Here is a 47,762-nt window from a genome sequence, read left to right as displayed (position 1 = left end):
AGCGGACGCTGGCGCGGGCGCGGGCCGTCTCGGGCGGCCTGCGGCGGCGCGCCTGCCCGGCCGCGCCGGTGGCCGAGCGGATCGTCGGGGCCCTCCGCCGCCTGCCGGACGGGGAGGCCCTGCGCTGGGAGATCGCGCTTCCCGCCTCCCTCGCCTTCCCCGGCGACGAAGGCGACCTGACCGAGATCCTCGGCAACCTCCTCGACAATGCCCGCAAATGGGCCCACCGCCGCATCGTCGTCTCGGGCGGCGCCGAGGGGGAGGCGGCCTGCCTCGTGGTGGAGGATGACGGACCCGGCATGAGCGAGGGGGCCATCGCCGGCATCGCCCGCGGCCGGCGCTGGGACGAGAGCCGGCCCGGCACCGGCTTCGGCATCGCCATCGCCCGCGACCTCGTCGAGGCGACGGGCGCCGAGATGCGCCTCGGCCGCTCGGACCTCGGCGGCCTGCGCGTCGTCCTGCATTGGGCCATGCCCTGACGGCATAACCGTCCGCCTTTCTCCGCATATCGGGCGCGTTCCGATGCATCCGGCGCCGGGCTGTGTGCGCCAGCGCATCCGTGGGCCTGCATCCAGCGGGTAGACCCACGCCGATGAAGCGTGAGGGTTCGGGGGCCATGGCCTCGAAAGTTCTACTGGTATTGACGGTCCTCCTCCTGTTCGTGGACGGGCACGCGGCGCGATTGCGGGAAGTGCGCAATCCAGATGCCGAGGGCAGCGCGAGCAAGCGCGCGGCCCTCTTCCTCAAGCGCACCGAGGCCTGAGCGCCGAGGCAGCGCAAGGCCGCCCTTGGCCTACCCTTGGCCTACCCTTGGCCCGCCCTTGGCCCGCCCGAGGCATCGGCGCAGGCGTGGCCCCACCCGACACGTTGACCGCCCGACCCGCCGGCCCCAAAGAGGACGCGACGGAACGACCGGACGCGTCACGCAAAGCGGCGCGGCGGGCGTTCCCCGAGGGGCCACTATAGGGATCATGCGCGAACGCCCGCCACGATCGGTGTACGGCCGCGCGATCATCGGGGTGATCGCGCTCTACGCGCTCGTCCTGCACGCCTTCCTCGGCGCCCTCGCCCCCGTGATGCCGGTCTCGGCCGGCAGCGAGATCTGCACCCAGCACGCGGCGGCCGAGGCGCCCGACGAGGGCACCGGCTGCCGGCATCACGCCTGTTGCACCCAGGTGCAGGGGATCCAGGCCGGCCCGCCCCCCGAGACCCCCTTCGCCGCGCTGGCGTGGCCACTCGTGGTGACCTCCGTGACCTGGCGGCCGGACCCCGCCGCCCGCGCCCGCGCCCCGCCCGACCAGGGGACGAGCCCGCGAGGTCCGCCCGCCGCCTGAGCGATCCCTTCCCGATCCCTCAGGCCCGGACCGTTTCCCCATGCCATCTCCGCCCCAGGGCGCCGCCGCGGTGACCGCGCGTGCGCCCGTGCTGCTGCGCGAGGCCGTCTACCGCGCCGTCTGGCGCTGGCACTTCTATGCCGGCCTCCTCTGCCTGCCCTTCCTGATCCTGCTCTCGGCGACGGGGGCGCTCTACCTGTTCAAGGCCGAGATCGACGGGACCGTCTTCGCCCACCGCACCGTCGTGGCGCCGTCCTCCGGCGGTTCGTTCGGACCCGACCGCCTCGTCTTCAACGCGATGCAGGCGGTGCCCGAGGGCGCGCCGCTCTCCTATATCGAGCCGGCCCGGGCGACCGGCTCGGCCCTCGTCACGATGCGCGTGGACGAGAACCGGACCCTCGTCTTCCTCGATCCCTATCGGGGCGACGTGCTCGACGTGGTGCCGGCGGCGGAGGAATTTTTCGGTGTGGTGCGGCGGCTGCACAGCCTCACCCTGTTCGGGCCGGCGGCGAATCTCGTCGTCGAGATCGTCGCGGGCTTTGCCGTCATCCTCGTGGTGACCGGCGCCTATCTCTGGTGGCCGCGCAGCCGGACGGGCGGCCTCCTCTCGGTGCGGGAGACGCCCCGCCGCCGGGTCTGGTGGCGCGACCTGCACGCTGTGACCGGGCTCTTCGCCGGGTCGGGCCTGCTCTTCCTCGCGCTCACCGGCCTGCCCTGGTCGGGCTGGTGGGGGCAGGAAATGCGGGCCTGGTCGAACGCCGCCGGGCTCGGCCAGCCGCGCCAGCTCTGGGCCGACCGCCCGGTCTCCACGCTGCCGATGCGGGCCGTGCTCAACGAGCCCGGCTGGACGATGCAGGACGCGCCGGTCCCCCGCTCCACGCCCAGCCCCGCGCCCGCCATCGGCCTCGACCGGGCGGTGGCGAACCTGAAGGCGATGGGGATGCCGGCGGGGTTCGAGCTGGCGCTTCCGGTGGGCGAGGCCGGCGTCTACGCGGCCTCCGCCTATCCCCGCACCGTCACAGGGCAGCGCATGGTCTCCCTCGACCAGTATACGGGCCGGCCCCTCGTCGACGTGCACTTCTCGGACATCGGCCCGGTGGGGCAGGCGATCCAGTTCGGGATCGGCCTGCACAAGGGCGAGGTCTGGGGCCGGGCGAACCAGTTCGCCATGCTGGCTTTCTGCCTCGCCACGATCCTGCTCGCGGTCAGCGCCGGCGTGATGTGGTGGAAGCGACGCCCCTCCGGTCGCCTCGGCGTGCCGCCGCTGCCGCGCGACCGTCGGGTGATGGCCGGCGTCACCGGTCTGGTGCTCGGCCTCGGCGCCCTGTTCCCGCTGACCGGCCTCGCGATCCTCGCCTTGATCGGCCTCGATCTCAGCGCGCGGGCCCTGATCCGCCACCGCCCCCTGCATCCGGCCGCGCAGACCTGATTCCGCCGCGGGCGCCCCCGCCCGCGCGCCTCGCCCGGCCGCTCCGCCGCCGCCCCTTCTTTCCTTCCGACGAGCCCGCCATGCCCGCCCGCTTGCGCCTGAGCGCCACCGCCTGCCTGCTGATCGCCCAACCTCTCGCAGCGCTCGCCGCCCCCGCGGCGAACGAGGCCGTGACCCTGGAAGAGCTCTCCGTCGAGGGCGAGGGGAGGGGCAGCCGAGGCGGAGGCGCGGCGTCCGGGCGGCCGTCGCAAGGCGAACAGCCCTTCGGCGTCGCCGCACCGCCCGGCGCCGCCGTCCTGGCGATCGAGCACCCGGTCGGGCAGATCGTCACCGCCGTCGGCCGGGAGGCGATCGCCAACCGCCCGGCCACCAGCATCGGCTCGGTCCTGCTCGACAGCCCCGGCGTCACCGTGCGCCAGGGCAACGGCGCCCGCGACGTCGTCATCTCGATCCGCGGCAACAACGCCCGCTCCACCGGCGTGACCCGCAATATGGTCGTGCTGGAGGATGGCTTCCCGGTCACGCAGGCCGACGGCGCCTCGCGCTTCGACGTCGTCGATCCCCGCGCCTATTCCCGCATCGACGTGTTCCGCGGGCCGCAATCGGCCCTGTTCGGCAACTACGCCACCGGCGGGGCGCTGGCCTTCCGCACGCGGACGGGGCGCGAGATCAACGGCTACGAGATCGGCATCGACGTCGGCAGCAACGGCTACCTCAGCAACACCGTCACCGTCGGCGGCGCGAGCGGCCCGTTCGAGATCAGCCTGTTCGCCAGCGACGTGCGCAGCAACGGCTACCAGCAGCATGCCGCTTACGACACCCAGACGGTCAACCTGCTGGCGAGCTACACGCCGTCGCCGGACAACCGCTTCACGTTGAAGGTCATCAACAACGCGCTCGACGCCAACATCCCGGGCCGCTCTTCGCTGGATCAGTTCCGCATCAACCCCTACCAGCGCGGCTGCGACACGGCGGCCACCGCGGCGCCCGGCTGCGCGACCTTCACCCTCGGCGGCATCCCGGCCACCGCCGCGCAGGCGGGCTTCCGCCGCACCGACCGACGCACCATCGTGGCGGGCCGCTGGGAGCACGACATCGACGCGCAGACCACGTGGCGGGTCCAGGTCGGCTTCGACGAGCGCAACTACGACCAGCCGTTCTTCACGTCGTCGGGCCGCGGCAGCCTGCCCTCGTACAATTTCCTCACCGACCTGACCCGGCGGGGCGAGGTGTTCGGCCTGCCCGCGACCGCCTCCGTGGCGCTCGCCTACAGCGCCGTCGACGTCACCGCCTCGACCTTCACCCTCACGCCCTTCGGCGGCGCCCGGCTCGGCCCGCTCCTCGCCCTTCAGGACGCCCTGCAATCGAACCTCGGCGGACGGGGGCGGCTGGAGGTGGAACTGTCGCCCGAATGGACCGCCGTGGCCGGCTTGTCCGCCGAGCACAGCGCGATCACCGGGCGCAACCGCACCTTTCCGGCCTCGCCGGCCTCGCTGGCCCGGGCCGACCGCAGCTTCCTCAACGTCGCGCCGGACTTCGCCCTGGTCTACCGGCCCGATCCGGCCTGGGCCCTGCGCGGCCGGGTCGCGACGGGTTACGCGACGCCCTCGTTCTCATCCCTGTTCGTGACGGCGGAGGGCGCGCCCGGCAACAACACCGGGCTGACAACGCAGGAGAATCTGGGCTTCGACCTCGGCGCCGACTGGCTGCCCGTCGAGGGGCTGCGGCTCAGCCTCACCGGCTTCTACGAGTTCTTCCGCAACGAGTTCGTCACGCAATCGCCCGGCGCCGGGCTCCTCAACTACACCTTCAACGCCCCGGCCTCGGAGCATCGCGGCATCGAGGTGGCGGCGAATTGGGCCTTCGCCCCCGGCTGGCGCGGCGTGCTCGCCTACACCTTCGACGATCAGGTCTACACGGACTATGTCGAGCGGCTGAGCACGCCCACGACCACCGCGCTCTTCGACCGGGCCGGCCACCGCATCCCCGGCGTGCCCGACCACCAGCTGCTCGCCCGTCTCGGCTACGACGTGCCGGCCGGTCCGCGCGCCGGGCTCGGCGGCTTCGCCGAGGTGGTGGCGCAGGGCGGCTACTACGCTGACAATTCCAACCTGCTGAAGGTACCAGGCTTCGCGATCCTGAACCTCAACATCCATTACACGGCGCTGCTGCCGGAGGGCTACGCCAAGCGCATCGACGTCTATGGCGAGGTCCGCAACGTGCTGGACACCACCTACGTGTCCTCCGCCAACCCCCTCGCCAATTCCCTCAATCGGGACACGGGCGTCCTGAACGGGCGCGGCGTGCTGGCCTCGACGGTGGGCTCGATCTACGCGGGGGCGCCACGGACCTTCGTGGCGGGGATGAAGCTGTCGTTCTGACGGGCCCGGGACCCCGAGCATCGGCCTGAAAGCAAAAAAGCCGGCCCGGATCCGAGATCCGGGACCAACCTTCTATCGTCCGGAATTCACCCAGCGCACGAGATCGGCGAGCACCTGGCCGAGGGCGGTGTCGAGGCCGACCGCCGCGTTCTGGGCGTCGACCTTCTGGATCGGCACCCGGGCGGTGAAGATGCGGGCGTTGGCGACCCGGCCGGTGCCGTCGGCGATCAGCTTGGCCGAGAGATCCACCACCGCCTCGCCGGAGGCGGAATCGATGTCGAACGCGCGGATCTCGCTCACGAGTTGGAAATCGGCCGGCACCTTGTCGCCGGGGCGGGAGACCGAGCGCAGGCGCCCGGTATTCTCCAGGCTCTGGATGATGCGGGTCTGCACGAGGCGGGGCAGGCGATCGGCCCATTGGCCGCCGCCGAGGAAAGACAGGGAGCCGCCGCGCTCGCGCACGATGATGCGATCCGCCTCCATCGGCTGCAGGCCGACCGGCTCCAGGACGACGACCGAGCGCGCCGAGACGACCGGGCGCCCCTGAGGCGGCAGGGCGGCGAGGTCGAAGGTGAGAGGCGTCGCACCGCCGCCGCATCCGCCCAGGGCGGTCAGCGCCAGGAGACAGGGGATCGCGACGGCTTTGGGGAGACCGCGGCCGGAAAGGGCGGGAGAGAAAAGTCGCGTCATCCGCTCGGGCACCGTCCGTTCGCTGGGCGGGAGGCTGGGGGTGTCCCCTCGCGCGACGCCGACCCGTTCGCGCCTCTCCAGAGGTGCAGGACGGGCGGGGGTTCGTGGCGCGCTCGGCCCTCCTACCACGCCGAAGCTTACGGCAACGCTCGAACCGCGCAGTGCGTCCCGGCACATCGACGCGTGGGACGCAGCTCAGCGACCGCCGTTGTATTCCGGCAACGACGGCTTGCCACCGAAGATCACCTGCGACGGGTCGCGCTCCAGGCTTTTGGCGGCACGGCTCAAAGTGTTGAGTGTACGCTGTCCGTCGCTCGCCAGAGCCTCGACCTCGCGGCGGCTCGTGCCCGACAGGCGGTTGAAGCTCGTCGAGATATTGGCGGTACGCTTGTCGAGATTCTCCGACAGGGTGCGGAAGGCGCGGCCGGCATCACGGACCGAGACCGCGGCCTCGCGGATCTCGGCGAAGGCGCCCGCGCCCTGCTGGCCCGAGGCCGAGCCGAGGAAGCCCTCGGCGCCCTTGAGCACGCCGTCGATCCGGTCGGCCGAGGCGCTGAGCTTGGCCGCGAGTTGGCGGGCGTCGTGCAGGCCGGCCTCGATGTCCGGGCCCGCCTTGGCGAGCGAGGTCGAGAAGGTGTCGGCATTCTCGATCACCCGGTTGAGGCGCTGCCCGTCCACCGCCTTGACGAGGCCGGCGATGGAGGGTCCGGCCTCGGCCAGCGTCTTCGAGAAGGCCTCGACATTGGCGAGCGTGCGGGTGATCGCGCCCTCGTTGCCGGCCACCACCTTGTCGAGGCGCTGGAGCACGTCGTCGGCGCGCTGCGCGATCTGCTTGGCCGCCGCCATCATGTCCTGGATGTCGCTCGAATCCGCGAAGATCGTCGGCATCTGGTCGCCGGAGCCGGGCTTGAGCGGGGGCGCGTCGGCGCTGCCGCCCGAGAGCGCGATCTGCGACACGCCGGTCAGCATCGCGGAATCGAGGCGCGCCCGGGTGTCGGCGCGCAGCGGCGTCGTCGGATCGACCTGAACCACCGCGACGACCCGGCGGGGATCCTGCGGCAGCAGGCGCACGTCGAGAGCCTCACCCACCTTGATGCCGTTGAACGACACCGTGGAACCCTTGGCGAGGCCGCCGACCGAGCCGGAGAACACGATCCGGATGGCCTGGGTCGCCTGCCCGCGCGAGCCCCCCTGGAGCCACAGCACGAAGCCGAACGCGGACAGGACGACGCCGATGGTGAAGGCGCCGATCAGCACGTAGTTTGCGCGGGTCTCCATCGGTCTAGCTCTCTCCTCGATCCGGAGGGCTCAAGCAGTGCGCCACCGCACGTGGGCCGATTCCGTGCGGCGCCGATCCCGCGCGTCGGCCGGGCATCCGCTGCCACGCAACGACCCGCGGCGCGGGAGCGATCGGCGATCCGTGGAATGCACCGCCGAGGGGTGCGAGCGCTGCGGTCTCAGGCATGGGCATAGGCCGGCGCCGGCGCCGGCGCCCCGCCGGGCGACAGGGCGCGGGCCCGCTTTCCGTGGAAGTAGGAGCGCAGCCAGGGATGGTCGCTCGCCAGCATCTCCTGGATCGTGCCCTGCGCGATGATCCGGCCGTCGCCGAGGGCGGCGATGCGGTCGCAGGCGGTGTAGAGGCTGTCGAGATCGTGAGTGACCATGAAGACGGTGAGCCCGAGTGTCCGCTTCAGGGTCGAGACGAGGTCGTCGAACTCGCCCGCGCCGATCGGGTCGAGCCCCGAGGTTGGCTCGTCGAGGAACAGGATCTCGGGATCGAGCGCCAGGGAGCGGGCGAGGGCCGCGCGCTTGATCATGCCGCCCGACAGCTCGGAGGGGTATTTGTCGGCGGCATCGGGCTTGAGGCCGACCATCTCGATCTTGAGGCGCGCGAACTCGTCGAGCAGCCGCTCGGAGAGCTTCAGATGCTCGCGCATCGGCATCTGGATGTTCTGCTTGACGGTGAGCCCGGAGAACAGCGCCCCCTGCTGGAACAGGACGCCCCAGCGCTGCTCAAGCTGGCGGCGGCGGGCGAGGCTGATCGCATCCACGTCCTCGCCAAAAATCTCGATCGTGCCGGAGCGCTTCGGGACAAGGCCAAGGATGGTGCGGGTGAGCACCGACTTGCCCTGTCCCGAAGGACCGACGAATCCCAGGATCTCGCCGCGGCGGATGTCGAGGTCGAGCCCCTTCATCACGGCGCGCTCGCCGAAGGTCACGACGAGGTCGCGCACGCGGATGATCGCGTCCGGGCCCGAGGGGGATGGATGCTCGCCTGCCAAGCCGATTGCCCGCGCGCTGGTCAAAAATTGATCGCGGCGAAGAAGACCGCGAAGAGGCCATCCAGCACGATCACCATGAAGATTGACTTGACGACTGAGGCGGTGACGTGGCGGCCGAGCGATTCCGCCGAGCCCTGGACCGCGAACCCCTCGATCGTCGCGATGATGCCGATGGTGAGCGCCATGAACGGCGCCTTGATGAGGCCGACCGCGAAGTGGTGGAACGACACCGCCGCCTGGAGCCGGGCCAGGAAGGCGTCCACCGTCATGCCGCCGTAGATCGCCGCGGTAAGCCCGCCGCCGGCAAGCGCGGCAAGGGAGCCCAGGAAGGCCAGGATCGGCAGGCCGATCACGAGCGCGAGGATGCGCGGCAGGATCAGGATCTCGATGGGGTCGAGACCCATGACCCGCAGCGCATCGACTTCCTCGCGCATCCGCATCGAGCCGATCTCGGCCGTGAAGGCCGAGCCCGAGCGGCCCGCCACCATGATCGAGGTGAGCAGCACCCCGAGTTCGCGCAGGATCAGAAGGCCGATCAGGTTGACGACGAAGCTCTGCGCGCCGAACCGCTGGAGCTGGAAGATGCCCTGCTGCGCGACGATGCCGCCGACGAGGAACGAGATCAGCACGATGATCGGCACGCCGCGATAGGCGACCTGTTCGAGCTGGTTGACCAGGGCGGCGGTGCGGAAGGTCTTTGGGCGCCGCGCGACGCGGCCGGCCGCGGCCATGACCTCGCCGAGGAAGGCGATGCCGGCCAGCACCTCCGCGCCGCCCCGGGCGACGCGGCGGCCGAGCCCGTCGAGCCCGCGCACCGCGAGGGCGCGGGTGTCCGGCACCTTCGGCTCGGCCTCGCGCAGGCCCATCTCGCCCAGCAGGATACGGTGCTCGGGCCGGGCGCCCGCATAGGCGAGGCGCGAGCCCGCCCCCTCGATCTCGGCCCGGGTCCGCTCCAGCACCCAGGCGCCCAGGGTGTCGAGGCGCACGACGCCGCTCAGATCGACCAGCACCGGCCGATCGCGCCCGTGGGCGGCGATGCGCGCCGAGGCGCTCTCCACCGCCGGGCCCTGATCCGCGGTCCAGCGCCCGCGCAAGGTGATGCGCTCGCCGTCGAGGTCGGCGCCCGCGGCGTCGAGCGTGCCAGAACCGTTCTCGATCCGCACGAATGCCGCTCCCGCTGTCGTCCCAGGGGGACGGGCCAGACCCCTCGAGGCCTGCCTATACCGCATCGCGGGAGGCGGCGCCAAACGGGGGGGGACGGCCCCGCGCGACCGTGGGCCGGTCGTCCCGCCCGCCCGGCTCCGTCCTCGCCCCCACGCGCATCGATGGAAACCCAAGAAATGTTATTTTTTCAATCGAATATTAAGCCCGTTCTGCTGATCTGGCCTGGGAGCACAACGCCAACTCCGGGAACGACCATGCTACGCCTGAACAACATGAGGTTGATCTTCAAGATCGCCATTCCGTTCGTCATGACGATCGCGATTAGTGCTGGCTTGATCCTCTATGCCCGCTCGGTGATGGATGGGCTGGCGGGGCAGGCGGCCACGATCGCGGACGTCCAGGCGGCGCGCCTCGAAGCGCTGATGCATCTGCGCGGCGGCCTGACCGAGACCGCGCTCATGGACCGCCAGCTGCTTCTCGACACGGACCCGAAGAACAAGGCCCGCTTACGGGCACGCCAGCAGGCCGCCATGGTCGAGGCGCGGGACGCGATCAACAAGCTCGTGACGCTGTCGGACACCGACGAGCGGCGCAGCGCGAACGAGACCGTACGCAAAGATATCGAGAGCTTCTTCGCGATCCTCGACCGAGTCAGCGAACTCTCGATGAGCAACCAGCGCGACGAAGCCTCGCAGTATGCCCGCGAGTTCGCCGTTCCGGCCCGAATGAAGCTGAACGAGTGGACCCACGCCCGCGCCGTGGTGCAGGGCCAGGAACTCGCGGCGTCGAAGACTCGGGCGAGCGAGGCGGCGTCCCGCGGAACCCTCACCCTGATCGCCGTCGCCGCGGCCGGGCTTCTGGCCGCGATGGCGCTGGCCGGCGCGATTGTGGTGTTCTCGATCACCCGCCCGCTCGGCGCCCTGGTGGAGGTCCTGCAGCGGATGGCCCGCGGGGAGATCGAGGCCGAGATCAAGGAAGCCGCCCGCGGCGACGAGATCGGCGCGGTCGGCCAGGCCGTCGAAGGCATCAAGACGATGGTGGCCCGCAAGGCCGCCGAGGAGGCCGAGGTGAAGCGGCGCGCCGACGAAGCCGCCCTGGCCGAACGCAAGCGCACCATGATCGAACTCGCCGACGGCTTCGAATCGGCGGTGGGCAGCATCGTCGGCCGTGTCTCGGCCTCGGCCACCGAGCTGCAGGCCACCGCCCAGCAGATGACCGCGACCGCGGCCGAGACGGCGTCCCAGTCCACCACCGTGGCCGCCGCAGCCGAGGAAGCCGCGTCCAACGTCGGCACCGTCGCGGCGGCCGCCGAGGAACTCGGCGCCTCCGTCCAAGAGATCGGTCGCCAGGTGCAGGGCTCGGCGGGGCTCGCCCAGACGGCGGTCGGCGAGGCGGACCAGACGGCCCAGCTGGTCCAGGCGCTGCGCACCACCTCGGCGCGGATCGGCGACATGGTCGGCCTGATCTCCAACATCGCCTCCCAGACCAACCTGCTGGCGCTGAACGCGACGATCGAGGCGGCCCGCGCCGGCGAGGCCGGCCGGGGCTTCGCGGTGGTCGCCACCGAGGTGAAGGAACTCGCCGGGCAGACCGCCCGGGCGACCGAGGAGATCAGCGGACAGATCGGCGAGATCCAGGGCGTGACGGAACAGGCGGTCGTGGCCATCGGGGCGATCACGAGCCGGATCAGGGAGATCAACAGCGTGGCCACCAGCATCGCGGCGGCGGTGGAGGAGCAGGGGGCGGCGACGCAGGAGATCGTGCGCAACGTGTCCCAGGCCTCCGCGGGCACCGCCGACGTGACGAGCAACCTCGCGGGCGTGGCCCAGGCCTCCGAGGAGACCGGTACCGCCGCGGGCCATGTGCTCTCGTCCGCCTCGGAGCTGTCGCGCCAGTCCGAGCACCTCTCGGCCGAGGTGCAGCGCTTCCTCGCGACCGTGCGCGCCGCCTGATCGCCTCCCGCATCGGCCCGAGCGCCGGATCCCGGCGCCCGGAAACCGGCCGATGCGGCAGAGGGGTTCGGAGAGGTGGCGGGTTCCGCGAGTCGTTGGGATCAAGGAAGTGTCCTGAACACGAATCGAAGACGACGTAGTCCGGACCCACCGCACGCGACCCCGCCCTCCCGGGCGGGGTTTCGCGTCGAGGCCCCCCGCCTCAGGGCCGGACGGGCACGGTCCGGCGGGCGAGGGCGACGAGGCCGAGCCCGGCCAGCGCCAGCGGCGCCATCATCAGGAAGGTCGCCGCCCCCCCGAAGGCCCCGTACACGGTCCCGCAGGCCAACGTCGCCAGCGCCGAGACCAGGGCGGTGGAGGCCCCGACGGTGCCCTGCGCCCGGCCCCGCGCCCCCTCCGGCGCGAAGCCCGACACCGCCGCCATGGCGCCGAGATGGGTCGCTCCGAAGGTAAGGGCGTGCAGCCCCTGGAGCGGCACCAGAAGGGTGAGATCGCCCTCCGCCACGCTCAAGCCCAGCGCCCGGATCACGGCGGCGACCCCGCCGAGCGCCAGCAGCCGGAACGGCGTGCGCCAGCGGGCGGGGAGGCGGGCGAGGCCCGCGAACAGAACGATCTCGGCGGCGACGCCGATCGCCCAAAGCGCGCCGATCCAGGGCGCGGACACGCCGTGGGCCGCCCAGTTCAGGCTGCCGAAGGCGTAGATCGCCGCGTGGCTCGCCTGGATCAAAGCCGCCGCGGCGATGGCCCGGCGCAGCACCGGGGGAAGCGGCGGAGCGGGTCCCCGGGGGGCCGCGCCGGGCGGACGGATCTCGGCCGGGGCCGCCCGCTCCCCGGCCCGGAGCGCGACGAGCGCCGCCAGAAGCGCGAGTCCGGTCAGCAGCAGCGGCACCGCCACCTGGCCGCCCAGCACCCCGATCAGGGTGCCGCCCGCGAGATTGGCCAGCAGGAACGCGATCGAGCCGCACAGGCGGATGCGGGCATAGTCGATGCGCGTCGGCGCCCGGCGCGCGGCGGCGAGGGTCAGGTAGTCGATGCTGGGAACCAGGGGGGCCTGGGCGGCGGCGTTGAGCACGATGAGGAGCCCGAGCCAGGGCACCGCGACCGCGGCGGCGGCCGGCATCAGCGCGTAGCTCGCGGCGAGCGCGAGGCTGCCCGCGGCCAGCAGGGTGCGCGGGCGCACGCCGCGGTCGATCAGGCCGGTCAGCGGGCGCGTCGCCACGATCTTGGTGGCGATCGGCAGCGCCAGCAGCAGCCCGATGACGCTGGGCTCGAGCGCGAGCGTGCCGAGCCAGACTGGCATGAACGGCATCGCCACGCCGATCTCGACGAAGACGACTGCGTAGAGAAGGCCGAGGCGGGCAGGGTCGGGCGCGCCGGAATGGCAGCGCGAAGGAACGTCCGTCCTGATCTCGTTCACGAAACGCTCGCCGCCGGATCGGCCAGGGTGACTCGGCCATAGGGAATCTTGCCGGGCCGCTCGAGCAGGCGCTTGCGTGCATCGCGCACCGCTCCCGCAACGATGCATCACGGGACCCCGCGAACCGGGACAGCGTAAGCCGCCGTTAAAGCGTTTCTGTCAATTTCCCCCGGTCCGTCAAACGTCACGGCCCCCGATTCGGGCGTCGGGTCCTTGCGGGGTGTCATGTCGAGTTCCCGTTCCCTGACGCCGCAGGACGCGTCTCAGTACGACCAGATCGAGGCCGCCGTCCGGGAGACCGAGCGGGGCCGCTGGTTCCTGACCGAATACGCCCGGCGCAACCGCAACGCCGACACCGACATGCTGCTCGGCGCGATCCAGCGGATCGAGTCGGCGGTGACCGGCGAGCGCGGCGGCGACGACGTGGTGCGCTTCCGCGGCGACCTGATGGACATGGCCGACGCCATCGCCCGCACCCGGGCGGAGGTGGCCGCCCTGTCGGCCCCCGATCAGGGCGAGAGCCGTCTCACCGTCGCCTCCGAGGCGCTCGATTCCATCGTGCGGGCCACCGAGCGGGCCACCTCGGACATCCTCGGCGCGGCCGAGGAGGTGCAGGAGGCCGCCTGGACCCTGCGCGAGACCGGTGCCGACGGCGAGATCTGCGACGCGCTCGACCGGCACGCGACCCAGATCTACACCGCCTGCTCGTTCCAGGACCTGACGGCGCAGCGCACGAGCCGCATCGTGCACACGCTGCGCTACCTGGAAGACCGGATCGCCTCGATGATCGGCATCTGGGGCGGCGCGGACGACGCGGTGCCGCCCCTCGACGGAGACGGCCGGGTCCGCAAGGAATCCGCCCCGGTCCTCGACGCGGCCCTCGACCAGAGCGACGTCGACCGCTTCCTCGACATGGAGAATCCGGCCCCGCCGCCGCCGCAGACCCGCCCCTCGCTGGCGGCGGTGCCGCTGCACGACGACATCGCCTTCCTGCCCGAGAGCCCGGCTTTCACGGCCGCCCCCTTCGTCCCGATGGACGACGAAAGCCCGGCTGCGGCCCTTGAAGCGCCGGAGACCGCGCTCGAGGCGCTCGCACCATTCGAGGCCGAAGAGGCCAGCGTGATCGCGGGAGCGATGGAGGACGAGACCCCGTCGGCGCAGCCACTGCGCGACCTCGATCTCGATTTCGCAACCGCCGAGGCCGCCGCCGAGACGACGGAGGCGCCTGCCGACGTGTTCTTCGATGCCGAGACCGACACCGCCGAGACCGACACCGCCGAGACTTTTGCCGCCGAAGCCCAGGACGCTGAAACGGACGTCGCTGAAACGGACGTCGCCGAGACCCACGACGCCGAAACCGCCGTCGCGCTCGCCGACCCGGACACCGACGCCCGCGTCGATGGGAGCGAGCCCGTCGAGGCGGCGGAGGTTCAGTTCGCCCGGCTGGCGACGGAGCCCCGGACCCAGACCCGCGCCCCCGACGACCTCGCGGCGGCCTTCCCCGACCTCGACCGCCTCAGCATCGAGGAGAAGATCGCGCTGTTCGCCTGACGGGCGCGACGACGCCATCCGGGACGGAAAGACGGAGCCATCCGCCGCGATCTAAGGATCGCGGCGGATGCGTTATTGGCAGCGGCCATGGCCCTCCATCTCCTGAAACTCTGCGTCGGCCCCGCCTCGATCGCGGAGCTGGAGGCGCGCATCGCCCGCCATCGGGACGAGGCGCTTCGCCTCGGCGCCGACCCGAACCCGTTCCACGTGACCCGGATGGTGCCCAAGCGCGCCGCGGCCATCGCCGGCCAGGGCTCGATCTACTGGGTGCTGAAGGGCGCGCTCGCCTGCCGTCAGCCGATCCTGGCCATCGAGGCCTTCACCGGCAGCGACGGCATCGATCGCTGCCGCCTCGTCCTCGACCCCGCCGTCACCGCGGTGGCGCCCCGACCCTGCCGGCCCTTCCAGGGCTGGCGCTATCTGGAGCCGGGCGACGCCCCGGCCGATCTCGACCGGGCGAGTGCCGGCGATCTCGCCGAGATGCCCGAGAGCCTGCGGCGCGAACTGGTCTCCCTCGGCCTGATCTGACGGCCGGCCGCGTCCGCCAAAGCATCCCGGGTCCAGGCCCGAAACGGGCGATCCGAGGGGGCCTGGATCGCGGCGTCGGGCTCGGACGACCCGCGCAACAGAGCACGCAATCGGCCTGAAAGAATCGGGGATTAGCCCAGCGGTCAGCGGGAAGGCGACCGAGGGGCCGCCCCGCTCCGAGGAGGCCGCCATGATTCGCTTCGCCGTCGCCATTGTCGTCGCCGTGCCCGCATTCCTCACCCTGAGCGCTGCCCAGGCCTTCGAGCAGCCGCCGATCACGAGCCCGCAGGACAAGGCCTGCCGCGACGAGGCCACCGCCCGAGTGCTGCACGCCCCCGACCCGCAGAATCTCGGCCTTCACGCCATCGGCCGGGAGATCTACGGCACCTGCATGCGGCGCGCCCAGGCCGCCGGACCGGGACGGACCGCGCGCCGCACCCGGGTCGCCGCCGGGCGCTGACGACGCCGCAATCCCAATCCGTTCCTGAGAACCGCTCAAAACGCATAAAGACATCTTTATGTCTTGATTGCTCCCCAGCGCAGGCCCTGCTACAGGGACGGCCGAAGCGGCCGGGCTCCCCGGCCGAGGCCTCGGGCCGCCCGCGCATGGCGGCCCCGTCTGGAGAGGGATACGAGATGGCAGCTGCCCAGGATTACATCGTCCGCGACATCGGGCTGGCCGATTACGGCCGCAAGGAGATCTCGATCGCCGAGACCGAGATGCCGGGCCTGATGGCGACCCGCGCCGAATACGGCGCGAGCCAGCCGCTCAAGGGCGCCAAGATCGCCGGCTCGCTGCACATGACGATCCAGACCGCGGTGCTGATCGAGACCCTGAAGGCGCTCGGCGCCGACATTCGCTGGGTCTCCTGCAACATCTACTCGACCCAGGACCACGCCGCCGCCGCCATCGCCGCCGCCGGCATCCCGGTCTTCGCCGTGAAGGGCGAGACCCTGACCGAGTACTGGGACTACACCTCCAAGCTGTTCGACTGGCATGACGGCTCCATGCCGAACATGATCCTCGACGACGGCGGCGACGCCACGATGTTCGTCCATCTGGGTCTGCGCGCCGAGAACGGCGACACCGCCTTCCTCGACAAGCCGGAATCCGAGGAGGAGGAGATCTTCTTCGCGCTCCTGAAGAAGAAGCTCGCCGAGAAGCCGAAGGGCTGGTTCGCCGGTCTGGCCGACGCGATCAAGGGCGTCTCCGAGGAGACCACCACCGGCGTGCACCGACTCTACAACCTCGCGCGCGAGGGCAAGCTGCTCTTCCCGGCGATCAACGTGAACGACTCGGTCACCAAGTCGAAGTTCGACAACCTCTACGGCTGCAAGGAATCGCTGGTCGACGGCATCCGCCGCGGCACCGACGTCATGATGGCCGGCAAGGTCGCCATGGTTGCGGGCTTCGGCGACGTGGGCAAGGGCTCCGCCGCCTCGCTGCGCAATGCCGGCTGCCGCGTCATGGTCTCGGAGATCGACCCGATCTGCGCGCTCCAGGCCGCGATGGAGGGCTACGAGGTCGTGACGATGGAAGACGCCGCGCCGCGTGCCGACATCTTCGTGACGGCGACCGGCAACAAGGACATCATCACGATCGAGCACATGCGGGCGATGAAGGACCGCGCCATCGTGTGCAACATCGGCCACTTCGACAACGAGATCCAGGTCGCCGGCCTGAAGAATCTCAAGTGGCAGAACATCAAGCCGCAGGTCGATGAGATCGAGTTCGCCGACGGCCATCGCATCATCCTCCTCTCGGAGGGCCGCCTCGTGAATCTCGGCAACGCGACGGGCCATCCGTCCTTCGTGATGTCGGCCTCCTTCACCAACCAGACGCTCGCCCAGATCGAGCTCTGGACCAACCCGGGCAAGTACGAGCGGCAGGTCTACACGCTGCCCAAGACCCTCGACGAAAAGGTCGCGGCCCTGCACTTGGAAAAGATCGGCGTGAAGCTGTCCAAGCTCCGCCCCGATCAGGCCGCCTATATCGGCGTGCCGGAGAGCGGCCCGTTCAAGCCGGAGCATTACCGCTACTGAGACGCGCGTCCGCATCCGGACGGCGAGTCTTCTGAGCGTCTTGAGAGCCCGGCCGCTGGCCGGGCTCTCTTCGTTCGCGCCGGCGCGACGGAGCGGCCGGCCCGGTCGGCACTGTGGCTTTTCTGCGCCCCGCGCCGCCCGAATGCGGCCGGGGCCCCCTCGGAGTCAGAAAGGCGCTTCCAGCCGGAATCGCGCCCGCGTTAGAGTGTCCCGTAATCGACGAACGGGTGCTCCCGCGCCTCGGCCTCAGCCGAGCGTGCCGGGGGGCTATTGCCCGGACGGCGGCGTTCACCCGGCTTCGTCCGGGCACGTGGGTTGGGGACGGAGACATGGGTCTGGAACGGGCGGTGCGCGCCCTCGCGCGTGCCGGCGCCCTCGGGGCCGTGGGGCCGGTGGCGGCCGCGGCGCAGGGCACCCCGTCCAGCGGTGCGGGATCGATGCTGGGGCCGATGCACACGCACAACGCTGCCGGACTGGCCGTCCTGATCGGGCTGACGATCTTCGCGACCATCCTGTCGCTGCTGCACATGCGCGAGCGCGCCCGCTGGATGCGCCGGGAGCGCGAGCTTCAGACCGCGCTGGCGGGCCTCAGCGGCGCCCATGACCGGGCCGAGATGCTGCTGCATTCCGAGCGGCAGGTGATCGTCACCTGGGCCGGGCGCGGCGAGCCGACGGTCGAGGGCGATGCCGGCTTCGCGCAGGATCTGCGGGCGCAGGAACTCCGGAGCCAGGAACTTCGCAACCAGGAACTTCGCAACCAGGACCTCCGCAATCCGGAGCTGCGCCATCCGGATCTGCGCGGCGGCCCGAACGGGGCTCGCCGGCTGCTCGCCTTCGGGTCCTGGCTCACGGCCCAGGATGCCCGGCTCCTCGATGCCGCCGTCGCCGCGCTGCGCGATCGCGGCACGGGCTTCCGGATGAACCTGCGCAGCCTCGCCGGGCGCTACATCGAGGCGCAAGGTGGTGCGGTGAGCGGGCGCGCCCTGCTGCGCCTGCGCGAGACCACGGAGGAGCGGCGCGAGCTGACCGAGCTGCGTGTCGCCCTGGAGGAGGCGCGGCGCGACCTCTCGGCGCTCGGCGGCCTCCTCGACGCGATCCCCCAGCCGGTCTGGCATCGCGGACTGGAGGGGGCCCTCTCCTTCGTCAACGCGGCCTATGCCGCCGCGGTCGAGGCACCGAACCGCGAGGCGGCCCTCGATGGCGGGCTCGAACTGCTCGACCGGGCCGCCCGCGAGCAGATCGCCCGGCGGAGCGCCCGCCCCGGCACCGCGCCGCTGCGGCTCTCCGCCGTGGTGGCGGGCGCACGCCGCACCCTCGACGTGACCGAGACCGCGGTCGAGACGGGCCGGGTCGGCATCGCGGTCGACGTGTCCGAACTGGAGAGCGTGCGCGCCGACCTGCAGCGGCAGATGGACGCCAATGTGCGCACCCTCGACCAGCTGCCGACCGCCGTGGCGATGTTCGACGCGCGCCAGCGCCTGATCTTCCACAACGCCGCCTATCAGCGCCTCTGGGACCTCGATCCGGCCTTCCTCGACGGCAAGCCGCTGGACGGCGAGATCCTCGACCGCCTGCGGGCCGCGCGCAAATTGCCCGAACAGGCCGATTTCCGCTCCTGGAAGGCCGATATCCTGGCCGCCTACCGGGCGGTCGAGACCACCGACACACCCTGGTACCTGCCCGACGGGCGCACCCTGCGGGTCATCGCCGACGCCAACCCGCAGGGCGGCCTGACCTATCTCTACCAGGACGTCTCGGAGAGCATGAAGCTCGCCTCGCGCTACGACGCGCTAATGAAGGAGCAGGCCGAGACGCTGGAGGCCCTCAAGGAGCCGGTGGCGGTGTTTGCCGCGGATGGGCGCCTGACGGTCGCCAACCGGGCCTTCGCGGCGACCTGGCGGCTCGATCCGGCGACGCTGGCGGGCCGCCCGCATGTCGACGCGGTCATCGCGGCCTGCCGGGCGCTGACGCCGGACCAGGGCCCCTGGTCCGGGATCCGCCAGGCGGTCACCGGCCTCACCGAGACCCGCAGCGGCCTCGCCTGCCGCCTCGACATGGCCGACGGCACGGTGCTCGACTGCTCGGCCCAGCCCCTGCCGCTCGGGGCGACGCTGCTGACCTTCATCGACGTGACTGCGAGCGCCAATGTCGAGCGGGCGCTCACCGAGAAGAACGACGCCCTGGAGCGGGTCGGGCAGCTGCGCGACACCTTCGTCCACCACGTCTCCTACGAGCTGCGCTCGCCGCTCACCAACATCATCGGCTTCACCCAGCTTCTCGGCGACGAGACGGTGGGCGCCCTCAACGAGCGCCAGCGCGAGTATTCCGAGCACATCATGCGCTCGTCGGGGGCGCTGCTCGTCATCATCAACGACATCCTGGACCTCGCCTCGATCGATGCCGGCTCGCTCGAGCTCCAGCGCGAGACCATCGACGTGCGCGCCACCGTCGAGGCGGCGGTGCGCGGCATCGAGGACCGGCTGGCGGAATCCGACATCCATCTCGACCTCGACGTGCCGGACGGCATCGGCAGCGTCTTCGCCGACGGCAAGCGGGTGCGGCAGATCCTGTTCAACCTGCTGTCGAACGCCGTCGGCTTCTCCGAGCCCGGGCAGGAGGTGCGGGTCGAGGCGCGCCGCGCGGACGGCACCCTCGTGCTCGCGGTGAGCGACCGGGGCCGCGGCATTCCGCCCGAAGTGATCGACCGGGTGTTCGAGCGGTTCGAGAGCAACACGCTGGGCACCAAGCACCGCGGCGTCGGCCTCGGCCTCTCGATCGTGCGCTCCTTCGTCGAGCTGCATGGCGGGCGGGTCGAGATCGCCTCGGCCCCCGGCGCCGGGACCCGCGTGACCTGCCTGTTCCCCATCGAGCCGCCCCCGGGCGACGGAAGGCTGCCCGGCCCCGTCGCGATGGAGACCGAAGCCCGCCCGGCGGGACGGGGCGGGCCGAAGCCGGAGGGGCGGGCCGCCGCCAATCTCGACGCGGCCGAGTAGGCGGCACGCGGGAATCGGCCCGCCGCCGGGGCAGGGCCAGGAATTGTTTAGGTTTCGCGCGCGATAAGAATTCCGGTTAAACATCCCGGTGACGATCGGGCAAGGACGCCGGTCGAGCGGACCGGACGGCGGCGCGCGGAGGGTTGAGGCGTTGAGCGACGATTCGGACGGCACGGCGCAGAGCCCGCGGCCCGGCCCGTCGCCGAGCGCGCCGCCCCCTTCGGCGAGCCCGCCTGCCCCCTGGGAGGTGCTGCTGCCGGAGGAGGGCGCCACCGAGGACATGGCCGCCTTCCTCGCCGGCCTCCTCCTGCCCGGCGACCTCGTGGCCCTGTCCGGGGGCCTCGGGGCCGGCAAGACGACGCTCGCCCGCGCCCTGATCCGCGAACTCGCCGACGATCCCGCGCTCGAAGTGCCGAGCCCGACCTTCACGCTGATGCAGCCCTACGAGACCCGCGCGGGCCGCGCGATCATCCACGCCGACCTCTACCGCCTGCGGGGGGCGGACGAACTCGTCGAACTCGGCTTCGACGAACTCGCCGAGGACGCGATCACCCTGGTCGAATGGCCGGAGCGGCTGAACCCGCGCGACGGCGAGATCCTCTCGGTCGAGCTGTCCCTGCGTCCTGAATACGGCGAGGGGGCCCGCCTCGTGCGCATCGGCGCGACACCGGGCCTGCGCGAGCGCCTCGACCGGGCCCGGGCCCTGCGGGGGCTGATCGCCCGCACCGGCTGGGACGACGCCGACCGGGTGCCGATGCAGGGCGATGCGTCCTCCCGGGCCTATGAGCGGCTGGTGAAGCCCTCCGGCGAGACCGCCGTGCTGATGATCGCCCCGCCCCGCCCCGACGGCCCCCCGGTTCGGGACGGCAAGCCCTACAGCGCGGTCGTCAAGCTCGCCGAGAGCGTCCACGCCTTCGTCGGGATGGACCGGGCTTTGCGCGCCGTCGGCGTCTCCGCACCCCGGATCCTCGGCGAGAACCTCGAGGCCGGGCTGCTGATCCTGGAGGATCTCGGCGCCGAGCCGGTGGTCGAGAACGGTGCCCCGCGGCCCGAGCGCTACAGCGAGGCGGTGCGGCTGCTCGCCAAGCTCCATGCCATGGAGCTGCCCGACCGGGTGCCGGTGAGCGCCGGGATCGAGCACGTTCTACCGCCCTACGACCTCGAGGCGCTGCTGTTCGAGGCGGAGCTGCTGCCCGAATGGTACGCGCCCGCGATCCGCAACACCCGCCTCCCGGACGCGGCACGCCGGGACTTCCTGACGCTCTGGGCGGACGCGCTCCAGGACTTCCTGGCCGATCGCCCGACCTGGTGCCTGCGCGACTACCACTCCCCCAACCTGATCTGGCTGCCCGAGCGCGAGGGGCTGGAGCGGGTCGGCGTGATCGACTTCCAGGACGCGGTGATGGGCCACCCGGCCTACGACGTCGCCTCGCTGCTGCAGGATGCCCGCGTCGACGCGAGCGCGGATTTCGAGCTGCGCCTGCTCGGGCTCTACATCCGCGAGCGCCGCGCCCGGGAGCCGGGCTTCGACATGCAGACCTTCGCCCGGGCCTACGCGGTGCTGGCGGCGCAGCGCGCCACCAAGATCCTCGGCATCTTCGCCCGCCTCGACCGGCGCGACGGCAAGCCGGGCTACCTCGCCCACCTGCCGCGCATCGAGGGCTACCTCGCCCGCAACCTCGCCCATCCGGCGCTCGGCCCCCTGAGGGCGTGGCACGCGACGCATCTGCCGAGCCTCGTCGCGCCCCCGGCGACGGACGCTCCACCCGCCTGATCCGGGCTCCGCTTGAGTCAAAGCGGAGCCCGGATCAGGCAAGCCCGCGCGGCGTTTGAGCCAAGCCCAAATCCGCCATCCCGAAGGGATCAACCGGATTTGGTATGACCGCCCCCTTCCGAAACCGGACGATGACCGCGCCATGAGCGACGCGCCCGCCCACGACAAGAAAATCACCCGCGCCTTCGTGCTCGCGGCGGGGCTCGGCAAGCGGATGCGGCCGATCACCGCCACGGTCCCGAAGCCGCTGGTCGAGGTCGCCGGCAAGGCGCTGATCGACCACGCCCTCGACCGGGCGGCGGAGGGCGGCATCGAGACCGCGGTCGTCAACGTCCACTGGCTCGCCGACTTGATGGAGGGCCACCTGTCCCACCGGACCGGCGGACCGGCCCTCATCGTGTCCGACGAGCGCGACGCGCTCCTGGAGACCGGCGGCGGCATCAAGAAGGCGCTGGTCCATTTCGGCGCCGAGCCCTTCGTCGTGTTCAATTCCGACTCGTTCTGGCTGGAGGGCCCGCACCCGAACCTGCCGCGCCTGATCGAGGCCTGGGATGCGGACGCGATGGACATCCTCCTCCTCGTCGCCCCGACGGCGACGAGCCTCGGCTACGAGGGGGCCGGCGATTTCGACATGAACCCGGACGGGCGCCTGTCCTGGCGCGGCGAGCGCGAGGTCGCGCCCTTCATCTACGCGGGCGTGGCGATCCTGAAGCCGGCTTTGTTCGAGGACACGCCCGACGGGTCCTTCTCCCTGACCCTCCTGTTCGACCGGGCGGCCAAGCAGGGCCGCCTGCACGGGCTGCGCCTCGACGGGCAATGGCTCCATGTCGGCACCCCGGAGGCGGTCGCGGCCGCCGAGGCCCGGGTGCGCGAGAGCGCCCAGGTGGCGTAAGGCCCGCGCTTGGTGCGGCGCGCCCCGCCTCAGGCGGGCGCCCGGCCGGCGGCCGGCGCATCGGGGTCGTTTGCCAAGGGAAGGCCGACGAGGCTCGGCGCCGCGTGATTCCGGTGCCGGCTGGCCAGGGAGCCCCGCGCCTCCTGCATCGGCAGGAAGGCGGCGAAGCCGACCGGCGCTCCGGTCTCGCTGTAGATCGCCTCCATGCCCCCGCGCATGTGATAGGTCTCGTGCCAGATGCCGACGCCGCCCGTATCCTTCAGGAAGTCGCGCCACCATTGCCGGTGCGGATCCGACTTGGCCCAGGCGACCATGCTGTCCATGTCGCGCCAGTACCAGCGCATCCCGACCTGAAGCGGACGCAGGCCGAAGATGAGGTTGTTCTCGTAATGCAGCAATCCTTCGGGCCGGGCGGCGCCGACCCGGCCGATTTTCGGCCCGAAGCCGAGAAGTGTTTTCAGACCGCGCCAAGCCTCCACCCGCATGCCGAGATAGATGACGACCAGGTCCGGATGCGCTGAGAAATCCGGCACGATTTCTGAAGGCCCATCGTCGTCACCTGTGGCGGTTCACGCGTCGTCGAGACGGTGTTGTGAGAACCCGATGACCCTGAAGTCAAACCCGGAATTCGGCGCGTTCGGATCGCCGCGCAGCATTGGCGCCGCGATCCCCGCCGCGCCGATGTCGCGGGGTCCGGTCCCCGCTCCACAAATCCGCGGTGAATGCTAGAACGAAAATCGAACACGGCGCGGTCGCGCCGGACGAGGCTTGACGGGCGAGGGCGTCCCGGAAGGCCTGGGCCGCGCCGCCGGACCGGGCGGACGGGCCGGGCGGACGGGCCGGGACGGGCCGAACGCGTCGAAACCCAGCTTGTGTAGAGTGACCGCGATGTCCGCCGCCCGCGTCTTCACCATTCCCCCCGGCGCGCCGTTCCTGCCGACGCTCGCCGACGCCCTCGTGTCGGGCCGCCTCGTCGGCGACCTCGGAGGCGATCCCTTCGCGCTGGCCGGCGTGACCCTCTACCTGCCGACGCAGCGCGCCGTGCGGGCGCTCTCGACCGTGCTGGCCGGGCGCCTCGGCGGGGCGGCCCTGCTGCCGCGGATGATCCCCCTCGGCGAGGCCGACGAGGCCGAACTCGACCTCTCGGCCAACGCGCTCCTGGAGACGCCGGAGGAATTGCTGCATCCGGCGGTCGCGCCCCTGGAGCGGCGCCTGATCCTCGCCCGCCTGGTTCAGAAATGGGCCGAGACCGTCGATCGCGAGTTGCTGCCGATCGACGACGAGGTGCCCTTCCTGGTGCCGTCCTCCCCGGCCGACGCGGTGGCTCTGGCCGCCGATCTCGAAGGCCTGATGGACGCGCTGACCGTCGAGGGACTGCCCTGGAACGAGATCGGCGCCGCGGTCGAGGCCGAGCACTCGCGCTATTTCGGACTCACCCTCGACTTCCTGCGGATCGCCGCCGAGAACTGGCCGGGCATCCTGGCCTCCCGCGGCCTGTCCGATCCGGCGATGCGCGCCCGCCGCCTCGTGCTGGCCGAGGCCGACAGGCTCTCCCGCGAGCGGCCCGGCGATCCCGTGGTGGTGGCGGGCTCGACCGGCTCGGTCCCGGCCACCGCCCGGCTCATCGCCGCCGTGGCGCGGCTGCCCCGCGGCGCCGTGGTTCTGCCGGGGCTCGACCTCCATCTCGACCCGGAGGGCTGGGAGGCCATCGACGGCGGCGGCAACCCGGACGAGGCCGCCCACGGCCATCCCCAGGCGATCCTGCGGGCGCTGGTCGGCAAGGGTGGGTATGGCCTTGGGCTCGGGATCGCCCGCGAGGCGGTCGCACCGCTCGGCGCGCCGGCCCCGGACGCCCTCGCGCGGGAGAAAATGCTGTCGCAGGCGTTGCGCCCGGCCGAGACCACCGACGCCTGGGCACAGTTCGACGCCAACGAGCGTCAGGCGCTCGCCCGCGACGGCCTCGCCGGCCTCGCCGTGGTCGAGGCCGCGGACGAGCGCGAGGAGGCTCTGATCGCCGCCCTCGCCCTCCGCGAGACCCTGGAGACGCCCGGCGCCACCGCCGCCCTGGTGACCCCCGACCGGGGGCTCGCCCTCCGGGTCTCGGCCGACCTCGCCCGGTGGGGGATCACAGCCGAGGATTCGGCGGGGCTCGGGCTCGCCCGCTCGCAGGCCGGCCGCTTCGCCCGGCTCGTGGCGGAACTCGCCGCCGAGCCGGCGCCGGCCCGCGTCATCGCGCTCCTCGCCCATCCCTTCGTCCGGCTCGGGCTCACCCGCAGCGAGGTGGTGCGCGCGGGCGCCGCCCTGGAGATCGGCGGCCTGCGCGGACCGGCCCCGATCCCCAAGAACAGCTTCGAGGGGATGCGCGCCGCCCTCGCTTACCAGCGCACGGCCCCGGAGCGGGCGCCCCGCGCCAAGCGGCGCCTCAAGGCGATCGACTGGGAGCTGGCCGCCGCCGTCCTCGACCGGCTGGACGACGCGCTGGCCGATTTCCGGAGCGACCGCCAGCCGGCCGTCGGCAATCTCGTGGCGCTGGCCGCCCTCCACCGGGAGGCCTGCGAGCGGGTGAGCGCCGGCGTCGAACCCGAGATCGACGACCCGTCCCGCGACACCCTGGACACCCTGTTCGACGATCTCGAAGCGGCGGCCGAGGAGGACCTGCCCGGCCGGTTCGGCGACTACGCGGCCGTGTTCACCGCGCTCGCCCGCGACCGCACCGTATCTTGCGCCCGCGACGACGCGCATCCGCGCCTGCGCATCCTCGGGCCGCTGGAAGCGCGGCTCCTCACCGTCGATCGGATCGTGCTCGGCGGGCTCGACGAGGGGGTCTGGCCGGTGCGCCAGACCACCGACGCCTTCCTCAACCGGCCGATGCGCGGGCAGGTGGGTCTCTCCCCGCCCGAGCGCCGGATCGGTCAGGCGGCGCACGACTTCGTGCAGCTGCTCGGCACCCGGGATGCCGTGCTGACCCGCGCGGCCAAGCGCGAGGGCTCGCCGACCGTGCCGTCGCGCTTCCTCCAGCGCCTGCGCGCCTTCGGCGGGGAGGCCCCCTGGGCAGCGGTGCTCGCCCGCGGACGCCGCCTGCGCGGCCTCGCCGCCGCCCTCGACCGGGGGCGGGAGCCCGCCCCGCCGCGCCTGGCGCGACCGGCGCCGCGGCCCGACCCGTCCCTGTTCCCGCGCCGCCTCAGCGTCACCGAGATCGAGACGCTGGTGCGCGACCCCTATTCGATCTTCGCCAAGCACGTGCTGGGGCTGGAGGCCCTGGAGCCGGTGGCCGTGGTGCCGGGCGCCGCCGAGCGCGGCAGCCTCGTCCACGAGGTCGTGGCGCGGTTCGCGCAGGCCTATCCCGGCCCCATCGAGGATCCCGCCCTCGCGCAGCAGCGCCTGGCCAATCTCGCGGTCAACGTCTTCGCCCGCATCGAGAGCGAGTACCCGGAACTCTACGCCGAGTGGTTCCCCCGCTTCGAGCGCATGGCGAGCGAGTTCCTCGAATGGGAGCTCGCCCGCCGGTCGGACCTGGCCGCCATCCATCCCGAGATCTCAGGCAAGTGGTCGATCCCGCTCGGCGCGGAGACCTTCACGCTGACCGGCCGGGCCGACCGGATCGAGCGGCGGGCCGATGGCGGCTTCTGCATCGTCGACTTCAAGACCGGCTCGCCGCCGTCCAACCGCACGATCTTCGCCGGCTTCTCGCCCCAGCTGACCCTCGAGGCCGCGATGCTGATGCACGGCGCCTTCGAGGGTCTGACCGCGCGTACCGTGCCGGACCTCCTCTACGTCCACGCCTCGGGCGGGCGCGAACCGTTCCGGCCGATCCCGATCAAGCCGCCGCCGGGCGAGGGGCGGCCAGTGGAAACCATCGTCGAAGAGCACGTGACGCGCCTGCGCGGCCTGCTCGCCCGCTACCTGACCGGGGAGGCGGCCTACACGTCGCGCCCCTTCCCGCAATATGTGCGCGCCTACAGCGACTACGATCATCTCGCCCGCGTCCTCGAATGGTCGCTGGCGGGCGAGGGAGAGGCGGCGTGACCGGCTTCATCGTCGACGAGCGGACGAAGCTCGCCCAGCGCCAGGCGGCCGACCCCGGCCTCTCGGCCTGGGTCTCGGCCAATGCCGGTGCGGGCAAGACCAAGGTTCTGACCGACCGGGTGCTGCGGCTCCTGCTCGACGGGGCGCCGCCCGGGCGCATCCTCTGCCTCACCTTCACCAAGGCGGCCGCCGCCAACATGTCGATCCGCGTGTTCCAGCGCCTCGGCCGCTGGGTGACGCTGGACGATGCGGCCCTCGCCGCGGAATTGACGGACCTCACCGGCGAACGCCCGGCCCGCGCCACCCTGCGGCGCGCCCGCCGCCTGTTCGCCCGCGCCGTCGAGACGCCCGGGGGCCTCAAGATCGAGACGCTGCACGCCCTCTGCGAGCGGCTGCTGCACATGTTCCCGTTCGAGGCCAACGTCCCGGCCCGCTTCGTCGTGCTCGACGAGAACCAGGCGCGGGACATGTTCGAGATCGAGACGGACAACGTGCTCGCCGACGCGATCCTCGGCGGCGAGACGGAGCTGTCGCGGGCGCTCGCCGTGGTCGGGGCGGAGGCCGCGGGCGAGACGTTGCGCGAGGCGATCCGCGCCGCCATGCGCACGCGGGCCCTGTTCTCCGACCACCGGGCGCTCGGGCCGGCGCTCGCCCGCCTGCCGCGGGCGCTGGCGCTGGCCGAGGGGGCGAGCGTCGCCACCATCGAGGCGGACATCCTGGACCGCAGCGGCCTCGGCGACTGGCGGGAGACCGCCAAGGCTCTGCGCACCGGCAAGGCGACGGACGAGCGGCTCGCCGACGCGCTGGTGGAGGCCCACGCGGCGCGGGCCGCCGGCAAGGCGCTCGCCCCCTACCGCTCGGTCTTCTTCACCGACAAGGACGAGCCGCGGGCGGAAAAGTCGCTCGGCACCAAGACGGTGCCCGCGGGGGTGAAGCAAGCGCTCCTCGACGAGCAGGCGCGCCTGATCCCGCTGTTCGACGGCCTGCGCGCCGCCCGGGCGCTCGCCCGCACCGAGGGGCTCTACCACTTGGCCGCCGAGATCCATCGCCGGATCGAGGCCCAGAAGACCCGCCAGGGCGCCCTCGACTTCGACGACCTGATCCACAAGACCCTCGACCTGCTCTCGCGGGTCGGCGCCTCCTGGGTGCTGTACAAGCTCGACCGCGGCGTCGACCACGTTCTGGTCGACGAGGCGCAGGACACCAACCCGCAGCAATGGCAGATCCTGCGCACCCTCACCGCCGAGTTCGCGGTGGGGGAGGGCGCACGCGGCCTGCGCCGCACCCGCTTCGCGGTGGGCGATCCCAAACAGTCGATCTACAGCTTCCAGGGGGCCGACCCGCGCGAATTCGAGCGAACCCGGCGGGCCTGGGGCAAAGCCGCCGCGGAGGCCGCGATCGGCTTCGCGGATGTCGGCCTGACCCTCTCGTTCCGCACCGCCTCCCCGGTGCTCAAGGCGGTGGATGCCGTCTTCAAGATCCCCGAACACTTCGCCGGCCTTTCCTTCGAGGACCGGGCGACCGGCACCGTCCACGCCTCCGCCCGCGGCGGGGTGCCGGGCGCGGTCGAGCTGTGGTGCATCGAGGAGCCGGCCGAGACGGAGGAGCCCGATGCCTGGGCCGCGCCGGTCGACGCCCCGGAGGCGAACGCGCCGGCGATCACGGTGGCCCGCCGCATCGCCCGCGCGGTCAAGGCCTGGACCACGACGGGCGACGCCTGCGGCCGGATCTGGCGGCCCGGCGACGTGCTGATCCTCGTGCGCAAGCGCTCGGCCGCCTTCGAGGAGGTGATCCGGGCGCTGAAAAGCCTCAGCGTGCCGGTGGCCGGTCAGGACCGGCTGGAGGTGGCCGGCCACATCGCCGTGCTCGATCTCGTCGCGGCCGGCCGCGCGGGGCTGCTTCCCGCCGACGACCTCACCCTCGCCACCGCCCTCAAGACCCCGTTGGTGGGCCTCACCGACGACGACCTCACCCGGATCGCGGCCCGCCGCCCGCTCGCGGAGACGCTCGAGGACGCGCTGTCGCGCCATGCCGCGGCGGGCGATCCGGCCGCGATCCGCGGCCGCGCGGCACTGGCCCTGTGGATTCGCCTCGCCGCCGAGAACGGCCCGTTCGGATTCTACGCGGCCCTGCTCGGCGCCCATGGCGGGCGCACGCAGCTGGTGGCCCGGCTCGGCGGCGAGGCGGGCGACGCCATCGACGTGTTCCTGGCCCAGGCCGCCGAGGCCGAGACCGGCGCTGACGCACCCTGCCTCGACGCCTTCCTCGCCGCTTACGTGACGCGCCCCGGCCGCGGCCGGACCGGCCTCTCGGTCAAGCGCGACCTCGAATCGGGCCGCGACGAGGTGCGGGTGATGACGGTGCACGGCGCCAAGGGCCTGGAGGCCCCGGTCGTCGTCGTCATCGACGGCTGCGAGCCCCTCGGCCGCAACGACCCGCCGCTGCTCGCCCTCGACGCGCCGGCCGACGGCCCGCTCCCGCCGGTCTGGACCGGGGGACGCACCCAGGACTGTGCCGCGACCCAGGCGGCTCGCCAAGCGCTCCAGGCGCGGGCGCGCGAGGAGCACAACCGACTCCTCTACGTCGCCATGACGCGGGCGGCCGACCATCTCGTCATCGCGCCCTATCGCGGCGCCACGAGGGAGACGCCGGCCTCGTGGTGCGAGATGGTGCGCATCGGCCTCGAACGGGGCCTGGGACCCGGCGAGGGGATCGAGACGGCGCACGGCGCGGTCACGCTCTGGCGCGAGGGCGGGGTCGTCCCGCTCGCCGCCGGCGAGCCTCCTGCCGTCCCGGCGCCGGACATGGTGCCGGACTGGCTGTTCGCCCCGGCCGCGCCCGAGACCGAGGTAGCTCCGCCCTTGAGCCCCTCCGGGGCGCTCGGCGCTGCGGACGGTCGGCGCATGCCGAACCGCCGCCAGGGCGACGCCGAGGCCCGCCGCCGCGGCGCGCTGATCCATTCTTTGCTGGAGCACCTGCCGCGGATCGACCCCGCCCGGCGGGCCGAAGCCGCCGATCGCTTCGCCGGGGCCCGGGCCCCGACCCTGGAGGCCGGCAAGCGCAAGGACCTGGTGCGCACGGTGATGCGGCTGATCGAGACGCCGGAGCTGGCGCCGCTGTTCTCGGCCGAGGCGCGGGCCGAGGTCGCCCTCTCGGGCCGGCTCACGGTGGACGGGATCGAGCGCGACGTGACCGGTCGCATCGACCGGCTCGTCGTGGACGAGGCCACCGTGACGCTCTGCGACTTCAAGACCGGCCGCCCACCGGAGGAGGATGCTCCCATCCCGGAGCGCGAGGCCGCCCAGGTCGCCCTCTACGCGCGGCTCGCCGCCGCGGTTTGGCCGGGCAGGCGGATCACGGCGCTGCTGGTCTGGACCTCGGGGCCGGCGGTGCGGCAGTTGGAAGAGGCCGATATGGCCAGGGCATGGCGGTAACCCGCGGCACTTTGCGCGACGAACTCGGCTTCGACGGCCCCCTCGTCTGGCCGGGCGGACCGTCCCTCGGCGAGGGACGGTCCTGAATTGCCTCAGCTGCCCTTCTTCGGGGTGATCTTGACGATCTGGCCGTCATCCTCGGTCAGGGCGTAGACCGCCCCGTCGGGGCCGACCCTCACGTCGCGGACCCGGTGCTCCAGGGGCACGCGCTCCTCGGTGACGACCTTGTCGCCGTCGAGCTTGAGCACGACGAGGCCGGTGCTGACGAGGCCGCCAATGAGGAACTGGTTCTTCCAGCTCGGAATCAGGTCCTTGTCGTAGAAGGCCATGCCGGAGGGACCGATCACCGGGTCCCAGTAATAGACCGGCTGCACCGTGCCGCCGGCCTGAGTCTGGCCGTCGCCGATCTTCTCGCCCGAATACTCGATGCCGTAGGTCACCACCGGCCAGCCATAGTTGAGTCCCGGCCGCGGGCGGTTCAGCTCGTCGCCGCCGCGGGGACCGTGCTCCACCGTCCAGAGCCGGCCCTGGCCGTCGAGGGTCGCGGCCTGGACGTTGCGGTGGCCGTAGGACCAGATCTCGGGACGCGCCTTCTCGCCGCCAACGAACGGGTTGTCCTTGGGCGCGGTGCCGTCGGTCTCGATGCGGAAGACCTTGCCGAGCCCACTCGCGAGGTCCTGCGCCTGGACCCGCGGCCCCTTGTCGGAGCGCTCGCCGACGGTGACGAACAGTTTGCCGTCGCCCGCGAAGACGAGCCGCGAGCCGAAATGCTTGTCGCCCTCGTAGGCCGGCGTCTGGCGAAAGATGACCTTGAGGTCGTCGAGTCGGGCCTTGCCGTCGCTCTCGATGAGCTTGGCCTTGGCCACCGTGGTGCCGTTGCCCTTCTCGCGCGGCTCGGCATAGCTGAAATAGATCGTGCGGTCGGAGGGGAAGCCCGGGCTCAGGGCGATGTCGAGGAGGCCGCCCTGGCCCCGCGCATCGACCTTGGGCACGCCCGTGACCGGCTGCCCGGGGGTGCCGTCCTTGGCCACGATCCGGATCTTGCCAGCCTTCTCGGTTACGATCATGCGCCCATCGGGCAGGAACTCCATCGCCCACGGGCTGTCGAGGCCCTTGGCGAAGACGGCCGTCTCGATCTCCGCTTTCTTGGACGGCTCCGGCGAGCGGGTCTGGTTGGGCAGGAGCGGCTTGTACTCGGTGTTGGGGGGGCCCTGCTCGGCCGTGCTCGTGCCCGCGCTCGGCGCGGCCGGCGCCTGGAAGGCCTCGCCTTCGACACGGGAGGGACGCGCCTCCTGCGTCGCCTCTTGCGCCGCGGGCGCCTGAACGAAGGCCGTCGCGTCGAGGCCGAGAGCCGCGACGGTGGCGAGCAGGAGAGGAAGGGTGCGCGTCACGTCGTTGGTTCCTTGTCCGCTGACCCGAAGTCTGCCCGCCACATGGGGCGCGGCGCCGGGATGGCGAGGGTGAAGGGACCGGGCGCGACGCCACCGCGCAAGGGCGGGACACGGATGCAACGGCCTCGGGCACCCATGCAACGGTTGCGGGTCAGTCCGTTTCCGTCGGCGCAGAGGGGATGAGGCACCTTGACCGCTGCGGAGCGCGTCGCCAATTCTCGCCTCAGCCCAGGAGTCGCCGACAACGCTCCCCGGTGCCTCGGCGCCGCTCGCGAAACGCCCGCCGCGCCGCTCTGGCCCGGCCGGGGCTCCCGCGAACGGGAGTTTCGGGTGGCGCTCCGAATGACACGTGTCGAAAGGACGTTGAGATGGCGACGGTGAAAGTGACCGACGCGAGCTTCGAGCAGGACGTGCTGAAGTCCGCCGAGCCGGTGGTGGTGGATTTCTGGGCGGAGTGGTGCGGTCCCTGTCGCCAGATCGGTCCGGCCCTGGAAGAGATCTCGGCCGACCTGCAGGGCAAGGTGAAGATCGCCAAGGTGAACGTGGACGAGAATCCCGGGATTGCCTCGACCTACGGCATCCGCTCGATCCCGACGCTGCTGCTGTTCAAGAACGGCGAGCAGGTCAGCCAGAAGGTCGGCGCCGCCCCGAAGGGCGACCTCTCTCGCTGGATCCAGGCGAGCGCCTGAGTCCGCGGCGATCGGACCGGTCAGGTCCGAAGACGCCCGCTCGACGAAGCCCGGCCCCGCGGCCGGGCTTTTTGCATGGGCGGGCCCCGGTTTGGCCGATGCCTGTCAGGGAACGGCGGGAGACGCGCGGGGCACTGCGGCGGCGGCGGGGGTGCGCGCGACTCGTCCCGAATCTCGGAATCCCGACCAATCGCCCGGATCTCGGTCCGCGTCGTCTGGGTCTGACCCGCCGGAAACCCGCTGGGTGACGATGCTCCAAACGACAAGAAGCCCGGCCTTGCGGCCGGGCTCCCTGGTTTCGAGACCCTTATGGGTTCGGCTTAGTAGCTGCCGAACTTGTAGTTCAGACCGGCGCGGACGACGGCGAAGTCGGTGTCGCGGCGGGCGATGTTGTTGAAGATCACCGAGGACACGCCGGTCCGGGTGGCGAACTCGGTCACCGGGACAGCGGTCACGACGGTGCCGCCAGCATTGGCGAAGCCGTAGCGGCTGTTGTTGCCGTCGAAGTTCACGTACAGACCTTCGACCTTGAGCGTCACCGCCGAGGAGCGGAAGAAGTTCAGGAACGAGTCGGTCGGGAGCGCGTACTCGACACCGCCGCCGACAGCGTAGCCGGTCCGGAAGTCGTCGGTGTCAACCGCACGACCACCACCGAAGCTGCCATAGGCGAAGCCGCCGGTGCCGTAGAACAGGACGCGGTCGAAGGCGTAACCGATACGGCCGCGAACGGTGCCGAAGAAGTCGAGGCCCTGGAGACCGGTCGGGTTGACGAGCGTCACGCCCGGCTGAAGCGCGGCGCCGGGAGTGAAGGCGCAGGCGATGCCGGCGGTGCCGCAGGTGCCGGTGCGGCCGAAGCGGCCACCGAGGTCGGCGTACTGAGCGTCCGCCTCGATACCGACGACGACGCCCGAACCCGGGGTGAACTGGTAGTTGTAGCCGATCTGACCACCGCCAACGAAGCCGTCGTTACGGCCGCCGTTGTCGAAGGCGAATCCGGCAACGTTCAGCGCGCCAGCCGGACCGTTGACGATGCGCGGGTCGGCGGTGGCGACGAGCGTCGGATCGCGGGAATCCTCGAGACCGAAGCCGTAACCGGCGTTCAGACCGGCGTAGAAGCCCGTCCAGGTGAACACGGGAACCGGCGTGAAGACCGGCGGAGCGGCGCGGCGCGGCAGGTCAGCGGCGGACGCGACGGTGGTGAGAGCCGTAAAGGCGGCGAGCGATGTCAGAAGCTTTTTCATTGGTGATCCCCAGCAGAATGCCCGATCGCCCAGAAGCTAGACCATTTCCGCGGACCGGGATGTAACTGCGAGGACACACCCGGGACACGCTGCGCGTTCGCCGCCCCGGTGATCAATGTCAGACGGGAATCGTCCCGTTCGCCTCCAGGACAGCGCCCGCGAGGTAGAGCGAACCGCAGATCAGTACCCGGGGCGGACGCTCGAAGACCGTATCGGCGAGGCCCGCCATCGCGGCCTCGACGCTCGGGGCGGTCCCCGCCTGCAAGCCGACCGCGCGGGCGATGCCCGCCACCTCCTCGGCCGGCCGCGCCGCCAGCTGACCGGTGATCGGCACCGCCACCAGACCGCGGGCCAATCCGACGAAGTTCTTCAGGAAGCCTTCCGCGTCCTTGGTGCCGAGGAGCCCGACGATCAGCACCAGGGGCACATCGCTGCGCTCGCTGAGATCGGCCATGGCGGCGGCGAGAATCCGGCCGCCATCGGCGTTGTGGCCGCCGTCGAGCCAGAGTTCCGCATCCTTGGGCATCCGCTCGGCCAGGGCCCCGCGGGTCAGGCGCTGGAGGCGGCCGGGCCAGTCGACGTTGCGCAGGCCCGCCTCGAAGGCGGCGGTGCCGAGATCGCCGAACCCCGCCGCGCGGAGCGCCGCGATGGCGGTGGCCGCGTTGGTGAACTGGTGGCGCCCGGCGAGGCGGGGGCGCGGCAGATCGAACAGCTCGTTCTCGTCCTGGTAGACGAGGCGCCCGCTGTCCTCGTGCACGGAGAAATCCTGCCCGCCGACGCGCAGCGGACGCGCACCGACGCGCTCAGCGGCCCGGCACAAGACGGCGTCGGCCTGGGCGTAGTCCTGGGTGGCGATCACCGCCGGGCAGCCGCGCTTGAAGATGCCCGCCTTCTCGGTCGCCACCGCCTCGACGGTGTCGCCGAGATATTCGGCGTGGTCGCGCCCGATCGGCGTCACCACGGCGCAGGCGGGGCGGTCGATGACGTTGGTGGCATCGACCCGGCCGCCGAGCCCAACCTCGAGCAGCAGCACGTCGGCCGGACATTCGGAATAGAGCAGCAGGGCGGCTGCGGTGGTGATCTCGAACACCGTGATCGGCTCGGACCGATTGGCGGCCTCGCAGCGGGCGAAGGCGTCGGCGAGCCGGTCCTCGGCCACGTATTGGCCGCCGCCGATCCCGCCGAGGCGGATCCGCTCGTGGAAGCGTACGAGATGGGGCGAGGTGTAGACGTGGGCCGCCAACCCCCCGGCCTCCAGGATCGCCCGCATGAAGGCGATGGTGGAGCCCTTGCCGTTGGTGCCGGCGACATGGATCACGGGCGGCAGGCGCCGCTCGGGATGACCGAGTGCCGCGAGCAGGCGCTGGATGCGCCCGAGCGACAGGTCGATCGTCCGCGGATGCAGGGCGAGGAAGCGCGCCATCAGCGCGTCGGAGGATTCCATCTCGCGCTCGGACCTTTCGAGACAGACGCCGCTCAGGCCGCGTCGGGCAGGGGAGACGGGGCGACCGGGGGAGCGTCCCGGCGCACGTCCAGGAGCAGGCTGCAGATCCGGCCGATCGTCTCCCGCAGCTGGTGCCGGTGCACGACCTGATCGACCATGCCGTGCTCGCGCAGGTATTCCGCCCGCTGGAAGCCGTCGGGCAGCTTCTCGCGGATCGTCTGCTCGATCACGCGGGGGCCGGCGAAGCAGATCAGCGCCCCCGGCTCGGCCAGATGCACGTCGCCGAGCATGGCGTAGGAGGCGGTGACGCCGCCGGTGGTCGGGTTCGTCAGCACGACGAGGTAGGGCAGCCGCGCGGCGTTGAGGCGGCGCACCGCCACCGTGGTGCGCGGCATCTGCATCAGGGAGAGGATGCCCTCCTGCATCCGCGCCCCGCCGGAGGCGGCGAACAGCACGAAGGGCGTGCGTTTCTCCAAGGCCGTCTCGGCGCCGCGGATGAAGGCTTCGCCGCCGGCCATGCCGAGGGAGCCGGCCATGAAGGAGAATTCCTGCACCGCGATCGTCATCGGCAGGCCGGTGACGCGGCCGAAGCCGATCTTGAAGGCATCGACCATGCCGGTCTTGGCGCGGGCCTCCTTGAGGCGGTCGACGTAGCGCTTCTCGTCGCGGAACTTGAGCGGATCGGCGGCGACCTCGGGCAGCGGCACGTCGATCCAGGTGCCCTCGTCGAACATCATCTTGAGGCGCGCGGTCGCGCCCATCTTCAGGTGGTGCTCGGAGCCGGGAATGACCCAGTGGTTCTGCTCCACCTCCTTGTGGAACACCATCTGGCCCGTGTCGGGGCATTTGATCCAGAGGTTCTCCGGCGTCTCACGCTTGAAGAGCGTCTTGATCTTGGGGCGCACCACCTCCGAGATCCAGTTCATCGCCTCAACCATGGCGTCCTCCTCCTCAAGCCGCACTACGCCGATATCGGAACGCCGCCCTGACTCTGCCAAGGGCCCCTCAGCCAAGGCGCCCCGTCGCGGAACCCCGGCGCCGGTCAGCCCTTGGCGAGCGCCCCGGACACCGACGTCTTGGACACCCCGCGCACACCCTGGGCCAACTCGCGCACCAGGCCCGCCACGGCCTCCACGCTGCCGTCGCCCGCGCGCCCTTCGGCGTCGAGGCTGCGGGCCAGGGCGTCGACGAGCGCGGAGCCGACGACCACGCCGTCGGCGCCCTGCGCCACCGCCGCGGCATGCGCGCCCGTCCTGACGCCGAAGCCCACCACCACCGGCAGATCGGTCTGCGCGCTGATCCGCGACACCGCCTGCGCGACCCGGCCGAAATCGGGCGTCGCCGTCCCGGTCACCCCGGTGATCGAGACGTAGTAGACGAAGCCCGCGGTGTTCGCGAGCACCGCGGGCAGGCGCCGGTCGTCCGTGGTGGGCGTGGCCAGACGGATGAAGGCGAGGCCCTGGGCGCGGGCGGGCAGGCACAGCTCGTCGTCCTCCTCCGGCGGCAGGTCGACGACGATGAGGCCGTCGATGCCGGCCTCGCGGGCGTCCGGGAGAAATCGGTCGACGCCGTAGCTGTGGATCGGGTTGTAATAGCCCATCAGCACCACGGGCGTGTCGGTGTCGCGCTCGCGGAAGCGGCGGACCAGCGCCAGGGTGCCCTTGAGATCCTGGCCCGCCTTGAGGGCCCGCAGGCCCGCCGCCTGGATCGCCGGCCCGTCCGCCATGGGGTCGGTGAAGGGCAGGCCGAACTCGACGATGTCGGCGCCGGAGCGCGGCAGCGCCTCCAGCACCTTCAGCGAGGTCTCGGGATCGGGGTCGCCCGCCATCACGTAGGTGACGAGGGCGGCCCGCCCCTCCGCGCGGCAGCGGGCGAAGGCGGCGTCGATGCGGGCGGTCATCCGTGGCACTCCCGGCGGCTCGGTCCGGGATGCGCGCGAAACGCCGCCCGGCCAGGGCGCGCGCCTACACCATCCGTTTGCCGGCGTGAAGCGCGGGACGCCCACGGGGCCGGGGATGGCAGCGATCCGGACAATTCGCCCGATCCCCCTCACACTCCCCTAACCCACTTTCTCAAGCGCCCTTTCACGCGGGACTGCCAGGGTCCCTCCCGAAAGGCCGGACCTCCGGCCGCGACGGAGCCCGTGCCGAGTGATGACCCTCGCACTGACCATTCTGGGCCTGTCCGCCGCGCTCGGCGTGGTGGCGCTCCTGGCCGTGACCCTCCGGCGCGAGACGATGCCCGGGACGGCGGAGGAGGACTTCGACGCCTCCGAGGCCCTCCAGGACCGGCTCTGGCAGGTCGCCGAGAGCGAGGAGCGCTACCGGGTGCTCGTGGAGGCCACCACCCAGGCGGTGGTGCAGCGCGACGGCCAGGGGCGGATCACCTTCGCGAGCGAGGGTTTCGCGGCCCTGCTCGGCATGAAGCCCCTCGACCTGATCGGCTCGACGCTGACGCCCGAGGTCGCCGAGCGCGGACCGGTGCAGGTGCGCCCCGACGGCGTGCGTCAGGTCGAGGAGCGCATCGTGCCCGTCGACGGGGTGCCGCGCTGGTTCTCGTTCATCGAGATGCCCGCCGCCGGCCACGAGACGGGGTCGGGCCCGAGTTGGCTCCGGGCCGGCAAGGACGTGACCGAGCATGTCGAGGCGGTCCGCTCCCTCGACGAGGCCAAGAGCCGGGCCGAGGCCGCCAACGTCGCCAAGTCCCGCTTCCTCGCCACCGTCAGCCACGAGTTCCGCACACCCCTCAACGGCATTCTCGGCATGGCCGACCTGCTGCTCGACACACCGCTGGACGCGGAACAGCGGACCTATGTCGAGGCCCTGCGCACCAGCGGCAAGGCGCTGCTCTCCCTCGTGGACGGGATCCTCGATTTCTCCCGGATCGAGGCCGGTCGGCTCGACCTCGCTGCCGAGCCCTTCGACATCGCCCTCTTGGTCGAGGGCGGGGTGGAGCTGCTCGCCCCCCGCGCCCAGGACAAGGGCCTGGAGATCGCCCTCGACATTGCCGACGACCTGCCGGCCCTGCGGATCGGGGATGCCGACCGGGTGCGCCAGATCCTGCTCAACCTCGCGGGCAACGCGGTCAAGTTCACGCAGAGCGGCGGCGTCGGCGTGAGCCTGACCCGGGCGGGGGAGGGGATCGCCCTCGCGATCCAGGATACCGGGCCGGGCATGCAAGAGGAGCGCATCCCGATCCTGTTCGAGGAGTTCGAGCAGGGCGACAGCAGCGCGAGCCGGCGCCACGAGGGCACCGGGCTCGGGCTCGCCATCACCCGCCGCCTCGTCGAGCGCATGGGCGGCACCATCGAGGCGCGCTCGCAGCTCGGCCGCGGCTCGACCTTCCGGGTGGTGCTGCCGCTGCCCGCCGCGGAGGCCCCGGAACCCGCCGCCGAGGGGCCTTCCGTCGCCCGGGCCGGGATCCGCCGAGTGCTCATCGTGGCGGATTCGCCGTTCCAGGCACCTTACCTCGCCCGCCGCCTGACCCGCTCCGGCGCGGCGGCGGTCGTGGTCGACAGCGTGGAGGCGGGGCTCACGGCCCTGTCCGGGGCCCGGTTCGACGCCGTCATCGCCGACCGCTGCCTGGGCGATGCCCCGGTGCGGATGCTCGCGGCGGAAGCCGGGCGCTGCGGGGTGCGCTGCCGCCTGATCCTGCTCTCGCCGTTCGACCGGCGCGAGTTCGGTGCCGTGAACGCCGCGGGCTTCGACAGCTACTTGATCAAGCCGGTGCGCGCCCGCTCCCTGTTCGACCGCCTGCAGACGCCGAGCCCGGCCCCCCGGACCGCGCCGGCGGAGACGGCCCGGCCGGACGCCGATCGGGCCGCCGCCCAGGCCGCCGCGCCCGTGCCCGCTCTTCCGGGACCGGCGACGGGTCGGCACGTGCTGCTCGCGGAGGACAACCCGATCAACGCGCTTCTCGCGACCCGCGCCCTGGAGCGGCTCGGGGCCTGCGTCACCCTCGCCCGCGACGGCCTGGAGGCCCTGGCGATCGCCGAAACGCAGGGGCCGTTCGACCTCGCCCTGATCGACATCCGGATGCCCGGCCTCGACGGCCTGGAAACCGCGCGGCGCATCCGGGCCCGGGAGGCGGAATCCGGCAGCGCGCGGCTGCACCTCGTGGCGCTCACCGCCAATACGGGACGCGAGGATGCGCGGGCGGCCCACGAGGCCGGCTTCGACGGCTTCCTGGCCAAGCCTTTGAACCTGCGCGCCCTGCCGGGCCTGCTGGAAGGCCGCGCCGAAGCGGCGTGATCCGGCCCTTCCGCTCTCACGCCCGCGCGGGTGGGCGGCGAGGCGAGGCCACCGCCCCTCGCCGTGGCATGGAATTCGCCCATTTCTCCGGGCGTCGAGCCAACGGGGCGAGCCGATGGAGCATAGATGACGGGCGAAGCCGGACGATCCGTGAGCGGGCGGGCGGGGAGGGCCGGGCGGTGAAGCACCTGCGATGGCTCGCCCTGCTGCCGCCGGCCGGCATGCTGCTCGGCCCCTACTTCCTCAACCGGGTCGAGCCGATGGTGCTCGGCATGCCCTTGCTCCTGGCCTGGCTGGTGGCCTGCACGGTGGCGACCTCGGGGATCATGGCCCTCATCTACCTGACCGATCCGGCCAACCGGGAACCGGGAGACGAGGCATGAACGCGGCGCTCCCGATCATCGCGCTGGCGGTCGTGGTGGCGCTCGGTCTCGGCCTGTGGGCCCGGGCCGGCCACGACATGGACATGGAGCAGTGGAGCGTCGGCAAGCGCGGCTTCGGCACCGTGCTCGTCTTCCTGCTGATGGCGGGCGAGATCTACACGACCTTCACCTTCCTGGGCGGCTCCGGCTGGGCTTACGGCAAGGGCGGGCCGACCTACTACATCCTCTGCTACCTGACGCTGATCTACGTGATCTCCTACTGGCTGCTGCCGCCGGCGTGGACGTTCGCGAAGAAACACAACCTGTTCTCGCAGCCCGACTATTTCGCCGCCCGCTACGACAGCAAGCCGCTCGGCTTCCTCGTGGCGGTGGTCGGGCTCGTGGCCCTCGTCCCCTACATGGTGCTCCAGCTCAAGGGGCTCGGCATCATCGTCTCGACCGCCTCCTACGGCGCGATCCCGCCCACCTGGGCGATCTGGATCGGGGCGGCGACGCTGACCGTCTACGTCATGGTCTCGGGGATTCGCGGCTCGGCCTGGACCGCGGTGGTCAAGGACGTCCTCATCCTCGCCGTGGTGGTCTTCCTCGGGATCTACCTGCCCTACCACTATTACGGCGGCATCGGCCCGATGTTTTCGGCGATCGATCAGGCCAAGCCCGGCTTCCTGGCGCTGCCCGAGCGGGGCCAGAGCGCGACGTGGTTCGCCTCGACCACGATCCTGACGGCGCTCGGCGGCTGGATGTTTCCGCACATCTTCGCCTCGATCTACACGGCGAGCGACCCCCGCACCTTCCGGCGCAACGCGGTGTTCCTGCCGCTCTACCAGCTGATGCTGCTGTTCGTGTTCTTCGCCGGGTTCAGTGCGGTGCTGCAGGTGCCCGGCCTGACCGGGCCCGACGTCGATCTCTCGCTGTTCCGGATCGCGCTCGAGACCTTCCCGCCGTGGTTCGTCGGGGTGATCGGCGCCACCGGCGTGCTGACCGCCCTGGTGCCGGGCTCGATGATCCTGATCGCGGGCGCGACGCTGATCGCGCAGAACCTGTACCGGCCGCTCGCCCCAGGGGCCACCGACGCCTCGACGGGACGGCTCGCCAAGGCCGTCGCGCCCGTGCTCGCCCTCGCCTGCGTCGGCTTCACCCTCTATGGCGGCGAGAGCATCGTGCAGCTGCTGCTGATCGGCTACGCGGTCGTCACGCAGCTCTTCCCGGCCTTCTTCTTCAGCCTGTGGCGCACCAACCCGCTAACCAAAGCGGGCGCCATGGCGGGGATCCTGGCGGGCGTCGCCACCGTGTCGATCACGGTGGTGGGCGGCTATACGCTGGCGAAGCTGTTTCCCGGCCTGCCGGGCCCGATCCAGGACCTCAACGCGGGCGTGGTCGCCCTGGCGCTGAACCTCGCGGTCGCCTTCGCGGTCAGCGCCGTGGGCCGGCGGGCGCGGACGAGCGCAGCCTGATGCGGGAGCGCGACGCGCGGTCCGTCTGAACGGGTCATCGGCCAGGGCCGCCCGCGAGGGCGATGATCCGGGCCGGCCTTCGGTCCCGGTCCGCCGCGTGGTCGCGGCCGAAGACGACGCGGATCGGACGATCCCCCGCCCTCACGGACGCGGTTCGAACGCCCGCGGATGACCGAGTGCGATCACGGGCCGAGGAACATCCGGGCGATCGCAGGGATCGTCCGGAGAGAAACGCGGGGGGCCCTCAGGCCCGGGCGGTGCGCCCGCGGGCGAGCACGCCGCGGACGGCGGTGAAGGGAAGCAGCACCGTCTTCACCACGGCGGTGACGGCGAGGACGGCGAGGACGGGCAGGATCGCCACGCAGATTCCGCTGACGCGCATCGTTTACTCCCTGGAACGACTCGGGCGGGCCTGACCGCCGGCTTGATCACAATCCGCCACTCAATCGCGGCAAGAGCAAGGTAAACGGGCGGCGCTCACGCGTTTCCCGTCGCCGGCAAAGGTCTGGTGCGCCCGGCGCGGGGATGGGCAGCCTCGAAGGCGCTCATCAGGCGGGCGGCATCGACCTTCGTGTAGAGCTGCGTCGTCGAGAGCGAGGCGTGGCCAAGCAGTTCCTGGATCGCCCGCAACTCGCCCTGGCGGGCGAGCAGATGCGTCGCGAAAGAGTGGCGCAGGGCATGCGGCGTGGCGCTCTCGGGCAGGCCGAGGGCGCCGCGCAGGGACGCCACCGCATATTGCACGATCCGGGGCGAGAGTGGTCCGCCCTTCACGCCGACGAAGAGCGGCCCCTCCGGATCGAGCGGGTGGGGGCACAGGGCGAGATAGTCGGCCACCGCCTGCGACACCGCGGGCAGCACCGGCACGGAGCGCACCTTGCCGCCCTTGCCGGTCACCCGCACCTCATCGATGCCCGGCACGGGCGCATCGCGGGCGGCGAGGCCCAGGGCCTCGGAGATGCGCAAACCCGATCCGTAGAGGAGCGCGATCACCGCCGCGTCGCGGGCGAGCACCCAGGGCGCGCGGGCCTCGTCGGCGCGGGTCTCCGGCCGGGTCATCGCCAGGGCGGCGGTCACCGGCAGCGGGCGCGGCAGACGCCGCTCGACCTTGGGCTGACGCACCGCGCCGAGCGCGGCGACGCTGCCGTGGCCCTCGCGTTCGAGGTGGCGGGCGAAAGAGCGCAGGCCGGCGAGCATCCGCATCAGGGAGCGCCCGGAAATGGCATCCGCGCGCCGCGCCGCCATGAAGCCGCGCAGGTCGCGGGGCCGGAGGGCGATCAGGCGGGCGATCGTCGGCGGGCCCGAGCGGGCGTCGAGATAGGTGAGGAACTGGCGAAGGTCCCGCTCGTAGGCCTCGACGGTGTTGGCGGCCATGCGCCGCTCCTGCGCCAGCGCCCGGCGCCAGCCTTCGGCCGCGGCGCGCAGGGGCGCATCCCCGGGAAGGAGGAGCGGTTCGGCGTCGGCCTGTCGGGTCCTCGGCAGCATCCGGGCAGCAAGCGCCCCTTAGGGTTGACGAAGGGTTAATCCCTCTTTTCCCGGGGCCGGGCTGCGCCATCTGGGCGCCCATCCTTCCTAGCGAGAGAGCCCCGATGGCCAAGCCCGTCCACAGCATGATCCGCGTCCGCGACGAGGCGCGCGCACGGGATTATTACGCCCGCGCCTTCGGCCTGGAGCCCGCCGATCGGTTCGACTTTCCGGACTTCACCCTGCTCTACCTGCGCGATCCGGCCTCGCCGTTCGAACTGGAGCTGACGGTCAACAAGGACCGCGCGGAGCCCTACAATCTCGGCGACGGCTACGGCCACATCGCCTTCGTGGTCGAGGATGCGCAGGCCGAGCATGCCCGGTTCGAGCGCGAGGGCTTTCCGGTGACGCCGGTCAAGACACTCAAGCACGGCGACACGCCGCTGGCGACCTTCTTCTTCGCCACCGATCCTGACGGCTACAAGATCGAGGTGATCCAGAAGGGCGGACGCTTCGCCTGAGCGGCGGAAGCCCGCCCGGTCCCGCTTCCTGCACACGCGGCGTGACGGGCTGCGCCAGGATGCGGCGGAGGGGAGGGACGGGCCCGCCCCGTCCCATTCCTCACGGCTGCGCCGTCTCGAGCCGCTCGAAAGCCGCGACGCCCCGCTCGCAGGCGGCGGGCGAGGGGGCCGGCAGGCTCGTCTCCAGCCGCATCGCGTCGTCGAGGGCGAGGATGTAGCGCTCCTCGGTGAGCGCCCGCCCGACCGCCGCCAGCATCCGCGCGCGCTGCGTCCGCAGGACACCGTCGATCCGCACACGGTCGACGCCGCAGGCGAGCGCCCGCCCCAACACCTTCCCGTGACGCTCGCCCTCGGCCTGGGGAATCGTCAGGGGCCGCTCCTGGGCCGCAGCGGCCCCGGGCCAGGACAGGAGAGCCAGCAGGCCCCAGGCAGACAGCTTCGTCACGATACACACTCCTTCGTCCGGCAGGGTCGAGACCGGTCCAGACCCGGCCATCACGGTCCGGGTTTCCGCCTCCGGTCAGGTCCCTCTCGGCTTCGCCCGTCGGGTCGGCGCCTCGGCCCGCGGATCCTCGGGCCAGGGATGGCGGGGATAGCGCCCCCGCATCTCGGCGCGCACGGCGCTCCAGGACCCGCGCCAGAAGCCCGGCAGGTCGCGGGTGATCTGGATCGGGCGCTGGGCCGGCGAGAGCAGGTGCAGCACCAGCGGAACCCGGCCGCCGCCCAGGGTCGGATGCCGGTCGAGGCCGAACAGTTCCTGCACCCGCACCGCCAGGACCGGCTCCGGGCCCGATTCGTAATCGACGGGGAGGCGCGAGCCGGTCGGCACCTCGACATGGCTCGGCGCCTCCTGATCGAGGCGGGCGCGCAGCGACCAGGGCAGCAGCGCGTGCAGCGCCTGGGCCAGATCGTCGGCGGTGACCGCGGCGAGCGACGGGCGCCCGACGAGGGCGGGCGCGAGCCACGCCTCGACGGAGCCGGCCAGCGCCGCGTCCGAGAGGTCGGGCCACGTCTCGCCTCCGGCCGCGTGAAGGAAGCGGATGCGGGCGCGCCACTGCGCCAGCGCCGGGGTCCAGGGCAGGCGGTCGAGCCCGAGGCCGGCGATGCCCCGGGCCAGAACCCCCGCGGCCTCCGCGTCGGCCGGGACCGGAAGCGTGCGCTCGTCGAGGCTCACGGCGCCGAGGCGGCGGGCCTCCCGTGCCCGCAGCGCCCGGGCGGCGGGGTCGAAGGTGACGGTGCGCACCGTCTCGATGCGCGCGGCAAACAGCGCCTCGATCGCCTGAGCGGAGATCGCCGCGGCGGCGAGGATGCGCGCATTGGCGGCGCTGCCGGTCAGGTCGGCCACGACGACGAAGGGCTCGCGGGCGAGGGCGATCGCCGGATCGAGGAGGCCGGCCCGGCCATTGGCCATCAGCACGGCACCCTCGCGGCCCCGGGACCGGGCGACCCGGTCGGGATAGGCCAGGGCCAACAGGGCGCCGGGTTCGGCGAGGTCCGGGTCGGGCTCGGGCGCAGCCCGGCCGACGGCGCGTTCGGCCTGCCGGGCCCAGCCCTCGGCGAGGCGGCGCATGTCGGCGGCCCGACCCCCGCGATCCCGGCGGAAGCGGTCGAGGCGGTCGGCGAGGTCGACCGCGTCGCCGCCGAGCCCCCGTTCCACCAGCACGGCGGCGAGGTCGGAGGCGGCGCGCGCCTGCCCGGCCTCCGCGGCGCGGGCCACCATGCGGGCCAGCCGCGGCGGAAGCGGCAGAGCCCGCAGGGTCCGGCCCGTCGCGGTGAGGCGGTCGTTCGCATCCAGGGCGCCGAGTTCGGCGAGCATGGCGCGGGCCTCCGCCAGGGCCGGAGCGGGCGGGGGATCGAGGAAGGCGAGGGCACCCGGATCGGTCACGCCCCAGGCGGCGCAATCAAGCACGAACCCGGCGAGATCGGCCGAGAGGATCTCCGGCCGGGCGAAGGGCTCGAGGGCGGCGGTCGCCGCCTCGGGCCAGAGCCGCCAGCACACCCCGGGCTCGGTCCGCCCGGCCCGGCCCCGGCGCTGGTCGACGGAGGCGCGGGAGGCCCGCGCGGTGACGAGGCGGGTCAGGCCGTTGCCGGGCTCGTAGACCGGAACCCGGGCGAGGCCCGAATCGACCACGATCCGCACCCCCTGGATCGTCAGGGAGGTCTCGGCGATCGCGGTGGCGAGCACCACCTTGCGCCGCCCCGGCGGCGCCGGGGCCACGGCCCGGTCCTGCTCGCTTTGGCTCAGAGCCCCGTAGAGGGGGGCGAGTGCGGCGTCATCGGGCAGGCGCCCCTCCAGCCGCTCCATGGTGCGGCGGATCTCCGCCTGACCCGGCAGGAAGGCGAGCAGCGAGCCCGGATCGGCCCGGAGCGCCCGCAGGATCGCGCCGGCCATGGCGTCCTCGATGCGTTCGTTGGCGGCCCGGTCGAGGTGGCGCGTCTCGACCGGGTAGGCCCGCCCCTCGGATTCGATGACCGGAGCCTCCCCGAGCAGGCGCGCCACCCGGGCGCCGTCCAGGGTCGCCGACATGACGAGCAGGCGCAGGTCCTCGCGCAGCGCGCCCTGCGCGTCGAGGGCGAAGGCGAGGCCGAGATCGGCGTCGAGGGAGCGCTCGTGGTATTCGTCGAACAGCACCGCGCCGATGCCGGTGAGTTCCGGATCGTCGAGGATCATCCGGGTGAAGACGCCCTCGGTGACGACCTCGATGCGGGTGCGTCCGGAAACCTTCGAGCCGAGCCGCACCCGCAGCCCCACCGTGTCGCCGACCCGCTCGCCGAGCGTCGCCGCCATCCGCTCCGCGGCGCCGCGCGCGGCGAGCCGGCGCGGCTCCAAGAGGATGATCTTGCCGCCGCCGAGCCAGGGCTCCTCCAGGAGGGCGAGGGGCACCCGCGTGGTCTTGCCCGCGCCGGGAGGCGCCACCACCACGGCCGCAGATCCCGCGACCAGGGACCGGCGCAGGGCAGGCAGAACGGCGTCGATCGGGAGCGGGGCGGGGCCGGGGGCGGAGACCATGCCCGCTGGTGGCCCGGTTCCGGCGCCCGCGCAACGGGGGCGCGCCCTACGTCCGCGGCAGAGCGCTAATCCGGCGAAGCGCCCCTGGATCCGTTCAAACATTTGTTATGGGATTCGGGGGCCCCCTCCGGAACGGCGGCGCTCACGCGGGATTGAGGGCTCGACGTGCCGCTGGCGCACGAAACGAAAACGACGGACGAGAAAACGATGCGGATTGCCCTCACTCTTGCAGCCGGCGTGCTGTTCTGCGGCCTCGGTGTCGGCACGGCCTCGGCCGCCCCGGCCATGCCGGCGCCCGGCGTGATCGCCGGCGACACGGTCGAGACCGTGCGTCACGGCGGCTGGCACCGCCATCGTGGCTGGCACCATCACCGGACCAGCCGGTACGAGCGCCGCGCCCGCCGTTACAACACCCTCCGCCACGGCAACCCGAACGCCCGCAACCCGGAGCGCCCCGGCTACCAGCAGCAGCTCGGCAACACGACCAACGGCCCGCGCTACTGATCACCTCTCACGCTGTGAGGGTTTCGAAGGACCCGCCCGGCCCCGGCCCGGGCGGGTCTTTTCGTGTCGGGGCGCCGGGGCTTGCGAAGCCGGGGCTTGCGAAGCCTGGGCTTGCGAAGCCTGGGCTTGCGACGCCTGGGGAGAGCGCGCACTTGTCCACGGTGTTCGCCCTTTGCCGCCGGTGCCGGCGCCGGGCGAGGCTGCTAGCCTCCCGGCCATGCGCTCCAGCCCTCCACGCCCCCAAGCCCTCGAACGTCGCGCGAGTCAGGCGGAAACGGTGACCTCCTCGCCCATCGCCTCACCCTTGGACATCCCCGGCGCCACCCCGATGATGGCGCAGTACATCGAGATCAAGGCCGCCAATCCGGACTGCCTGCTGTTCTACCGGATGGGGGATTTCTACGAGCTGTTCTTCGAGGATGCGGAGATCGCCTCGCGGGCGCTCGGCATCGTCCTGACCAAGCGCGGCAAGCACGGCGGCGCGGACATTCCGATGTGCGGCGTGCCGGTCGAGCGCTCCGACGATTACCTGCACCGCCTGATCGCCCTCGGCCACCGGGTCGCGGTCTGCCAGCAGACCGAGGACCCGGCCGAGGCGAAGAAGCGGGGGCCGAAATCGGTGGTCCGGCGCGAGGTGACCCGGCTCGTCACCCCCGGAACCCTCACCGAAGACCGGCTGCTCGATCCCACCCGGGCCAACCTCCTGCTCGCCATCGGTCGCCGCAAGGTCGCGGAGGGGCGCGAGGCCTACGGGCTCGCCGCCATCGACATCTCGACCGGGCGCTTCTCGCTCAGCGAGGTGGAGGGCGGCGAACTCGCCGCCGCCATCGCTCGCCACGAGCCGCGGGAGATCGTGCTGTCGGAGGCGATCCACGCCGACCCCGCGGTGGCGCGGCTGTGGCGCGACACCAAAGCCGCGGTGGTGCCGCTGGCGCAGGCCGAGCTGGAGCCGGCCTCGGCGGAGCGGCGCATCCGCGCGCAGTTCGGGGTCAAGACCCTCGACGGGTTCGGCGCCTTCAGCCGGGCCGAGATCGCGGCGGCGGGGGCGGCCCTGCTCTATATCGAGCGCACGCAGTTCGGCGCCCGGGTGCCGCTCTCGGCGCCGCAGCGCGAGGCCTCGGGGGCGACGCTCGCCATCGACGCGGCGACCCGCGCCAATCTCGAACTGACCCGCACCCTGGCAGGCGAGCGCAAGGGGAGCCTTCTCGACGCGATCGACCGCACGGTCTCGGCGGGCGGGGCGCGGCTCCTCGCCGAGCACCTCGCCGGCCCCCTGACGGACCTGACCAAGATCGTCCGGCGCCATGACGCGGTCGCCTTCCTGGTCGGCGAGACTGCCCTGCGGGCCCGCCTGCGCGAGGCGCTGAAGGCCGCGCCGGACCTCGCCCGCGCCCTGTCGCGCCTCGGCCTCGGCCGGGCGGGCCCCCGCGATCTCGCCGCCCTCCGGGGTGGGCTCGACGCGGCGCTCGCCATCGCCGAGGGCCTGTCCGGCGCCGACCTGCCGGACGGCCTCCGGCGCCTCGT

The 47,762-nt window shown here is 72.3% G+C and carries 36 protein-coding genes and 1 pseudogene; 22 read left to right on the top strand and 15 right to left on the bottom strand.

Going from position 1 to position 47,762, the window contains the following annotated elements; translation table 11 throughout:
- The 5 genes from LW587_RS15050 to LW587_RS15035 all read left to right on the top strand — a co-directional run.
- The coding region (locus LW587_RS15050) for an ATP-binding protein (RefSeq protein ID WP_232630405.1) at window positions 1–479 on the top strand (479 nt) is incomplete at its 5' end.
- A 161-nt stretch (window positions 480–640) separates the two neighbouring features.
- The gene (locus tag LW587_RS24055; protein ID WP_269780338.1) at window positions 641–763 is read left to right on the top strand and encodes a hypothetical protein; all 123 of its coding nucleotides are present in this window, start codon (window positions 641–643) and stop codon (window positions 761–763) included.
- A 208-nt stretch (window positions 764–971) separates the two neighbouring features.
- The gene (locus LW587_RS15045; protein ID WP_232630404.1) at window positions 972–1,334 is read left to right on the top strand and encodes a hypothetical protein; all 363 of its coding nucleotides are present in this window, start codon (window positions 972–974) and stop codon (window positions 1,332–1,334) included.
- Between the two features lie 40 nt (window positions 1,335–1,374).
- Window positions 1,375–2,763: a PepSY-associated TM helix domain-containing protein gene (locus LW587_RS15040; RefSeq protein WP_232630403.1), complete on the top strand. Its 1,389-nt coding sequence runs from the start codon at window positions 1,375–1,377 to the stop codon at window positions 2,761–2,763.
- 80 nt (window positions 2,764–2,843) lie between these two features.
- Window positions 2,844–5,144, top strand: a complete 2,301-nt coding sequence (locus LW587_RS15035) for a TonB-dependent receptor family protein (RefSeq protein WP_232630402.1) — start codon at window positions 2,844–2,846, stop codon at window positions 5,142–5,144.
- Window positions 5,145–5,216: 72 nt separating this feature from the next.
- Here LW587_RS15035 and LW587_RS15030 read toward each other — a convergent pair whose 3' ends face one another.
- The 4 genes from LW587_RS15030 to LW587_RS15015 form a co-directional block, all read right to left on the bottom strand.
- Entirely contained in the window at window positions 5,217–5,834 is a 618-nt protein-coding gene (locus LW587_RS15030; RefSeq protein ID WP_232630401.1) for an ABC-type transport auxiliary lipoprotein family protein, read from the bottom strand.
- Between the two features lie 195 nt (window positions 5,835–6,029).
- Window positions 6,030–7,112 (bottom strand): MlaD family protein, encoded by a 1,083-nt coding sequence (locus LW587_RS15025; RefSeq protein WP_232630400.1) that lies wholly within the window; start codon window positions 7,110–7,112, stop codon window positions 6,030–6,032.
- 179 nt (window positions 7,113–7,291) lie between these two features.
- On the bottom strand, window positions 7,292–8,068 hold the full coding sequence (locus tag LW587_RS15020) for an ABC transporter ATP-binding protein (protein ID WP_442919153.1): 777 nt from the start codon (window positions 8,066–8,068) through the stop codon (window positions 7,292–7,294).
- Window positions 8,069–8,136: 68 nt separating this feature from the next.
- Window positions 8,137–9,279: an ABC transporter permease gene (locus tag LW587_RS15015; protein WP_232630398.1), complete on the bottom strand. Its 1,143-nt coding sequence runs from the start codon at window positions 9,277–9,279 to the stop codon at window positions 8,137–8,139.
- A gap of 255 nt (window positions 9,280–9,534) precedes the next feature.
- Here LW587_RS15015 and LW587_RS15010 point away from each other — a divergent pair, with 255 nt between their 5' ends.
- On the top strand, window positions 9,535–11,232 hold the full coding sequence (locus tag LW587_RS15010) for a methyl-accepting chemotaxis protein (RefSeq protein WP_232630397.1): 1,698 nt from the start codon (window positions 9,535–9,537) through the stop codon (window positions 11,230–11,232).
- A 202-nt stretch (window positions 11,233–11,434) separates the two neighbouring features.
- Here the strand turns inward: LW587_RS15010 and LW587_RS15005 are convergent, their stop codons facing one another.
- Window positions 11,435–12,649, bottom strand: coding sequence for an MFS transporter (locus tag LW587_RS15005; protein ID WP_232630396.1), 1,215 nt, complete (start codon window positions 12,647–12,649; stop codon window positions 11,435–11,437).
- 225 nt (window positions 12,650–12,874) lie between these two features.
- Here LW587_RS15005 and LW587_RS15000 point away from each other — a divergent pair, with 225 nt between their 5' ends.
- From LW587_RS15000 to LW587_RS14970, 7 genes are all read left to right on the top strand, one after another.
- Complete coding sequence (locus LW587_RS15000; protein ID WP_232630395.1) at window positions 12,875–14,200, top strand: hypothetical protein; 1,326 nt, start codon at window positions 12,875–12,877, stop codon at window positions 14,198–14,200.
- Window positions 14,201–14,287: 87 nt separating this feature from the next.
- Entirely contained in the window at window positions 14,288–14,728 is a 441-nt protein-coding gene (locus LW587_RS14995; RefSeq protein ID WP_232630394.1) for a DUF1489 family protein, read from the top strand.
- 190 nt (window positions 14,729–14,918) lie between these two features.
- Window positions 14,919–15,188 (top strand): hypothetical protein, encoded by a 270-nt coding sequence (locus LW587_RS14990; RefSeq protein ID WP_232630393.1) that lies wholly within the window; start codon window positions 14,919–14,921, stop codon window positions 15,186–15,188.
- A 176-nt stretch (window positions 15,189–15,364) separates the two neighbouring features.
- A complete protein-coding gene (gene ahcY / locus LW587_RS14985) occupies window positions 15,365–16,771 on the top strand; it encodes an adenosylhomocysteinase (protein WP_232630392.1) in 1,407 nt (468 codons plus the stop codon).
- Window positions 16,772–17,100: 329 nt separating this feature from the next.
- Window positions 17,101–19,764 carry a sensor histidine kinase gene (locus LW587_RS14980; protein WP_232630391.1) on the top strand — a complete coding sequence of 888 codons (2,664 nt, stop codon included), beginning with the start codon at window positions 17,101–17,103 and terminating at the stop codon, window positions 19,762–19,764.
- Between the two features lie 151 nt (window positions 19,765–19,915).
- Entirely contained in the window at window positions 19,916–21,538 is a 1,623-nt protein-coding gene (gene tsaE, locus LW587_RS14975) for a tRNA (adenosine(37)-N6)-threonylcarbamoyltransferase complex ATPase subunit type 1 TsaE (RefSeq protein WP_232630390.1), read from the top strand.
- 142 nt (window positions 21,539–21,680) lie between these two features.
- A complete protein-coding gene (locus tag LW587_RS14970; RefSeq protein ID WP_232630389.1) occupies window positions 21,681–22,430 on the top strand; it encodes a nucleotidyltransferase family protein in 750 nt (249 codons plus the stop codon).
- Between the two features lie 29 nt (window positions 22,431–22,459).
- Here the strand turns inward: LW587_RS14970 and LW587_RS14965 are convergent, their stop codons facing one another.
- Window positions 22,460–22,963, bottom strand: a complete 504-nt coding sequence (locus LW587_RS14965; RefSeq protein ID WP_269780337.1) for a DUF4188 domain-containing protein — start codon at window positions 22,961–22,963, stop codon at window positions 22,460–22,462.
- 355 nt (window positions 22,964–23,318) lie between these two features.
- On the opposite strand from LW587_RS14965, the gene addB reads away from it, so the two are divergent.
- Both addB and addA read left to right on the top strand, forming a co-directional pair.
- The gene (gene addB, locus LW587_RS14960; protein ID WP_232630388.1) at window positions 23,319–26,456 is read left to right on the top strand and encodes a double-strand break repair protein AddB; all 3,138 of its coding nucleotides are present in this window, start codon (window positions 23,319–23,321) and stop codon (window positions 26,454–26,456) included.
- On the top strand, window positions 26,423–29,890 hold the full coding sequence (addA, locus tag LW587_RS14955; RefSeq protein WP_232630387.1) for a double-strand break repair helicase AddA: 3,468 nt from the start codon (window positions 26,423–26,425) through the stop codon (window positions 29,888–29,890). Before addB ends, addA begins: the two co-directional genes overlap by 34 nt.
- Before the next feature lie 92 nt (window positions 29,891–29,982).
- Here the strand turns inward: addA and LW587_RS14950 are convergent, their stop codons facing one another.
- Window positions 29,983–31,281 (bottom strand): PQQ-dependent sugar dehydrogenase, encoded by a 1,299-nt coding sequence (locus tag LW587_RS14950; RefSeq protein WP_232630386.1) that lies wholly within the window; start codon window positions 31,279–31,281, stop codon window positions 29,983–29,985.
- A gap of 368 nt (window positions 31,282–31,649) precedes the next feature.
- On the opposite strand from LW587_RS14950, the gene trxA reads away from it, so the two are divergent.
- Window positions 31,650–31,970, top strand: coding sequence for a thioredoxin (gene trxA / locus LW587_RS14945; protein WP_232630385.1), 321 nt, complete (start codon window positions 31,650–31,652; stop codon window positions 31,968–31,970).
- Window positions 31,971–32,290: 320 nt separating this feature from the next.
- Here the strand turns inward: trxA and LW587_RS14940 are convergent, their stop codons facing one another.
- From LW587_RS14940 to trpA, 4 genes are all read right to left on the bottom strand, one after another.
- Complete coding sequence (locus LW587_RS14940; protein WP_232630384.1) at window positions 32,291–33,211, bottom strand: outer membrane protein; 921 nt, start codon at window positions 33,209–33,211, stop codon at window positions 32,291–32,293.
- Between the two features lie 118 nt (window positions 33,212–33,329).
- A complete protein-coding gene (locus LW587_RS14935; RefSeq protein WP_232630383.1) occupies window positions 33,330–34,655 on the bottom strand; it encodes a bifunctional folylpolyglutamate synthase/dihydrofolate synthase in 1,326 nt (441 codons plus the stop codon).
- A 32-nt stretch (window positions 34,656–34,687) separates the two neighbouring features.
- Window positions 34,688–35,593, bottom strand: coding sequence for an acetyl-CoA carboxylase, carboxyltransferase subunit beta (gene accD / locus LW587_RS14930; RefSeq protein WP_232630382.1), 906 nt, complete (start codon window positions 35,591–35,593; stop codon window positions 34,688–34,690).
- Between the two features lie 104 nt (window positions 35,594–35,697).
- A complete protein-coding gene (gene trpA, locus LW587_RS14925) occupies window positions 35,698–36,555 on the bottom strand; it encodes a tryptophan synthase subunit alpha (protein ID WP_232630381.1) in 858 nt (285 codons plus the stop codon).
- A 253-nt stretch (window positions 36,556–36,808) separates the two neighbouring features.
- Here trpA and LW587_RS14920 point away from each other — a divergent pair, with 253 nt between their 5' ends.
- The 3 genes from LW587_RS14920 to LW587_RS14910 all read left to right on the top strand — a co-directional run bounded on the left by LW587_RS14920 (window position 36,809) and on the right by LW587_RS14910 (window position 40,742).
- Entirely contained in the window at window positions 36,809–38,905 is a 2,097-nt protein-coding gene (locus LW587_RS14920; RefSeq protein ID WP_232630380.1) for an ATP-binding protein, read from the top strand.
- A 179-nt stretch (window positions 38,906–39,084) separates the two neighbouring features.
- The gene (locus LW587_RS14915; protein ID WP_232630379.1) at window positions 39,085–39,288 is read left to right on the top strand and encodes a DUF3311 domain-containing protein; all 204 of its coding nucleotides are present in this window, start codon (window positions 39,085–39,087) and stop codon (window positions 39,286–39,288) included.
- Complete coding sequence (locus LW587_RS14910; RefSeq protein WP_232630378.1) at window positions 39,285–40,742, top strand: sodium:solute symporter family protein; 1,458 nt, start codon at window positions 39,285–39,287, stop codon at window positions 40,740–40,742. The genes LW587_RS14915 and LW587_RS14910 overlap by 4 nt, the downstream gene beginning before the upstream one ends.
- Window positions 40,743–40,986: 244 nt before the next feature.
- Here the strand turns inward: LW587_RS14910 and LW587_RS14905 are convergent, their stop codons facing one another.
- Complete coding sequence (locus LW587_RS14905) at window positions 40,987–41,124, bottom strand: hypothetical protein (protein WP_232630377.1); 138 nt, start codon at window positions 41,122–41,124, stop codon at window positions 40,987–40,989.
- A gap of 95 nt (window positions 41,125–41,219) precedes the next feature.
- The gene (locus LW587_RS14900; RefSeq protein ID WP_232630376.1) at window positions 41,220–42,224 is read right to left on the bottom strand and encodes a tyrosine recombinase XerC; all 1,005 of its coding nucleotides are present in this window, start codon (window positions 42,222–42,224) and stop codon (window positions 41,220–41,222) included.
- 104 nt (window positions 42,225–42,328) lie between these two features.
- On the opposite strand from LW587_RS14900, the gene LW587_RS14895 reads away from it, so the two are divergent.
- Entirely contained in the window at window positions 42,329–42,724 is a 396-nt protein-coding gene (locus tag LW587_RS14895) for a VOC family protein (RefSeq protein ID WP_232630375.1), read from the top strand.
- Between the two features lie 100 nt (window positions 42,725–42,824).
- On the opposite strand, the gene LW587_RS14890 is transcribed toward LW587_RS14895, so the two are convergent.
- Both LW587_RS14890 and hrpB read right to left on the bottom strand, forming a co-directional pair.
- Window positions 42,825–43,169, bottom strand: a complete 345-nt coding sequence (locus LW587_RS14890) for a hypothetical protein (protein ID WP_232630374.1) — start codon at window positions 43,167–43,169, stop codon at window positions 42,825–42,827.
- Between the two features lie 75 nt (window positions 43,170–43,244).
- Window positions 43,245–45,734: an ATP-dependent helicase HrpB gene (gene hrpB, locus LW587_RS14885; RefSeq protein WP_232630373.1), complete on the bottom strand. Its 2,490-nt coding sequence runs from the start codon at window positions 45,732–45,734 to the stop codon at window positions 43,245–43,247.
- Between the two features lie 207 nt (window positions 45,735–45,941).
- Between hrpB and LW587_RS14880 the strand changes: the two genes are divergently transcribed.
- A complete protein-coding gene (locus LW587_RS14880; protein ID WP_232630372.1) occupies window positions 45,942–46,238 on the top strand; it encodes a hypothetical protein in 297 nt (98 codons plus the stop codon).
- A 217-nt stretch (window positions 46,239–46,455) separates the two neighbouring features.
- Window positions 46,456–47,762: pseudogene (locus tag LW587_RS14875) on the top strand (DNA mismatch repair protein MutS); the annotation flags it as partial.

Origin of the sequence: Methylobacterium sp. Leaf118, assembly GCF_920984675.1 — a bacterium.
Taxonomy (GTDB): Bacteria; Pseudomonadota; Alphaproteobacteria; order Rhizobiales; family Beijerinckiaceae; genus Methylobacterium.
Note: the sequence above shows the minus strand (reverse complement) of the source record. Positions and strands in the feature narration are given on the sequence as shown.

Coding starts and splice junctions, on each gene's coding strand:
- LW587_RS15045 (WP_232630404.1), top strand. CDS start 972: ATGCGCGAACGCCCGCCACGATCGGTGTACGGCCGCGCGATCATCGGG.
- LW587_RS15040 (WP_232630403.1), top strand. CDS start 1,375: ATGCCATCTCCGCCCCAGGGCGCCGCCGCGGTGACCGCGCGTGCGCCC.
- LW587_RS15035 (WP_232630402.1), top strand. CDS start 2,844: ATGCCCGCCCGCTTGCGCCTGAGCGCCACCGCCTGCCTGCTGATCGCC.
- LW587_RS15030 (WP_232630401.1), bottom strand. CDS start 5,834: ATGACGCGACTTTTCTCTCCCGCCCTTTCCGGCCGCGGTCTCCCCAAA.
- LW587_RS15025 (WP_232630400.1), bottom strand. CDS start 7,112: ATGGAGACCCGCGCAAACTACGTGCTGATCGGCGCCTTCACCATCGGC.
- LW587_RS15010 (WP_232630397.1), top strand. CDS start 9,535: ATGCTACGCCTGAACAACATGAGGTTGATCTTCAAGATCGCCATTCCG.
- LW587_RS15000 (WP_232630395.1), top strand. CDS start 12,875: ATGTCGAGTTCCCGTTCCCTGACGCCGCAGGACGCGTCTCAGTACGAC.
- LW587_RS14995 (WP_232630394.1), top strand. CDS start 14,288: ATGGCCCTCCATCTCCTGAAACTCTGCGTCGGCCCCGCCTCGATCGCG.
- LW587_RS14990 (WP_232630393.1), top strand. CDS start 14,919: ATGATTCGCTTCGCCGTCGCCATTGTCGTCGCCGTGCCCGCATTCCTC.
- ahcY (WP_232630392.1), top strand. CDS start 15,365: ATGGCAGCTGCCCAGGATTACATCGTCCGCGACATCGGGCTGGCCGAT.
- LW587_RS14980 (WP_232630391.1), top strand. CDS start 17,101: ATGGGTCTGGAACGGGCGGTGCGCGCCCTCGCGCGTGCCGGCGCCCTC.
- LW587_RS14970 (WP_232630389.1), top strand. CDS start 21,681: ATGAGCGACGCGCCCGCCCACGACAAGAAAATCACCCGCGCCTTCGTG.
- addB (WP_232630388.1), top strand. CDS start 23,319: ATGTCCGCCGCCCGCGTCTTCACCATTCCCCCCGGCGCGCCGTTCCTG.
- addA (WP_232630387.1), top strand. CDS start 26,423: ATGGTCGCTGGCGGGCGAGGGAGAGGCGGCGTGACCGGCTTCATCGTC.
- trxA (WP_232630385.1), top strand. CDS start 31,650: ATGGCGACGGTGAAAGTGACCGACGCGAGCTTCGAGCAGGACGTGCTG.
- LW587_RS14940 (WP_232630384.1), bottom strand. CDS start 33,211: ATGAAAAAGCTTCTGACATCGCTCGCCGCCTTTACGGCTCTCACCACC.
- LW587_RS14935 (WP_232630383.1), bottom strand. CDS start 34,655: ATGGAATCCTCCGACGCGCTGATGGCGCGCTTCCTCGCCCTGCATCCG.
- accD (WP_232630382.1), bottom strand. CDS start 35,593: ATGGTTGAGGCGATGAACTGGATCTCGGAGGTGGTGCGCCCCAAGATC.
- trpA (WP_232630381.1), bottom strand. CDS start 36,555: ATGACCGCCCGCATCGACGCCGCCTTCGCCCGCTGCCGCGCGGAGGGG.
- LW587_RS14920 (WP_232630380.1), top strand. CDS start 36,809: ATGACCCTCGCACTGACCATTCTGGGCCTGTCCGCCGCGCTCGGCGTG.
- LW587_RS14910 (WP_232630378.1), top strand. CDS start 39,285: ATGAACGCGGCGCTCCCGATCATCGCGCTGGCGGTCGTGGTGGCGCTC.
- LW587_RS14905 (WP_232630377.1), bottom strand. CDS start 41,124: ATGCGCGTCAGCGGAATCTGCGTGGCGATCCTGCCCGTCCTCGCCGTC.
- LW587_RS14900 (WP_232630376.1), bottom strand. CDS start 42,224: ATGCTGCCGAGGACCCGACAGGCCGACGCCGAACCGCTCCTCCTTCCC.
- LW587_RS14895 (WP_232630375.1), top strand. CDS start 42,329: ATGGCCAAGCCCGTCCACAGCATGATCCGCGTCCGCGACGAGGCGCGC.
- hrpB (WP_232630373.1), bottom strand. CDS start 45,734: ATGGTCTCCGCCCCCGGCCCCGCCCCGCTCCCGATCGACGCCGTTCTG.
- LW587_RS14880 (WP_232630372.1), top strand. CDS start 45,942: ATGCGGATTGCCCTCACTCTTGCAGCCGGCGTGCTGTTCTGCGGCCTC.